32 protein-coding genes, 1 tRNA gene and 1 CRISPR repeat array are annotated in these 43,181 nt (G+C 43.6%); of the genes, 22 read left to right on the top strand and 11 right to left on the bottom strand.

What is annotated here, in order from left to right:
• Positions 1–232 precede the first annotated feature (232 nt).
• From ACZM60_RS06700 to ACZM60_RS06710, 3 genes are all read left to right on the top strand, one after another.
• A complete protein-coding gene (locus tag ACZM60_RS06700) occupies positions 233–1,555 on the top strand; it encodes an MATE family efflux transporter (RefSeq protein WP_489521103.1) in 1,323 nt (440 codons plus the stop codon).
• A 69-nt stretch (positions 1,556–1,624) separates the two neighbouring features.
• On the top strand, positions 1,625–2,950 hold the full coding sequence (ffh, locus tag ACZM60_RS06705; RefSeq protein WP_021971102.1) for a signal recognition particle protein: 1,326 nt from the start codon (positions 1,625–1,627) through the stop codon (positions 2,948–2,950).
• Positions 2,951–3,228: 278 nt separating this feature from the next.
• Positions 3,229–4,113 carry an MBL fold metallo-hydrolase gene (locus tag ACZM60_RS06710; protein WP_489521104.1) on the top strand — a complete coding sequence of 295 codons (885 nt, stop codon included), beginning with the start codon at positions 3,229–3,231 and terminating at the stop codon, positions 4,111–4,113.
• A gap of 121 nt (positions 4,114–4,234) precedes the next feature.
• On the opposite strand, the gene nudC is transcribed toward ACZM60_RS06710, so the two are convergent.
• Together nudC and ACZM60_RS06720 are read right to left on the bottom strand one after the other, a co-directional pair.
• Positions 4,235–5,026, bottom strand: coding sequence for an NAD(+) diphosphatase (gene nudC / locus ACZM60_RS06715; RefSeq protein WP_340319472.1), 792 nt, complete (start codon positions 5,024–5,026; stop codon positions 4,235–4,237).
• Positions 5,026–7,161 carry a Tex family protein gene (locus ACZM60_RS06720; protein WP_489521105.1) on the bottom strand — a complete coding sequence of 712 codons (2,136 nt, stop codon included), beginning with the start codon at positions 7,159–7,161 and terminating at the stop codon, positions 5,026–5,028. Before ACZM60_RS06720 ends, nudC begins: the two co-directional genes overlap by 1 nt.
• Before the next feature lie 235 nt (positions 7,162–7,396).
• Here ACZM60_RS06720 and ACZM60_RS06725 point away from each other — a divergent pair, with 235 nt between their 5' ends.
• Together ACZM60_RS06725 and ACZM60_RS06730 are read left to right on the top strand one after the other, a co-directional pair.
• Positions 7,397–7,549, top strand: a complete 153-nt coding sequence (locus ACZM60_RS06725) for a hypothetical protein (protein WP_340319474.1) — start codon at positions 7,397–7,399, stop codon at positions 7,547–7,549.
• Between the two features lie 170 nt (positions 7,550–7,719).
• Positions 7,720–8,406, top strand: a complete 687-nt coding sequence (locus ACZM60_RS06730; RefSeq protein WP_489521106.1) for a hypothetical protein — start codon at positions 7,720–7,722, stop codon at positions 8,404–8,406.
• Positions 8,407–8,472: 66 nt separating this feature from the next.
• Here ACZM60_RS06730 and ACZM60_RS06735 read toward each other — a convergent pair whose 3' ends face one another.
• Positions 8,473–8,763 (bottom strand): chaperone modulator CbpM, encoded by a 291-nt coding sequence (locus ACZM60_RS06735; RefSeq protein ID WP_021971097.1) that lies wholly within the window; start codon positions 8,761–8,763, stop codon positions 8,473–8,475.
• Positions 8,764–8,780: 17 nt separating this feature from the next.
• Positions 8,781–9,728: a DnaJ C-terminal domain-containing protein gene (locus ACZM60_RS06740; protein ID WP_418586869.1), complete on the bottom strand. Its 948-nt coding sequence runs from the start codon at positions 9,726–9,728 to the stop codon at positions 8,781–8,783.
• A 207-nt stretch (positions 9,729–9,935) separates the two neighbouring features.
• Here ACZM60_RS06740 and ACZM60_RS06745 point away from each other — a divergent pair, with 207 nt between their 5' ends.
• From ACZM60_RS06745 to ACZM60_RS06755, 3 genes are all read left to right on the top strand, one after another.
• Positions 9,936–11,666: a bifunctional metallophosphatase/5'-nucleotidase gene (locus ACZM60_RS06745; protein ID WP_489521107.1), complete on the top strand. Its 1,731-nt coding sequence runs from the start codon at positions 9,936–9,938 to the stop codon at positions 11,664–11,666.
• A gap of 228 nt (positions 11,667–11,894) precedes the next feature.
• A tRNA-Thr gene (locus tag ACZM60_RS06750) sits at positions 11,895–11,967 on the top strand.
• A 177-nt stretch (positions 11,968–12,144) separates the two neighbouring features.
• Positions 12,145–13,638, top strand: coding sequence for a butyryl-CoA:acetate CoA transferase (locus ACZM60_RS06755; protein ID WP_021971094.1), 1,494 nt, complete (start codon positions 12,145–12,147; stop codon positions 13,636–13,638).
• 68 nt (positions 13,639–13,706) lie between these two features.
• Here ACZM60_RS06755 and ACZM60_RS06760 read toward each other — a convergent pair whose 3' ends face one another.
• Together ACZM60_RS06760 and ACZM60_RS06765 are read right to left on the bottom strand one after the other, a co-directional pair.
• The gene (locus ACZM60_RS06760) at positions 13,707–13,982 is read right to left on the bottom strand and encodes a putative quinol monooxygenase (RefSeq protein ID WP_489521108.1); all 276 of its coding nucleotides are present in this window, start codon (positions 13,980–13,982) and stop codon (positions 13,707–13,709) included.
• A gap of 141 nt (positions 13,983–14,123) precedes the next feature.
• The gene (locus ACZM60_RS06765; protein ID WP_489521109.1) at positions 14,124–15,509 is read right to left on the bottom strand and encodes a threonine/serine exporter family protein; all 1,386 of its coding nucleotides are present in this window, start codon (positions 15,507–15,509) and stop codon (positions 14,124–14,126) included.
• 465 nt (positions 15,510–15,974) lie between these two features.
• Between ACZM60_RS06765 and ACZM60_RS06770 the strand changes: the two genes are divergently transcribed.
• The 13 genes from ACZM60_RS06770 (at position 15,975) to ACZM60_RS06830 (ending at position 38,724) form a co-directional block, all read left to right on the top strand.
• The gene (locus tag ACZM60_RS06770; protein WP_021971090.1) at positions 15,975–17,168 is read left to right on the top strand and encodes an efflux RND transporter periplasmic adaptor subunit; all 1,194 of its coding nucleotides are present in this window, start codon (positions 15,975–15,977) and stop codon (positions 17,166–17,168) included.
• A gap of 28 nt (positions 17,169–17,196) precedes the next feature.
• Positions 17,197–20,310 carry an efflux RND transporter permease subunit gene (locus ACZM60_RS06775; RefSeq protein ID WP_489521110.1) on the top strand — a complete coding sequence of 1,038 codons (3,114 nt, stop codon included), beginning with the start codon at positions 17,197–17,199 and terminating at the stop codon, positions 20,308–20,310.
• Positions 20,311–20,322: 12 nt separating this feature from the next.
• The gene (locus tag ACZM60_RS06780) at positions 20,323–21,708 is read left to right on the top strand and encodes an efflux transporter outer membrane subunit (protein WP_489521111.1); all 1,386 of its coding nucleotides are present in this window, start codon (positions 20,323–20,325) and stop codon (positions 21,706–21,708) included.
• A 393-nt stretch (positions 21,709–22,101) separates the two neighbouring features.
• A complete protein-coding gene (locus tag ACZM60_RS06785; protein ID WP_021971086.1) occupies positions 22,102–23,985 on the top strand; it encodes an amidophosphoribosyltransferase in 1,884 nt (627 codons plus the stop codon).
• Positions 23,986–24,065: 80 nt separating this feature from the next.
• Positions 24,066–25,142, top strand: coding sequence for a glutamine-hydrolyzing carbamoyl-phosphate synthase small subunit (gene carA, locus ACZM60_RS06790; protein WP_489521112.1), 1,077 nt, complete (start codon positions 24,066–24,068; stop codon positions 25,140–25,142).
• 21 nt (positions 25,143–25,163) lie between these two features.
• Positions 25,164–28,391, top strand: coding sequence for a carbamoyl-phosphate synthase (glutamine-hydrolyzing) large subunit (gene carB / locus ACZM60_RS06795; RefSeq protein ID WP_489521113.1), 3,228 nt, complete (start codon positions 25,164–25,166; stop codon positions 28,389–28,391).
• 209 nt (positions 28,392–28,600) lie between these two features.
• Positions 28,601–29,092: an RNA polymerase sigma factor gene (locus tag ACZM60_RS06800; protein ID WP_489521114.1), complete on the top strand. Its 492-nt coding sequence runs from the start codon at positions 28,601–28,603 to the stop codon at positions 29,090–29,092.
• A gap of 10 nt (positions 29,093–29,102) precedes the next feature.
• Entirely contained in the window at positions 29,103–29,678 is a 576-nt protein-coding gene (locus ACZM60_RS06805; RefSeq protein WP_489521115.1) for a hypothetical protein, read from the top strand.
• A gap of 429 nt (positions 29,679–30,107) precedes the next feature.
• Entirely contained in the window at positions 30,108–34,637 is a 4,530-nt protein-coding gene (gene cas9 / locus ACZM60_RS06810) for a type II CRISPR RNA-guided endonuclease Cas9 (RefSeq protein ID WP_489521116.1), read from the top strand.
• 4 nt (positions 34,638–34,641) lie between these two features.
• Positions 34,642–35,574 (top strand): type II CRISPR-associated endonuclease Cas1, encoded by a 933-nt coding sequence (gene cas1, locus ACZM60_RS06815; RefSeq protein ID WP_021971079.1) that lies wholly within the window; start codon positions 34,642–34,644, stop codon positions 35,572–35,574.
• Complete coding sequence (gene cas2 / locus ACZM60_RS06820; protein ID WP_021971078.1) at positions 35,574–35,906, top strand: CRISPR-associated endonuclease Cas2; 333 nt, start codon at positions 35,574–35,576, stop codon at positions 35,904–35,906. The genes cas1 and cas2 overlap by 1 nt, the downstream gene beginning before the upstream one ends.
• Before the next feature lie 109 nt (positions 35,907–36,015).
• Positions 36,016–36,833: direct repeats of the CRISPR family, unit length 47 nt; unit sequence GCTGTTTCCTATAGAGCAAAGTTACTAAATTGAAAGCAAATCACAAC.
• An 886-nt stretch (positions 36,834–37,719) separates the two neighbouring features.
• Positions 37,720–38,178: a ferritin-like domain-containing protein gene (locus ACZM60_RS06825; RefSeq protein ID WP_489521117.1), complete on the top strand. Its 459-nt coding sequence runs from the start codon at positions 37,720–37,722 to the stop codon at positions 38,176–38,178.
• 48 nt (positions 38,179–38,226) lie between these two features.
• Positions 38,227–38,724: an RNA polymerase sigma factor gene (locus tag ACZM60_RS06830; RefSeq protein WP_021971261.1), complete on the top strand. Its 498-nt coding sequence runs from the start codon at positions 38,227–38,229 to the stop codon at positions 38,722–38,724.
• Positions 38,725–38,905: 181 nt separating this feature from the next.
• Here ACZM60_RS06830 and ACZM60_RS06835 read toward each other — a convergent pair whose 3' ends face one another.
• From ACZM60_RS06835 to ACZM60_RS06855, 5 genes are read right to left on the bottom strand one after another with little or no spacing between them, the layout of a single operon-like run.
• On the bottom strand, positions 38,906–39,487 hold the full coding sequence (locus ACZM60_RS06835) for a Maf-like protein (protein WP_489521118.1): 582 nt from the start codon (positions 39,485–39,487) through the stop codon (positions 38,906–38,908).
• Positions 39,488–39,502: 15 nt separating this feature from the next.
• Positions 39,503–40,021 carry a KdsC family phosphatase gene (locus ACZM60_RS06840; protein ID WP_021971263.1) on the bottom strand — a complete coding sequence of 173 codons (519 nt, stop codon included), beginning with the start codon at positions 40,019–40,021 and terminating at the stop codon, positions 39,503–39,505.
• The gene (locus ACZM60_RS06845) at positions 40,018–40,815 is read right to left on the bottom strand and encodes a Rossmann-like and DUF2520 domain-containing protein (protein ID WP_489521119.1); all 798 of its coding nucleotides are present in this window, start codon (positions 40,813–40,815) and stop codon (positions 40,018–40,020) included. Before ACZM60_RS06845 ends, ACZM60_RS06840 begins: the two co-directional genes overlap by 4 nt.
• Before the next feature lie 29 nt (positions 40,816–40,844).
• The gene (locus ACZM60_RS06850) at positions 40,845–41,177 is read right to left on the bottom strand and encodes a hypothetical protein (protein WP_489521120.1); all 333 of its coding nucleotides are present in this window, start codon (positions 41,175–41,177) and stop codon (positions 40,845–40,847) included.
• 2 nt (positions 41,178–41,179) lie between these two features.
• Positions 41,180–41,716: a nitroreductase family protein gene (locus ACZM60_RS06855; RefSeq protein WP_340319488.1), complete on the bottom strand. Its 537-nt coding sequence runs from the start codon at positions 41,714–41,716 to the stop codon at positions 41,180–41,182.
• Positions 41,717–41,793: 77 nt separating this feature from the next.
• Here ACZM60_RS06855 and ACZM60_RS06860 point away from each other — a divergent pair, with 77 nt between their 5' ends.
• Positions 41,794–42,768 carry a GNAT family N-acetyltransferase gene (locus tag ACZM60_RS06860; protein ID WP_489521121.1) on the top strand — a complete coding sequence of 325 codons (975 nt, stop codon included), beginning with the start codon at positions 41,794–41,796 and terminating at the stop codon, positions 42,766–42,768.
• Positions 42,769–43,181: the final 413 nt, after the last annotated feature.

Consider the following 43,181-nt stretch of genomic DNA (forward strand, 5'->3'; position numbering starts at 1 on the left):
CGAGATTATCTTCTGAATATCGCTGCCTGAAAAAGTTAACTACACTCTTATCGTTGATAAAGAAAAGAGGGTGAATCGCGTATTACGACACACCCTCGTTTGTACAAATTTTCCAGAAAGATAAGGATGTTTTCATTAAGACAAGCTGAAAAACGAATGTGCGTTTGTGAAGAACTGCATAAAAATTGTATCTTTGTACATCCTTCGTTTCAAAACAAGAAAATCAGTTTTTATGTATACAAATAAAGAAATATGGAATGTCACTTATCCGATATTCTTGGGACTTCTTGCGCAAAATGTTATTAATGTGACTGATACGGCTTTTCTGGGACATGTCGGCGAGGTGGCGCTCGGTGCAGCAGCAATGGGAGGATTATTGTATATCTGTATCTATACCGTTGCCTTCGGCTTTAGTGTCGGTTCACAAATCCTGATAGCCCGCCGCAACGGGGAGGGAAACTTTCATGCCGTGGGACCGATTATGTGGCAGGGCTCTACGTTTAGTTTGGGTATGGGCGTCGCACTGCTGATACTGATGTCTTTATGTGCCGAGCCACTGATTCGCTTGCTGATAACTTCCGATACCATTTTCCATGCCACGTATGAGTTCTTTACCTGGCGTATCTGGGGATTTCTGTTCGCATTTGTGAATGTCATGTTCCGGGCTTTCTATATTGGAGTTACTCAAACCAAGGTGTTGACTATGAGCGCTATCGTCATGGCACTGGTCAATGTCTTTCTGGACTATGCCATGATATTCGGAGAGTTTGGCTTTCCTGAGATGGGTGTACGGGGAGCAGCGCTGGCATCGGTCATAGCAGAAGCTTCTTCCTTATTGTTTTTTATAGCTTATACCTATTGCAAGATTGACTTGAAAAAATATGGGCTGAACCGTTTCGGGCATTTCGACTGGGACATGGTGATGCGTATCTTGCGTATTTCCTGTTTTACCATGGTGCAGTATTTTCTGGCGATGGCTATCTGGTTTGTCTTTTTTATGGCATTGGAGCGGCTCGGGCAGCGACAGCTTGCCATTGCCAACATTGTGCGCAGCGTGTATGTCGTACTTCTGATACCGGTGCAGTCGCTTTCCACTACGGCAAATACCCTGGTCAGCAACCTGATTGGTTCGGGAGGTGTTTCGGGTGTCATGACATTGCTCCACAAAATAGCCCGTATGTCGTTTCTCATCATGGTTGTCTGTGTGGTACTCTGCGTATTGTTTCCGCGAGCTATCTTGGCTGTTTATACCAATGAGGAAGCCTTGTTGCTGGAATCCGTACCGGCTTTGTATGTCGTTTGCGGAGCCATGCTGATATCTGCCGTGGCGAATATTTATTTCAACGGTATTTCGGGAACCGGTAATACGCAGGCTGCACTGGTGCTCGAAGTTGGTGTACAGGTGTTTTATGCTTTGTATGTCATAGTCGTGGGGATGGTTCTGCGTGCTCCGGTCGATATTTGCTTTACTACCGAAATCATTTATTACACGTTGATGCTGACTTTCAGCGTCGTTTATCTGAAAAAAGCGAAATGGCAGAATAAAAAGATTTGATGCATCCGATTATTTTTGTAATTTTGCGCCCTAATAAAATAAGGAAATAAAAAGAAAAACTGAAAATATATGTTCGATAATTTAAGTGAAAGACTAGAGCGGTCGTTTAAGATATTGAAAGGTGAAGGAAAAATCACCGAAATCAATGTGGCCGAAACACTGAAAGATGTACGTCGTGCGTTGCTGGATGCCGATGTAAACTATAAGGTAGCCAAGAACTTTACCGATACGGTAAAAGAAAAAGCCTTGGGACAGAACGTGCTGACAGCCGTTAAGCCAAGCCAGTTGATGGTAAAAATCGTTCACGACGAGCTGACGAAACTGATGGGTGGCGATACTGCTGAAATCGAATTGAAGAATCGTCCTGCCGTTATTTTGATGTCTGGTTTGCAGGGTTCTGGTAAAACTACTTTCTCGGGCAAGCTGGCTCGTATGCTGAAAACCAAGAAAAACCGCAAGCCGTTGCTGGTAGCCTGCGACGTATACCGTCCTGCCGCTATCGAACAGTTGAAGGTGCTGGGACAGCAGATTGAGGTTCCTGTATATAGCGAACCCGACAGCAAGAACCCGGTTCAGATTGCATTGAATGCCATTCAGGAAGCAAAGGCAAAAGGTTACGATTTGGTTATCGTCGATACAGCCGGACGTCTTGCCGTAGACGAGCAGATGATGAACGAGATTGAAGCTATCAAGAATGCCATCAATCCGGACGAAACACTGTTCGTAGTCGATGCAATGACCGGTCAGGATGCAGTCAATACTGCCCGTGAGTTCAACGAACGTCTGGATTTCAACGGCGTAGTTCTGACTAAACTCGACGGTGATACACGTGGTGGTGCTGCTCTGTCTATCCGTACCGTAGTAAACAAGCCTATCAAGTTTGTGGGAACAGGTGAAAAACTGGATGCTATCGACCAGTTCCACCCGGCTCGTATGGCAGACCGTATCCTCGGAATGGGTGATATCGTTTCGCTGGTTGAACGTGCGCAGGAGCAGTACGATGAAGAAGAGGCTAAACGTCTTCAGAAGAAAATCCAGAAGAACCAGTTCGACTTCAACGACTTCTTGACTCAGATTCATCAGATTAAGAAGATGGGTAACCTGAAAGAACTTGCTTCCATGATTCCGGGTGTGGGAAAAGCCATCAAGGATATCGATATCGACGATAATGCGTTCAAGAGTATAGAAGCAATTATTTACTCAATGACTCCGGAAGAACGTACCCGTCCTGAAATTCTGAATGGAAGCCGCCGTACACGTATCGCCAAAGGTAGTGGTACGAGCATTCAGGAAGTGAACCGCTTGCTGAAGCAGTTCGACCAGACTCGCAAGATGATGAAGATGGTTACCGGCAGCAAGATGGCGGGCATGATGCAGAAGATGAAGAAGAAATAAGATAGATTTTCTGTTACCCGGTGCAGAAGCAGCCTTGTCTGGGGTATGTAGCGGGGAAGGAGTGAGGAGAAGAAATCGGCGGGAAAGCTGGTTTTTTCTCCTCGCTTGTTTTATGTGTCGGTGTTTGATATTCGCTTGCTTGCAGATGAGGTACAGCCAGACAACTTCTAAATTGGGTAAAAACTTCTTTGGGAAATTCGCAAATTTTCTGTTACTTTAACCGGGTTTTGGGTAAATGTAAATTTTATCGTAATCGGTTATTATAAAACTATATAGCAATGAGAAATAAAATATGGAGTTATGCCCTTGGCGCGACGATGTTCTTGTCGCTTGCCAGTTGCGGCAACAGTGCCAAGAAACAAGCAGATGAAAAAATAAGTGCAGACAGTATGAGTGTAACAAGTAGCCGGACAGGGGTGCAAGGAGATAGTCTTTTGGCAACATGCGTGCTCGACGGAGTGAAAGCAACATGGATTCGGGATAACGGTCCCGCACGGCTGATGCCCCGTACGCTTTTCCCCGATGCAAGTGACGAGCTGATAAAAAGTCTTTCGCTGGAGAACGGCATACCGGCTTCTATCAGTACTTTCCTGGTAGAAAGTGATGGAATACGTATTCTTTTCGATACGGGAATGGGAGCTCCCGACAGTCGGTTGATGGACGGACTGCGTTCGCTGGGCGTATCTCCGGCCGATATACAGTATATTTACCTGACACATTTTCACGGTGACCACATCGGTGGAATGATGAAAAACGACAGTGTGGTATTTCCGAATGCCGAAGTGTATGCTTCAAAAGCAGAATACGACGGCTGGATGAAAATGCCTGCCGACAAAAAGGAACAGGTGGTGAAGACTATGAACGCATACAAAGACCGTTTGCACCTGTTTGCTTTCGGCGATACACTGCCCGGAAAGGTCGTTGCACGCGAAGCGATAGGACATACACCGGGGCATACGGTCTATCAGGCGGGCAAGCTGCTGGTCATCGGCGACCTGATGCATGGCGCTGCCTTGCAGGCAGGGCATCCGGAAATCTGTGCAACCTATGATATGGATAAGGAGAATGCGATAAAGTCCCGTAAGACCTATTTGCAATATGCCCGTGAAAATGGACTGGTTATGGCGGGAATGCACTTGCCGGTTCCTGCTTTTATGAAATAAAACTTTTCGAGTGAAGTTCTCAGAGCTGTAAAAAAGTATATGAGATATATAAAGAACGCCCCTGTCATTTTCCGGAAGGGAATTTGATAGGGGCGTTCTATGTTTGTCTGTCAGTCGCAGATTAAATTTTGTGTTCCAGCCAGGCGTCAATCAGCTTGCGGGCGATGCTGAGTTTTTTCGGTATTTCCGGCAAATTATCCCGGCTGTAAAAGGCTCCTGCACTCAGTTCTTCATCCTGCAGCTTGATGGTTCCACTTTCGTATTCGGCATAATATCCTACCATGATGCCGCTGGGGTAGGGCCATGGCTGGCTGCCGAAATACTTCAGATTCTTTATCGTCAGTCCCGTCTCTTCCATAACTTCCCGGTAAACGCACTCTTCCAGTGTTTCTCCCGGTTCGAGAAAACCTGCTACCAGTCCTTTGAATGTACCCCGGAAGTTGCGGGCATGCACCAGCAAGATACTGTCACCTTTTTTTATAAGTACAATGACCGCAGGTGAAATGCGCGGGTAGAACTCCTGCCGGCACTCCGGACATCGTTTGGCAATGGGAGAAACTTGTATGGTGGGTACGCCACACATGGGACAATAGCGGCTGTTCTTGTCCCAGTTCAATATTTGTGATGCTTTCCCGGCACGCTTGTATTCTTCCAGCGGAAGCACATCGAACGAAGCACGCAAGTCCTTCATCATGCGTGGCGTGCTTTCATCTCCTGCCACCGGAACATGAATGGCGTATGTTTTGGCGGGATAACCGTTTATCTCGCCGATGGTATGAATTGTACTTCCAACGGGAACTTCAACCGGAGGTTCTGTTCCGTAAGGAATATGATACCCGTCTTCTTTTTTTTCTATCAAGACCTGTCCGCTATTAAAGACGAACCATCCACATGTTTGTTTTTCTGTTTCCATTAATTAAGTCCTTTCATTGTAAGCTGAATGCGCTTGCGTTCGTGGTCGATGCTGAGCACGCGCACACGTACATGCTGGTGCATGCTGACGACTGTTGTCGGGTCACTGACAAACTTGTCGGCAAGCTGGGAGATATGCACCAGTCCGTTTTCCTTGATTCCTATATCTACGAAGCACCCGAAATTAGTAATATTGTTGATGATGCCGGGCAGTTCCATGCCTTCCCGCAGGTCGTCGATGGTTTGTACGTTCTTGTCGAATTCGAAAACCTGAATCTTCTGGCGCGGGTCACGTCCCGGTTTATCCAGTTCCTGCATGATATCGGTCAGTGTAGGCAGTCCCACGGTATCGGTCACATAGTTCTTGATATCTATCTGGCTGCGCAAGTCCTTGTTTTTGATCAGGTCGTCAACGGAACATTTCAAGTCCTTTGCCATCTTTTCTACTATGGTATAACTCTCCGGATGCACAGCCGAATTGTCGAGCGGGTTATCAGCGTGTGGAATTCGTAAGAATCCGGCACACTGTTCAAAAGCTTTAGCGCCCATGCGCGGCACCTTCAGCAATTCCTTGCGCGAGTGGAACGCTCCGTTTTCCGTACGGTAATCTACAATGTTTTGAGCCAGTGTAGGTCCCAGTCCCGAAACATACGTCAGCAGATGCTTGCTGGCCGTATTGACGTTCACGCCGACCAGGTTCACGCAACTCTCTACTGTCTGGTCGAGCGATGCTTTCAGCTTGGTCTGATCCACATCGTGCTGGTATTGTCCCACCCCGATAGATTTGGCATCTATCTTGACCAGTTCGGCAAGCGGGTCCATCAGTCGGCGACCGATTGATACGGCTCCACGTACCGTCACATCGTATTCGGGAAACTCGTCGCGCGCAATCTTGGAAGCCGAATAGATGGAAGCACCGTCTTCGCTGACTACAAATACCTGTACTTCGCGGTCGTATCGCTGGGACGTAACGAAACGTTCGGTTTCACGACTTGCCGTGCCATTTCCAATGGCGATGGCTTCTATCTTATATTGTTCGACCAGTTTGACAAGCTTGCGCCCGGCCAGTGCCGTTTCCGATTTTGGGGGATGCGGATAAATTGCTTCATTGTGCAGCAGATTGCCCTGAGCATCCAGACAGACCACCTTGCATCCGGTACGATATCCCGGGTCGATACCCATGGTACGCTTTTGTCCCAAAGGAGGAGCCAGCAGTAACTGCCGGAGATTTTCGGCAAAGACACGGATAGCTTCTTCGTCTGCCTTTTCTTTGCTGAGTGCGGAAAATTCTGTTTCTATTGCTGGTTTCAGCAGACGCTTATATGCATCGTTTACAGCTTCTGCCACTTGTGCGGAACATTCCCCGTTTCCGTGTACATATTGCCTTTCCAGTCGTTCGGTACAGGCTGTTTCATCATCGGGAGTGATGGATACTTTCAGGATACCTTCGGCTTCTCCACGACGGATGGCGAGCAGGCGGTGAGAGGTACATTTCTTCAGCGGTTCACTGAAGTCGAAGTAATCGCGGTATTTCTGGGCGGCTTCTTCTTTCTCTTTGCCTTTGACTATTTTAGCCGTAATTATTGCCTGACGGCTGAACTGGTTTCGTATCAGGTTACGGGCACGTTCATCTTCGTTCACTTGCTCGGCGATGATGTCGCGTGCTCCTTTTAGTGCGTCTTCTTCGTCCTTGACTTCTCCCTTGATGAACTGACGTACCCGGGCAGACAAATTGTTTTCCCGCTGCATCAACAGCAGCATGGCGAGCGGTTCCAGTCCCTTCTGGCGTGCAGCTTCGGCACGGGTTTTCCGTTTGGGCTTGAAAGGCAGGTAAATATCCTCCAGTTCCGTCGCATCCCAACAGTTGGCAATGCGTTCACGCAAGGCATCGGTTAGTTTTCCCTGCTCTTCGATGGTAGAAAGTACCGTTTCCTTTCGCTTGGCAAGTTCGCAGAGTTTTTCGTAACGCGTATGGATGTCTCCTATCTGTACCTCGTCGAGTCCTCCGGTTGCTTCTTTTCGGTAACGGCTTATAAAGGGTATTGTAGCACCTCCCTGAAGCAGTTTCAATGTATTTTCCACCCGATGGACAGGTAGCTTCAGGGCTGTGGCAATCATTTGGCTGAATTGTTCCATGTATACTTCTTCTAATAATGTGGCACAAATGTAATTAAAAAAAGAATTCGGGGTGAGGGGAGAATCTATTTTGAAGGTGATTTGCCGGTAGGTTTAAGCTTTATTCGGATTTGAGAGAAGTTCTTTGATTGAGAATGTTGAGGAAGAGGACAGGGAAATAGCGACTAACGCTACGTATAGGCAGGCAGTCGAACTTGGAAATTTGGTCAGTTTTAGAGATGAAATATCAAGCAGAATGATGAAGGATAAGAGGAAGGCGGTCGGACTGGAGGGAAAAGGAATTGCAAAGATTTTTGTTGGTTCAATTGGGTTCCGAAACGTAGTAATGGCACATGATACGAAGAAACGGCAAGGATATCTGCTGGTCAAACTTGTTCCCGAGACGTAGTAATGCTACGTGATAAAGAGGAACAGCAAGGATGTCTGTTGGTTAAAGCTTTGAAAATGGAGGTCGATACAATGAACTTTTAGAGGAAATCGTTTGTTGTTTTTGCATATGAAATAATCTTTCGGTGATATATTATGTGACAACTTAAACAGATGCTATGACTTATGAATATGAAACGAAGTGTTTGTTGCCTCATTCTTTTTTCTTTTTTAGGCATATCAATAGCAATGGCGCAGGAACCGGAAAAAGAAAGGCACTGGGTATGGGAACTTTATGGGGGCGCGAACAATTATATGACATGGGAAGTGGAAACAGGTGTCGTATATAAGCCCTGGCGTTTTATTGGCGTTGGAGCAGGATTGCTTTTTACTCCACAGATAGATGATGACAATGTTTATTCGGGAGATGCAAGAGATAAAAAATTACACTGGCGGATAGAGGAGAATGACTTGGCATATCTCATGGCTTTCCGGTCGGGGATTTATTTGTATTCACCTTCTGTTTATTTGGATCATGACCGTGATGTAGCATTGTCTTTCCGCGTATCTCCCGGTATTACTGTTCCTTTGCCTCCCAATTCAAGTGCTGTTGTAAATTATGTTCCGGTGGATGCAGTTATTGATGTGCCGGTAACTTCAGGAAGAGTCAGTAACTCGCAGGCAAGGGCATGTTATTATCATGTACGGTTTGCTGTGGCTCTGGAAATGGAACGTCTATCGGTATTGCTGGGATATACGACATCCGATTATGATTTGTACGGAGGAAGCCGTAATATGGTGGTGGAAGGACAGAAAATAGGATTGCCCCACAAGAAGCAGACCGGAACGTTCTTTATCGGTCTGACCTGCGACTTTTGAGCATATAAAAAGAAAACCCTGCCACGGGCCTGATGGTACGTGACAAGGTTTTCGTAATTATGGGAATTATCTGCGGTAGAAACGCAGCTCATTTTCCAACGTTTTTACTCTGTTTTGCAAGTTTTCTATTCTTTCCAGCAAGTGACGGATGGCATCGATTCCTTCTATATTGATGGACAAGTCGTAATACAGGTGAGTATATTTTTCCAGTTCATTCAACTGAGAAGCCGGAAAATAACTGGTATCATCTATCACTTCGATATCTATTAGACCGCCTTCGCCCAGCATGAGGACGAAGTCGGGTTCGATGTTGCAATGTGTGCAATAGTCGTTTATGATGATTAAATCGTTCTGCATAGTCGTACGGTTTTAGATTATCCTTGCTGTAACTGTCGGAACAAATCTTTTTGTTTTTCCGTCAGCGTGGTAGGAATGGTTACGTGATAAGTTACAATCAGATCGCCTGTTACGCCTTCCTGCTTGTAAACAGGGAAGCCTTTTCCTTTCAGGCGCACCATCGCATCGTTTTGAGTTCCCGGACGAACTTTCAGTTTTACTTGTCCGTCCAATGTATTGACTGTAACTTCACCTCCCAGTACGGCCGTGTACAAGTCGATTGTTACATCTGTATACAAGTCATTGTCTTTCCGTTTGAAGACAGGGTCATCAGGAATAACGAAAGTAATATACAAATCTCCGTCGGGGCCGCCGTTTGCTCCCTTGCCTCCATGACCTTTCAATTTAATAACTTGCCCGTTTGCTACTCCGGCCGGCACGGTAATACGCAATGTTTCACCGTTGATGCTGAACGTCTGTTTGTGCGTAGTAGCTGCTTCACGCAAAGATAGTTGCAAAGAAGCCTCGATATCTTGTCCGCGGAATCCGCCTCTTGCACTACGTCCTCTGCCAGCTCCATGTCCGAACAACTCTTCGAAGAAGTCGGAGAATCCGCTGGCGTTTCCACCAAATCCGTGCATACCTTCTCCTCCAAAGCCACTTGTAAAATGTTGTCCGTCGGTAGAATACCAATATTCTCCGCCGTTACCTCCTCCGCCTTGAGCCTGATAAGCCTGTTGTTGTGCCTCAAACTCGTCGGCGTGTTTCCAGTTTTCCCCGTAAGCATCGTATTTCTTACGCTTTTCGGGGTCGCTTAATACCTCGTTGGCTTCATTTATCTCCTGAAATTTGTCCTTAGCCGTAGGGTCGTTCGGATTCAAATCAGGATGATATTTGCGAGCCAACTTACGGAACGCTTTTTTGATTTCGTCCTGAGTTGCCGTTTTGTCAACTCCAAGAACCTTGTAATAGTCTATATAAGCCATACAGTCTGTTTTTTTATTTGTAAATAAAGCAAAGAATGTGCCACATTGTCCTTTTGTTAACAGACTTTTAACCATATTGAAAGCTATTTATTCTTTTAAGGGTTTTGCAGGTAGTCAACTTCCATTATCTTTGTGGTATTGAATTAATCATGGTATACAGTACCTGACAAATTGTCGCCTGTATGCAGTCTTATCTATTAATTTGTTATGAAATTACTGATTTGTCTGATGACGCTTTTAGGGCTTGGAAGCCTGAGCGTAGTTCATGCTTCACAAGACGGTGAGGTAACTTTGAAATTAATTGAGACCAGCGATGTGCATGGTTGTTATTTTCCTTATGATTTTATACGTAATAAGCAGACGAAGGGGAGCTTGGCCCGTGTGTCTTCGTATGTGAAAGAGCAACGGGAAAAGTATGATAACGTTATACTGATGGACAACGGCGATATTCTTCAAGGGCAGCCGGTAGCCTATTATTATAATTATATGGATACTACATCGGAGCATGTATGTGCTGCCATGCTGAACTATATGAAATACGATGTAGGTACCATGGGAAATCATGATATAGAAACCGGACATGCCGTGTACGACCGTTGGGTACGTCAGTGCAGTTTTCCGGTACTTGGAGCTAACATTGTCGATAACAAGACCGGAAAGCCGTATTTGCCACCTTATTATATTATAGAAAAAGAAGGAGTAAAGATTGCTATATTGGGTATGATAACTCCTGCCATTCCTTCCTGGCTTCCCGAACAGTTGTGGAGCGGTCTGCATTTTGAAGATATGGAAGACTGTGCACGCAAATGGGTAAAGATTATTCGTGAAAAAGAAAATCCGGATATTTTGGTAGGCTTGTTTCATGCCGGTCCTGAGGGCAATAAGCTCGACGATGCGGTAGAAAACGGTTCCGGCAATGTGGCAAAGAATGTTCCGGGCTTCGATGTGGTATTTATGGGACACGATCATGCGCGGAGGAATGAGAAAGTGACCAATGTAGAAGGAGATTCCGTTTTGATGGTAGACCCAGCCAATATGTCAAAAGTGGTTTCGGAAGTTACTTTTACAGTAACGAAACAGGATGGAAAAGTGGTTTCCAAACAAGTGGAAGGTAAGCTGGTAAATATGGACGGATATGCGCCGGATTCGGATTTCATGAATGTATTTCAGGGAGCGTATGAGGCCACTATGGATTTCGTTTCACGAAAAATCGGACGTATCGAAGAAACCATTACAACAAAAGATGCTTATTTCGGTCCTTCGGCATTTATCGATTTGCTTCATCAGTTGCAGCTCGACATTACAGGAGCTGATGTTTCTTTTTGTGCTCCCTTGTCGTTTTCGGCCGAAATCAAGAAGGGAGATATTTATATGAGCGACATGTTCAACCTTTATAAATATGAGAACCTGCTGTATACCATGGAGCTGACAGGTAAGGAAATCAAGGGATTTCTGGAAATGTCGTATACTCTTTGGACAAATCAGATGCACTCTCCCGACGACCATCTGATGCTTTTCAATGAGGAAGACAAAGGTTTTGGGCGTTTCAAAAATCCGAGTTTTAATTTCGATTCGGCAGCAGGTATTATTTATACCGTGGACGTGACAAAGCCTCAGGGTGAAAAAATCCGGATAGAGCGCATGGCAAGCGGAGAACCTTTCGATATGAATAAGGTATATCGGGTGGCAGTCAATTCGTATCGCGGGAATGGTGGAGGCGACTTGCTGACGAAAGGTGCAGGCATTCCCAAGACGGAACTGGCAAAGCGTATTGTTTACTCTACCGACAAGGATTTACGTTTTTATCTGATGAAGCGCATTGAGGAAGTAAAGGTGCTCGATCCGAAACCTTTGAACCAGTGGAAATTTATTCCGGAAGAATGGACTATACCTGCCTCGAAAAGGGATTATGACATCCTGTTCGGCGAGAAAAAATAGAAACAGGACGTGTCCTGAAAATTGTGGGCGGAAATTAAAGAAAACGTGCCGACGTTTTACCATAAACGTCGGCACGTTTTCTTTTTATATTCGTTACCTCTTCTGTTATTGATGACATAAGACCGAGCAAAAGAAAAAATAATTCTTTTTAGTGAAAAAATCTTCATTTTCATTTTGCAAGTTGAAAGAAAACCGTAAATTTGCATCGCTTTTGACAAATAAGTCATTGCCGAAATAACTCAGTTGGTAGAGTAACTCATTCGTAATGAGTAAGTCGCGGGTTCGAGTCCCGCTTTCGGCTCATTCCCAAAGAGGTATGTTGCTATCAAGAAACATACCTCTTTTTCTTTCATATTGTTCTTTCTTGTAACTTATTAATGTAATAAATGAAAATAAAATAGCTTTTTTAACTTGCTATTTTAGCTCAACTATCCTACATTTGTGTCAAAGTATTATAAATCATCACATCTTATACAACATGAAATATCCTTTTATATCAGCAGATGAAGCTGCTGCAATCATTCACAATGGAAACACGATAGGAGTGGGAGGCTTTTCGTCTGTAGGAACACCCAAGGCGGTCCCTGCGGCATTGGCACGCTACGCCGAAAAACTACATGCAGAAGGAAAGGAGTTTAAGGTAGGTCTTATTACCGGAGGGGCTACGGGAAGTCAGGTCGATTCGGCACTGGCATTGGCACATGCTGTAGCGTTTCGTACTCCTTTTCAGTCGAACAAGGACATGCGTAATGCCATCAATAGTGGAGAAGTGCAATATTACGATGTACATCTTTCGCAGATAGGTCAGGACGTACGCTATGGTTTCCTTGGAGATGTGGATGTAGCTATTGTCGAAGCTTCCGATATAACGGAAAAAGGAGAGATTGTTCTCAGTACTTCGGTAGGTATTTCGCCTACATTGGTGAAGGTAGCCCACAAAGTCATTATAGAACTGAATGAAGCACATGCCGGCAAGCTGACCGGAATGCACGATATTTATATTCCCGATACTCCGCCATACCGCAGAGAGATTCCGATTTATCGGGTAAACGACCGGGCAGGAAGCATTACGGTACGGGTCGATCCTGAAAAAGTTGTGGGGGTAGTCTGTACCAATGAACGCGACCGGATAGCAGCTTTCACTCCACTGAACGATACTACCAGCCGCATCGGGCAGAATGTAGCCGACTTCCTTTTGAGCGAATATCAGCGAGGAGCCATACCTCGTGACTTCCTTCCTTTACAGTCGGGTGTGGGAAATATAGCCAATGCCGTACTGGGAGCACTGGGAGCCGACAGCAAGTTACCGGCCTTTTCCATGTATACCGAAGTGATTCAGAATTCGGTTATCGACTTGATGATGCAGGGACGTATCCGTTTTGTTGCCGGAAGTTCATTGACATTGTCCGATGACCGGCTGGATATGCTTTATAGTCATATCGACGAATTGCGGGAACGTATATTGTTGCGTCCGCAGGAGATTACAAACCATCCGGAAATGATTCGTCGTCTGGGTATTATTGCTGTAAATACAGCCTTGGAAGCCGATATTTTTGGCAATGTAAACAGTACGCATGTACTGGGAAGCAAGATGATGAACGGTATTGGCGGTTCGGCCGACTTTGCACGAAATGCCTACCTTTCTATATTTACTACTCCTTCCACGGCTAAGGACGGACTGATTTCGTCTATTGTTCCTCATGTGTCGCACGTCGACAGTACGGAGCACGATGTGCGGATTCTGGTAACCGAACAGGGAGTAGCCGACCTGCGTGGCAAGTCGCCTTCACAGCGGGCACGTTGCATTATTGAAAACTGTGCACATCCCGATTACAAGGAACTGCTCTGGGACTATCTGAAACTTTCGGAAGGCAAGAGCTGTCATACGCCTATGTCATTGCGGAATGCCCTGAAGATGCACATAGCCTTTGCCGAAACGGGGGATATGCGTAATACAAAATTTGAACTGTAAGCGTACGCTTGGATAAAAGAAAAACGGCATTTGTTCCTCTCAGGGGTGCAAATGCCGTTTGTTTCATATTAGAATTCGAATTTTTCCATCTTCATTTCAGCCAGTTCTTCAATCTGTGGAACCAGAGTCATAAAGTGAGGAGTGTGTTCATGATCCGACAATGCTTCAGCATCTTTCCATGTTTCGCAAATCATCAGCACATCGTGGCGAGTTGCGCTTTCGAATACATCGTAAGCAATACAGCCCTTATCTTTTTGTGATGCAGCTACAAGTTCCTTGGCAGCAACGAGTACTGCTTCACGTTTTTCTTCTTTTACTCTAATAAAAACATTCAGTCTAATCATACGTCTTATTTTTTAGTTTGGTTAATGATACATTGAAATTACTATTTCCTTTGCGTAGAACAAACAATAAAGGGCGAAAGATTAAGTTTTTTATATATCTTAACTTTTCGCCCTCTCTGTCTTTTTCTTATGATTTTCTGATTACCATTCTACAAATTTGCCTCTGGCCTTGCGTTCTTTCAGAATAGCCGCAAGACGTTTGTTCTTCGACGAGGCAATGTATTTACGTCCGAAGATGTTTGGAATAGCAACACCCAGTGCGATACACATGATGACCAGACCGGAGTTTACACCGCTTTCGATAGCTTTCATTAGTGGAGTAACCTGATCGATAGACTGGACGTTCATGTTAATCAAGCCGAACAACATGCGGTACATCAGTACTCCCGGAATCATCGGAATAACCGAAGGAATGGTAAGTACGTGATTGGGAACATGGAACCAGTGCACGGCTTTGATAGCGATGAGGCTTACCAGTACCGAACCGGCAAACGAACCGATAACAAGACCCATATCCAGACCTATATTGTTGGTGCTCGGACCCAGATTTACGAAGTTACGTGTACATACAGCCAATATACCTCCGATGGCTACTACCCACAGCAGGTGACGCTGGATGTTGAAAATCATGGAGAATCCCATAGCCGAAATAGCGGCTGCGATGGCATATTCCCAATAGGCATGATGAGGAACCATGCTGATAGTCGGGAAGAAATCGGCGATGCTGCACAGTTTTACGGCAAATGCAATACCGAATGCCATGGCAGCTACCATCAGCAGGGTATTGACGGCACGTACGATACCTACCTGAATATAATTGTCGAGCATATCATCGACGAAGTTGATCAATGGAACACCCGGTACGATAAACAAGGCACATGCCAGCAACGGATGCCACGGTGTGCTGGTCCATTCGGCGGGGAGGAACGTTGAAGCCCATGCAAGCATGGTAGCTATGAAAGCAGAAATGGCGATACCCATATAATGGTTCAAGCCCGATTCGTTACATTTCTGACGGATGCGCATACCGATGATGGCAGCAATGGAAGCATAAAGGAACGCCATCCAGTCGCAACCGAACTGAATACAGAATCCGCCACAGGCGAAACCTGCTCCGATGGCTACCTGGGTAGGAGTATAATTACGTTTCTTTGTACGAATCTTTTCCAGTTCTTCTTCGTACTGGTCGAGTGTGTAGTCTTGCTCTATTGCTTTCCATGAGAGTTTGCTGACTTCGGAAATGGCAGTCATGTTTACGCCGTGTCCTTCAATGCGCTGAAATTTCGTAAACGAATAATCGCCGTCACTTACATTTACCATCAGCATGGTAAAACTAACATTAATGTGCAACTTTTCTTCGGGGATACCTAAGTAAGCTGCTGTACGCTTCATGTTTCTCACAATTCGATTGGTATCGGCCAGACTTTCTACCAATAGTTTTCCTGTACGAAGCAATAGATCAACGCGTCGGTGCAACTGCTGATCGTGAATCTTTACAGTAGTTTCTAATTGTTCCTCTAATATCATTTTGTTTAAAGATTATTTTCGGCTGCAAAGTTAGCAAATATTTTATTCAGACATGAGGTTTCTGCTTCCGAAAGTGCTAAAAAAGATGGAAGAAAGCCCGTGGAATCTTAGAGAGTTTTTGTACAAAAAAAATCTGGATTTGTACAAATTTCATAAAAGTTTGTACAAAAAGCAGATGTTTCTTCAAGAGGTCTTGGAGAAAACGTGCCCGATTTCTCCGGAAAAGTCAAGGCGATTTATGAAGTTCATCGTCGGGAGTGGGGATGAAAGTGTCGGGAAGTGGGGAATGAAAAAGCCGTCCGGTTGGGGATAATTTCCACAAAATGTCAGAAAAATCCTCAACATCTGTTTAACAAATGGGGGCTTCAGCCTCTGATTTTCAATAAATAAAAATATTTTCGTATCTTTGGCACAACTATTGCCCTCGTCTTTATGGCATCTAATAACAAAAACCCAAAAAAAAGTATGAAACGTTTTTTGACAAGGAAAGAATTAAAGTTAAAGAAGAAGCAGACCATTTATGCTGCAATCGGCATCATCGTTATCATTGCTCTCTATTTGTTTCTCACGCGGGAAAAGCATGTGGAACCCGAAGCCCCGATAGTTAGCGTGGCTCCCGTTCAACAACAGGACGTAGAACTGTATGGTGAATATGTAGGACGTATTCGTGCACAGCAGTTCGTGGAGGTGCGTGCGCGTGTAGAAGGTTTCCTTGAACAAATGTTGTTTGCCGAGGGTACTTATGTGAAAAGAAATCAGGTATTGTTTGTTATCAATCAGGATCAGTATCGTGCCAAGGCTGACAAGGTGCGGGCTCAGTTGAAAAAGGATGAGGCGCAGGCACGTAAGGCAGAACGCGATCTGGAACGTATTCGCCCGCTGTACCAGCAGAATGCAGCCAGCCAGCTCGACCTTGACAATGCTGTTGCTGCTTACGAAACAGCTGTGGCAAGTGTGGGGATGAGTAAGGCGGATCTTGATCAGGCAGAACAGGAACTTGGATATACGGTTGTGCGTTCTCCTATCTCAGGACAGATTAGTGAGCGTCATGTCGACCTGGGTACATTGGTAGGAGGAAGCGGAAAGTCGCTTCTGGCTACTATCGTAAAGAGTGACACGGTGCTGGTAGACTTCAGCATGACGGCACTCGATTATCTGAAAAGTAAGGAACGTAACGTAACGCTGGGACAGAAGGATTCTACCCGTTCATGGCAGCCTACGGTAACTATTACCCTGCCCGACAATAGTGTATACGAGCAGAAAGGTCTGGTAGACTTTGCCGAACCTCAGGTAAATCCGAAAACCGGAACTTTTTCCGTTCGTGCGGAAATGGCAAATCCTGAGCATGTCCTTCTTCCGGGACAGTTTACGAAGGTGAAACTGTTGCTGGATGTACGTGAAAATGCTACAGTCGTTCCGCAGAAGTCGCTGATTATAGAAAAAGGTGGAGCTTATGTTTTCGTAATGCGCCGTGATTCGACGGTAGAAAAACGCTTCATCGAACTGGGACCGGAATTCCAGAATAACATGGTAGTAGAGCGCGGACTTGCTCCGGGTGAGATGATTGTAACCGAGGGTTATCATAAACTTGCTCCGGGTATGAAGGTACGAGTAGGTGAGGCTCCGAAGCCTCAGGCAGAAGAGAAAAAAGAGGATTAACCAAGCAACCCATTAAACTTTACGATTCATGAAAGTGAGTTTCTTTATCGACAGGCCGGTGTTTTCGGCTGTCATCTCCATATTAATTGTCATAGTCGGTATCATCGGACTCCAAATGTTGCCGATTGACCAATATCCCCAAATCACTCCTCCGGTAGTGAAAATCAGTGCTTCCTACCCGGGTGCAAGTGCCGTTACGGTGTCGCAGGCAGTTGCTACGCCGATTGAGCAGGAACTTAACGGTACGCCGGGTATGCTTTACATGGAGTCGAACAGTTCCAATTCGGGAGGCTTTTCGGCTACTGTTACATTCGATATCTCGGCCGATCCGGATTTGGCTGCCGTAGAAATACAGAACCGTATCAAGCTGGCGGAATCGAGCCTTCCTGCCGAAGTTATCCAGAACGGTATTTCGGTGGAAAAACAGGCTGCCAGTCAGTTGATGACTATCTGTTTGCGTTCGGACGACCCGAAGTTTGACGAAATCTATTTGAGTAACTTTGCAACAATCAATGTGCTCGACCTGCTTCGCCGTGTACCGGGTGTAGGACGTGTGTCGAACATTGGTAGCCGTTATTATGCCATGCAGATATGGGTGGATCCGGCTAAGCTGGCAAATTTCGGCTTGACCGTACAGGATGTTCAGAATGCGCTGAAGGATCAGAACCGTGAATCGGCAGCGGGTGTGCTGGGACAGCAGCCTGTAAGCGGACTGGATATAACTATTCCTATTACGGCTCAGGGACGTCTTTCTACCGTGGGACAGTTTGAAGAAATCGTGCTTCGTGCCAATGCCGACGGTTCGCTTATCCGTATGCGTGATGTGGCACGTGTATCGCTCGAAGCATCTTCGTATAATACGGAGAGTGGTATCAACGGAGGCAATGCGGCTGTACTGGGTATCTATATGCTTCCCGGTGCCAATGCCATGGACGTGGCCGAAAAGGTTAAGGAAACCATGGAGGAAATCAGCAAGAATTTTCCTGAAGGATTACAGTATGAAATTCCGTTCGATATTACAACCTATATATCAGAATCTATTCATGAGGTATACAAAACCCTGTTCGAGGCACTGGTGCTGGTGATTATTGTGGTTTTCCTTTCGCTGCAGAGCTGGCGTGCTACACTTATTCCTATTGTGGCCGTACCGATTTCGCTGATCGGAACCTTCGGGTTCATGCTTATATTTGGCTTTTCGCTGAACATGCTTACCTTGCTGGGATTGATTCTTGCTATCGGTATCGTGGTGGACGATGCCATTGTTGTGGTGGAGAACGTGGAGCGTATTATGGAAGAGGAGAAGCTTAGTCCGTATGAAGCTACCAAGAAGGCAATGGACGGATTGGCTGGAGCTTTGATTGCCACTTCGCTGGTGCTTGCCGCTGTATTTGTTCCGGTAAGCTTCTTGTCGGGCATTACGGGACAGTTGTACCGTCAGTTTAGTGTGACGATTGCCGTTTCCGTTATCCTTTCTACAGTTGTAGCATTGACGTTGAGCCCGGTTATGTGTTCACTCATTCTGAAGCCAACCGATCCGGACAAGCCCAAGAACCGTGTCTTTACGTTCATCAATAAATGGCTCGCTATCGGAAACAATAAATATGTAGCCGGCATCAAGCGGGTGATAAAACATCCGCGCCGTGTGATTGTCGGATTCGGTATTGTGATTATTTGTATATTTGTTTTCCACCGACTGGTTCCTACCAGCTTCCTCCCGACTGAGGATCAGGGATTTTTTACCGTGGAGCTTGAGTTGCCGGAAGGTACTACGCTGGAGAGAACTCGCGCGGTAACCGACAGAGCGATTGCTTTCCTGATGAAAGACCCGTCGGTAGAATATGTGCAAAACGTTACAGGTAGCAGTCCACGTGTGGGAACCAGTCAGGCACGAAGCCAGTTGACGGTGATTCTGAAGGAGTGGAAAGAACGTGATGATACGACTATCGGACAAATTATGCAGGATGTGCAGGATGAGCTGAAGGAATATCCGGAATGTAAGGTCTACCTTTCTACGCCGCCTGTCATACCGGGACTTGGAACTTCGGGTGGTTTCGAAATGCAGTTGGAGGCTCGTGGTGATGCGACCTACGACGATCTGGTTCGTGCTACCGATACTTTAATGTATTACGCATCGCAGCGAAAGGAGTTTAGTGGACTTTCTTCTTCTTTGCAGGCAGAGATTCCGCAGTTGTATTTCGATGTCGACCGTGATAAGGTAAAGTTGTCTGGAGTACCTATGGCTGATGTGTTCTCTACGATGAAGGCTTATACGGGTTCGGTATACGTGAACGACTTCAATATGTTCAATCGTATTTACCGTGTATATATACAGGCGGAGGCGCCTTACCGTGAGCATCGTGACAATATCGGTCTGTACTTTGTCCGTGGAAGCGACGGTGATATGATTCCGCTGACTTCACTGGGTACGACTGATTATACGACAGGACCGGGTAGTATCAAGCGTTTCAACATGTTTAATACGTCAATTATTCGTGGTACAGCCGCGAACGGAGCCAGCTCTGGTCAGGTAATGGAGATTCTGGAACAGATAGCCCGTGAGAAACTTCCAAGTAATATTGGAGTAGAATGGAGCGGTCTTTCTTATCAGGAAAAGCAGGCAGGCGGTCAGACGGGAGCCATCATCGCATTGGTATTCTTGTTTGTATTCCTCTTTCTTGCTGCGCTCTATGAAAGCTGGACTATACCTATCGCCGTTTTGATCTCACTTCCGGTTGCAGTGCTCGGGGCGTATGCCGGAGTTGCCTTGTGCGGACTGGAGAATGATACTTATTTCCAGATTGGTTTGGTTATGCTGATTGGTCTGGCTGCCAAGAATGCCATTCTGATTGTTGAGTTTGCCAAAGAAGAAGTCGACAAAGGAAAGGATCTGGTCGAGTCGGCATTGCACGCAGCACATCTGCGTTTCCGTCCTATTTTGATGACTTCACTGGCGTTCATCTTGGGTATGGTTCCTATGGTTATTGCTACCGGACCGGGTTCGGCAAGCCGTCAGGCTATCGGAACAGGTGTATTCTTTGGTATGATAGTAGCCGTTACGGTAGGAATTTTGCTTGTACCTTTCTTCTTCGTTATGATTTATAAGGCGAAAAACAAGCTGAAAACAAAAAGAGCTCATAAATAAAACCTGAAACGTATGAAACGAACTAAATATACTTATCGCTTTTTATTGATGCTGGCGGCTGTGCTTCTGTTGGGAAGCTGCCAGCTGGGCAAACATTATACCCGTCCGAAACTGGACCTGCCCGATACGCTCGACAGTATGAGCGTGGACACAGTTTCTCTCGGCGACTACCCGTGGGAACAGCTTTATACTGATACAACTCTGCAGGGGCTGATACGGAAAACTTTGGCTTATAATAAGGATATGCTGATAGCTGCGGCACGTGTCAAGGAGTTGGCCGCAATGAAACGCATTGATTATGCAAACATGTTTCCATCGGTCAACCTGAAAGTTTATGCCGAACGCGAAAGAGAAAATTATGGAGGGAACAATCTTAAACAAGGTGATGAGTTCGATATAAAAGGAGGAATCTCTTGGGAACTCGACCTTTGGGGAAATCTTCGGTGGGCACGCGATAAGAGTCTTGCTGAATTTATGGGGTCTATCGAAAACCAGCGGGCGCTTCGCATGAGTCTTGTTGCGCAGGTTGCACAGGCTTATTTTGAACTTGTGGCACTGGATAACGAGTTGGCTATCGTACAAAAGACAGTCGATGCGCGTCGGGAAAGCCTGCATCTTGCACGAGTTCGTTACGAAGGTGGATTAACTTCGGAAACGGCTTTTCGTCAGGCACAGGTAGAGTTGGCCCGAACAGCTACATTGGTTCCCGATTTGGAACGTAAGATTGCCTTGAAAGAAAATGACATTGCTTTTCTGAGCGGGGAATATCCGCATCATATCAAACGTTCGGTACTGCCGGAAGATGTAATGTTTTCTGCGGGCTTACCTGTAGGATTACCCTCTGCCTTGCTGGAACGTCGTCCGGATATTCGTCAGGCAGAGCAGGCACTTATTGCAGCTAATGCAGCGGTAGGGGTGGCGTATACCAATCTGTTTCCCCGCCTTACTTTGACTGCCAGCTATGGAGCGGAAAGTGACCTCTTAAGCGAACTGCTTAAATCTCCCCATCAGCTTTTTGCAGCTAATCTGTTGCAGCCTATTTTTGCTATGGGAAAGAACCGGGCTATGCTGAAAGCTAAGAAAGCAGCGTGCGAGCAGGCAGCCTACGCTTACGAAAAAGCAGTACTGAATGCCTTTAAGGATGCATATAATGCCATTGCTGAATTTAATAAGGTAAAGGAAATCTATGAAACCCGTCTGCGACTGGAACAGGCTTCCAAGAGCACGCTCGACTTGGCACAGTTGCAATACTTGAATGGAGTTATAGGTTATATGGATTTGCTGGATGCGCAACGTGGTTATCTGGATGCTCAGATCGGTTTGAGCAATGCGGTGCGCGACAAGCAGATTAGTATGGTAAATCTTTATAAAGCGCTGGGAGGAGGCTGGAAAGAATAGGTTTTTGTCCGGCTTCTTAAAAAGTTAGAGATTATTTTATTGAAACATGTTCGAAATATGCTAATAAATCTTTATCTTTGCATCCCGAATTGTAATGTGCTCTAATGTGTGATTTGGTAAAACAGATAAAGAAAAAAGGGTATGCTCCGGATTCGAGATGGCAGAGTTTGCCTCATGGAGAGTTGGAAAACAGAGGTCTTTTCGGAATTTTGTTTTCCTCGAAGTTTTTCTTTTTTCTGGATGCTGTGTTTTTGGGCACTGCTCATTCTTGTTGTTTCTTTTATAAGAATTTAGTCGAATGTAAGAATAATAAAAATACCTGGAATTACTCTTTTCAGTAGGTCCAGGTATTTTTGTATATATGGAGTAGCCAACTAAACGATACGAAATAATATGGAACCGCTAAAGCATGAATGTGGAGTAGCGATGATTCGCTTGCTGAAACCACTTGAATATTATCAGGAAAAGTATGGTACGTGGATGTACGGGCTTAACAAGCTGTATTTGCTGATGGAAAAACAGCATAACCGTGGTCAGGAAGCCGCGGGTCTGGCGTGTGTCAAGCTTCAGGCAGATCCCGGAGAAGAATATATGTTTCGAGAGAGAGGACTGGGAGCCGGAGCTATAACCGAGATATTCGGCACAGTACACAGCTATTTTAAAGACCTTACTCCCGAGCAGCTTCATGATGCTGAATATGCGAAAAAATGCTTGCCTTTTGCCGGAGAACTGTACATGGGACATTTGCGTTATTCTACAACGGGCAAGAGTGGTATTTCGTATGTGCACCCTTTCTTGCGCCGCAATAACTGGCGTGCTAAAAATCTGGCTTTGTGCGGAAACTTTAACTTGACGAATGTAGACGAAATCTTTGCTGATATTACGGCATTCGGACAGCATCCGCGTAAATATGCTGATACGTATATCATGCTGGAACAGGTAGGACATCGCCTGGACCGTGAAGTGGAACGCCTTTACAATGAATGTAAGGCTGAAGGATTGGAGGGCATGGATATTACACATGCTATCGAAGACCGCATTGATTTGACTAACGTGTTGAAAACATCCAGCCCGAAATGGGACGGAGGTTATGTTATCTGCGGACTGACTGGTAGTGGCGAAAGTTTTGCCGTACGCGATCCTTGGGGTATCCGTCCGGGATTCTGGTATATGGATGACGAAATTATGGTATTGGCATCCGAGCGTCCGGTTATACAAACAGCACTGAATGTTCCTGCCGATAGTATCAATGAGTTGCTTCCGGGACAAGCTATTTTGGTTAACAAAAAAGGCGAAATGCGTCTGGCTCAAATCAATGAACCGAAAGAAAAGAAAGCTTGTTCATTCGAACGTATTTACTTCAGCCGCGGTAGTGATATGGATATTTACCGTGAACGTAAGCTGCTGGGTAAAAAGTTGGTTAATCCTATTTTGAAAGCAATCGATAATGATGTGGTACATACTGTATTCTCATTTATACCAAATACGGCAGAAGTCGCTTTTTACGGTATGTTGGAAGGATTCGACAACTACCTGAACGAGCTGAAAGTTCAGCGTATCGAAGCTTTAGGACATAAGCCCAGTCATACAGAGCTGGAGCAAATCTTGTCGCAGCGTATTCGTAGTGAGAAAGTAGCCATCAAGGATATTAAGTTGCGTACCTTCATTGCAGAAGGTAATACACGTAACGACCTTGCTGCCCATGTATATGATATAACTTACGGAAGCCTGATACCTTACGAAGATAATCTGGTTATTATAGATGATAGTATTGTACGAGGCACTACGCTGAAGCAGAGTATCATCAGCATACTCGACCGTCTGCATCCAAAGAAGATTGTCATTGTATCTTCTTCGCCGCAGGTGCGTTATCCTGATTATTATGGTATCGATATGGCAAGTATGGAACAGTTCATTGCCTTTAAGGCAGCTATTGCCTTGCTTGAGGAAAGAGGTATGCAAAATGTAATAGAAGAAGCATATCGCAAGTCGAAAGCTCAGGTCGGACTGCCCAAAGAAGAAATGGTAAACTACGTGAAAGAAATCTATGCTCCTTTTACTGACGAAGAAATTTCTGCTAAGATGGTAGAGTTGCTTACTCCGACTGGTACTCAGGCAAAGGTGGAAATTGTATATCAGACGCTGGAAGGATTGCATGAAGCTTGTCCGGCACATCAGGGAGACTGGTACTTTAGTGGCAACTATCCTACGCCGGGTGGTGTAAAACTGGTGAATCAGGCATTCATCAATTACGTAGAAGAAATATATCAGTTTTGATGTGTGAGGAACACGTCTGCCTTCTGAAGAATTTTGGAACAAAAGAAAAACAATATTAAAGAAAACGATACAGATAGAAAATGAGAAATGTTACATTAATCCTCGACGACGGGAGCCGCTTTCATGGCAAGTCGTTCGGTTATGAGAAGCCGGTAGCCGGTGAAGTTGTGTTCAACACCGCAATGACCGGTTATCCAGAAAGCTTGACCGATCCTTCGTATGCAGGTCAGTTGATGACGCTGACATATCCGCTGGTGGGCAACTATGGCGTGCCTCCTTTTACAATCGAAGCCAACGGGCTACCTACTTTCATGGAAAGTGAGAAGATTCATGCCGAAGCGATTATTGTGAGCGACTACAGCGAGAAATATTCTCACTGGAATGCTGTGGAGAGCTTGGGCGATTGGCTGAAGCGTGAATACATACCGGGCATTACAGGCATCGATACACGTGAGCTGACCAAAGTACTGCGTGAGCACGGTGTAATGATGGGAAAGATCGTTTTCGATGACGAACCTGACAACATTCCCGAAGCAACTTATGCTGGTGTGAACTATGTAGACAAGGTTTCATGTAAGGAAGTTATCCGTTACAACGAAGGTGCAGGCAAGAAAAAGGTAGTACTTGTGGACTGTGGTGTGAAATCGAATATCATCCGTTGTCTGTTGAAACGTGACGTAGAAATTATTCGTGTACCTTGGAACTATGACTTCAATTCGCTGGAATTCGATGGATTATTCATTTCGAATGGTCCGGGCGACCCTGATACTTGCGATGCTGCTGTGCAGAATATTCGCAAGGCTATGCAGAACGAAAAGTTGCCTATCTTCGGAATCTGTATGGGTAACCAGTTGCTTTCGAAGGCAGGAGGAGCAAAAATTTACAAACTGAAATACGGTCACCGCAGTCATAATCAGCCGGTTCGTATGGTAGGAACAGACAAATGTTTCATTACTTCGCAGAATCATGGTTATGCCGTAGACAATAATACATTGGGAGCCGACTGGGAACCTTTGTTCATCAACATGAATGACGGTTCGAACGAAGGTATCCGCCACAAGAAGAATCCTTGGTTCTCGGCACAGTTCCACCCGGAAGCTGCCAGCGGTCCTACCGATACAGAATTCCTGTTCGACGAGTTTGTAAAGTTGCTGTAATCCATTAAAACAAAGAAAACAATGAAAGAAAATATAAAGAAAGTATTATTGTTAGGTTCCGGAGCTTTGAAAATCGGTGAAGCCGGCGAGTTCGACTACTCAGGTTCGCAGGCACTCAAGGCATTGAAGGAAGAAGGTATTGAAACAATTCTGATTAACCCGAACATTGCTACCGTACAGACTTCGGAAGGCGTGGCAGACAAAATTTATTTCTTGCCTGTAACTCCTTACTTCGTAGAAAAGGTGATAGCTAAGGAACGTCCCGATGGCGTATTACTGTCGTTCGGTGGTCAGACTGCATTGAACTGCGGTGTAGCTCTTTACAAGGCAGGAATATTCGAAAAATACGATGCACGTGTACTCGGTACTCCGGTACAGGCTATCATGGATACCGAAGACCGTGAGCTGTTCGTTCAGAAACTGGATGAGATTAATGTAAAGACGATCAAGAGTGAAGCGGTAGAAAACATCGAAGATGCCCGCCGTGCTGCCAAGGAACTGGGTTATCCGGTCATTATTCGTGCAGCATACGCACTGGGAGGTCTGGGTTCTGGTTTCTGCGACAACGAAGAAGAACTGAACGTTCTGGCTGAAAAAGCATTCTCTTTCTCTCCGCAGGTTTTGGTAGAAAAGAGCTTGAAAGGCTGGAAGGAAGTGGAATACGAGGTTGTGCGCGACCGCTTCGACAACTGTATCACGGTATGTAACATGGAAAACTTCGACCCGCTGGGTATCCATACCGGTGAGTCTATCGTAATAGCTCCTTCGCAGACACTGACAAACAGCGAGTATCACAAGTTGCGTGAACTGGCTATCCGCATCATCCGTCATATCGGTATCGTTGGAGAATGTAACGTACAGTATGCATTCGACCCCGAATCGGAAGACTATCGTGTCATCGAAGTAAACGCTCGTTTGAGCCGTTCTTCTGCCTTGGCATCCAAAGCTACCGGTTATCCGCTGGCTTTCGTAGCAGCTAAATTAGGTCTGGGTTACGGTTTGTTCGATTTGAAGAACTCGGTTACCAAAACAACTTCTGCGTTCTTCGAGCCGGCACTGGACTATGTAGTATGTAAGATTCCTCGCTGGGACTTGGGTAAATTCCACGGAGTTGACCGTGAACTGGGTTCAAGCATGAAGTCTGTAGGTGAAGTGATGGCGATCGGCCGTACTTTCGAAGAAGCTATTCAGAAAGGTCTTCGTATGATCGGTCAGGGAATGCACGGATTTGTAGAAAACAAAGAACTGCAGATTGCCGACATCGACAAGGCTTTGCGTGAGCCGACCGACAAGCGTATCTTCGTCATCTCGAAGGCAATGCGTGCCGGATATACTGTTGATCAGATTCACGAACTGACAAAGATAGACAAATGGTTCCTCGACAAACTGATGAACATCATGCAGACTTCGAAGGAACTTCACGAATGGGGCAACAACCACAAACTGTTGTCACAACTTCCGAACGAATTGCTGTACAAGGCAAAACGTCAGGGATTCTCCGATTTTCAGGTAGCACGTGCCATCGGTTACGAAGGAGAAATGGAAGATGCCATCATCGACATACGTAACCACCGTAAGAGTGTAGGTATCGTGCCGGTCGTTAAGCAGATTGATACGCTGGCTGCCGAATATCCTGCACAGACAAACTATCTGTATGTGACTTACAGTGGTGTGGCAAACGACGTACATTATCTGGGCGACCACAAGAGTATCGTTGTTCTGGGTTCGGGTGCTTACCGTATCGGATCGTCAGTAGAATTTGACTGGTGCGGCGTTCAGGCACTGAATACCATCCGCAAGGAAGGATACCGTTCGGTTATGATTAACTATAACCCGGAAACAGTTTCTACCGACTACGATATGTGCGACCGTCTGTACTTCGACGAATTGACTTTCGAACGTGTGATGGATATCCTCGACTTGGAAAATCCGCACGGAGTCATCGTATCAACCGGTGGACAGATTCCAAACAACCTGGCACTCCGTTTGGATGCACAGCATATCAATATCTTGGGAACCTCTGCAAAGAGCATCGACAACGCAGAAGACCGCGACAAGTTCTCGGCTATGCTCGACCGTATCGGCGTAGACCAGCCTGAATGGAGCGCACTGACTTCGATGGAAGATATCAACGCCTTCATCAAGAAAGTAGGATTCCCGGTACTGGTTCGTCCGTCGTACGTACTTTCGGGAGCCGCTATGAACGTATGTTCTAACCAGGAAGAGCTGGAACGCTTCCTGCAACTGGCAGCCAATGTATCGAAGAAACACCCGGTTGTAGTAAGCCAGTTCATCGAACATGCCAAGGAAGTAGAAATGGATGCCGTAGCACAGAACGGTGAAATCGTGGTATACGCCATCAGCGAACACATCGAGTTTGCCGGAGTACACTCAGGAGACGCTACCATTCAGTTCCCGCCGCAGAAGCTGTATGTAGAAACTGTTCGCCGCATCAAGCGCATTTCTCGTCAGATTGCCAAAGAACTGAATATTTCCGGTCCGTTCAACATCCAGTTCCTTGCCCGTGAAAACGACATCAAGGTAATCGAATGTAACCTGCGTGCCAGCCGTTCATTCCCGTTCGTAAGCAAGGTGCTGAAGATAAACTTCATCGAACTTGCAACAAAGGTGATGCTCGGTCTGCCAGTAGAAAAACCGAACAAGAACCTGTTCGAGCTCGATTACGTGGGAATCAAGGCAAGTCAGTTCTCGTTCAACCGTTTGCAGAAAGCCGACCCTGTATTGGGAGTCGACATGGCTTCTACCGGAGAGGTAGGATGTATCGGCGAAGATACTTCGTGTGCCGTATTGAAGTCAATGCTTTCGGTAGGTTACCGCATTCCGGAAAAGAATATCCTGATGTCGACCGGAACTCCGAAACAGAAGGTAGAAATGCTGAAAGCTGCTCAGGAACTGAAAGCAAAAGGCTACAACATCTTTGCAACCGGCGGAACATCGAAGTTCCTGACCGAGAACGGCATCGAGAATACCCGTGTATACTGGCCGAGCGAAGAAGGACATCCACAGGCATTGGAAATGCTCCACAAGAAAGAAATCGACATGGTAGTAAACATCCCGCGTGACCTTTCTGCCGGAGAACTGGACAATGGTTACAAGATTCGTCGTGCAGCTATCGACCTGAACATTCCGTTGATTACCAATGCTCGTCTGGCAAGTGCCTTTATCCATGCATTCTGCACTATGACCATCGACGATATAGCTATCAAGAGCTGGGACGAATATAAATAATCTCCTCTCTCGGTAGAATAGATATTACTTAAACGCCGCTTCGGAAAAAGCATATTTCCGGAGTGGCGTTTTTGATTTCAGAAGGCTGTTTCCCCTTGTCCGGAAGCAGCCTTCTGTTGTTTCTTTACTTATTTTTGTGACAGACATGTAAGTATCTTCCCGAAAATGCGACTAACGAGGGTAAAGAAACATGTAGAACAATATGCTGTATGAATAAAACACTGCAACAAGAAAAAGACTTTCTCCTGCTGATAGAATCGCACAAGCGAGTCATTTACAAAGTCTGTTATATGTATGCAACCGACAAGGAGCAATTGGACGATTTGTATCAGGAGATAGTAATGAACCTCTGGCGCGCTTATCCTTCGTTTCGCGGCGAGAGCTCTGCCGCAACATGGGTATACCGCATCTGCCTGAATACGTGTATTTCGTATCGCCGGAAGTCGAAACATCAGATTCAGGCAGTCACCCTTCCGGTAGATTTCGAGGCATTCGATGAGGAGGACGGAAAGACGTCGCAACTGCGCGAGCTATACCGGCTGATACACGCACTCAGTCCGCTGGAACGGGCACTCATCCTGCTCTGGCTGGAGGAAAGAAGCTATGATGAGATTGCCCGGATAATGGGTATTTCAAAGAATAATGTCGGTGTCCGTCTGAACCGCATCCGGGAAAAACTGAAAGACATGTCGAACCAATAAATCTTAGCTTATGGAACTTGAAGAACTGAAAAATCAATGGAACCTGCTCGGCGAGCAGTTGAAGAAGAACGAAATAATCAATCATGAAGTCATAAAACGAATGATAGAGAAGCGTACCCTGAGTGCCCGCGACCGCCTGATAGGAGCGAATGCGATAGCTGTTTTCATCCTTGCAGGCATGCTAATCCTGTTTCCGCTTGCTGCGGCACGGGTAACCATCCGGCAGGAACTTTTTTGGATATTTTACATTGTGTTTCCACTTCTTATTTTATATTCGTTTTGGAACATACACATTTTGTATAAATTCAATCTTGCCACCCGGACACTTCTTGAACTTCATCGCTGGATTCTCGCTTATAAACGCAGGCTCCGGATAGAAATCTGGTGTACTCCTTTCCTTACCGTAGGACTTTTTACTTCCGTTTTTCTGATCCATCATCATTATCGCAGTACGCTTATGGTAGTATTCGATGTCCTGATGCTCGTCGTGAGTGTCATGGCGGGTTATATATGCTATCGTTACATAGACAAACGTTCGGTAGACGAGATAGAGCAGGGAATGAAAGACTTGCAGGACTTGGAGTAAGTTTGGCGGGTAGTAAGGCAGAAGCATGGAATGTTGGGTAGAAATATACCGGCATCAGTCCGATGCTTCTGCTGTTTTTTGTGGAAAACAAGGTGAAATCTTGCTGTAAGTTTGTACAAACTTTTTTGGAATTTGTACAAAAAACAAAATGATTTGTACAAAATCTGTTTGATGGGTGCAGAAGAATTTGGAAGGAGATAAAGAGGAATTGATAGAGATTCCTTCGGGTTAGTGAGAAAGATTGTAGATACCATAAAAAAGAAAGCGACCTTCGTAAAAAGACCGCTTTAAATGTTTCCACAACGGAATAATCCTTATTGTGACTTGCTTCAATTTAGTTGTTCCAAATGTAGAGAATATTTTTGATATAAAAAAGATTTTTTAATTCATTTTCTCTATCTTTGAAAAAAAGGAAAAAGAAAATCTATCATGAAAAAGATATTAGGCTTAGATTTGGGAACGAACAGTGTAGGCTGGGCTGTAATAAATTCGGTTGTAAATGACGAAGGCAAGGAACAACTTGTAAACATATCATCTTGCGGCAGCAGAATCATTCCAATGGATGCTGCTACATTAGGAGATTTTGATAAAGGTAATTCTAAATCTCCAGTAGCGGAGCGAACCCGGTTGCGGGGAGTACGTCGTCTGCTGGAGCGTAGTTTACTGCGCCGAGAGCGTTTGCATCGAGTTTTATCTGTTATGGGATTTTTGCCGGAGCATTATGCTGCTCAATTAGACCGATACGGTAAGTTTTTACCAGAAACAGAACCCAAACTGGCTTGGTATAAAGATGAAACGGGTAAATATAGATTTCTGTTTCAGGACTCTTTCAATGAGATGCTGGAAGACTTTCACGAGCATCATCCCGAACTGGTAGCAGAAGGGAAAAAGATACCTTACGACTGGACAATCTATTATCTTCGGAAAAAAGCTCTTTCTCAGAAAATAACCAAAGAAGAACTTGCCTGGATATTGCTCAATTTCAATCAGAAACGAGGATATTATCAGTTAAGAGGAGAGGAAGAACAGGAAGATAATAAAAAATCAGTAGAATATTATGCACTGAAAGTTGTTGCGGTAGAAGATTCCGGAGATCGGAAAGGAAAAGATATCTGGTATAATGTCAAATTGGAAAATGGCTGGGTATACCGGAGAGCCAGCAGTGTTCCCTTAGACTGGACAGGTAAAGTAAAAGAGTTTATCGTAACGACAGATCTGGACGATACCGGAAATCCAAAGAAAGATAAAGACGGCAATGTAAAACGTTCTTTCCGGGCACCTAAGGAAGATGACTGGGGATTGTTGAAAACAAGGACGCAGGCACAGATTGACGAAAGTGGTCAGACGGTGGGTACATATATTTACGAGTCACTACTTCGCATGCCTGATCAGAAAATAAGGGGGAAGCTGGTTCGAACGATAGAACGTAAATATTATAAAGATGAACTTCGTAAAATCTTGATCAAGCAATCGGAGTTTCATACAGCTTTACAAGATCACAATTTGCTGCTTGCTTGCATCGAGGAACTATATCCTAACAACGAAGCTCACCGCCGGTTACTGTCTACTTCCGATTTTACTTATTTCTTGGTGGAAGATATATTGTTTTACCAGCGTCCGCTTAAAAGTCAGAAGGGACTGATTGACGATTGTCTGTACGAATCGCATGTCTATCGGGATAAAAAAGATGGCAGTTTACAGCATGTTCCGTTGAAGTGCGTGTCTAAATCGCATCCGTTGTTTCAGGAATTCCGCTTATGGCACTTCCTTTCTTTCCTGCGTATTTATCAACGTGAAAGAATGATAGACGGTTCTCTTAAACTGGATGTAGATGTGACGAATGAATTTTTGCAGAACGAAGATGACTATGTAAAACTATTCGACTGGCTGAATGAACGGAAAGAGATAGATCAAAAAACAATTTTAGCTTACAAACCTTTTGGCTTGAAGAAAAACGAGCAGTCCAAATATCGCTGGAATTATGTAGAAGACAAGAGTTATCCGTGTAACTCGACCAGAGCTGATATGATATTCAGGTTAAGTAAAGCTGGAGTTCCGGAGGAATTCTTAACCCGGGAAAAAGAAGAAGCCTTGTGGCATATATTGTATTCTATATCCGATAAAAAGGAATTGACGAAAGCTTTGGGAACTTTTGCTGAAAAGAATGGTTTGAATGAAACTTTTGTAGAAATATTTTCTAAGATGCCGCCTTTTGAAAGTGACTATGCCGCCTATTCTTTGAAAGCAATCCGGAAACTGCTTGCGCTGATGCGTATGGGAAAATACTGGGACGAGCAGGCTATCGATGAGCATACCCGTAGCCGGATTGAAAAGATACTGACCGGAGAATACAATGAAACAATCCGTACTCGGGTACGTGAAAAGGCGATGCATCTGACCGATATATCTTCTTTCCGAGGACTTCCTTTATGGTTGGCATGTTATGTTGTTTACGATCGTCATTCTGAAGCAAAAGAACTTGTCAAATGGGAAACCCCCGATGATATCGATCACTTCTTGCGTAAGTTTAAGCAACATTCGTTGCGTAATCCTATTGTAGAACAGATTATTATGGAAACGCTGCGTACGGTACGCGATATTTGGAAACAAGAAGGAAAAATAGATGAGATTCATGTGGAATTAGGTCGTGAAATGAAAAATCCGGCCAAGGAACGTGCCCGTATAACGGCACAGGTGCTGGAAAACGAAAATACCAACTTACGCATAAAGGCGTTGCTTGCTGAATTTATGAATCCTGAATTTGAGATAGAGAACGTACGTCCTTATTCGCCTGCCCAGCAAGAAATCTTACGAATCTATGAAGAAGGTGTGTTATCAGGTGTTGCAGAAAAGGATTTGCCTGACGATATTGCTTCAATATTGAAGAAGTTCAGAGAAAATGATGTGAAGAAACGTCCTACTACCTCAGAAGTCTTACGGTATAAATTGTGGCTGGAGCAACGCTATCGTTCGCCTTATACTGGCAGAATTATTCCGCTTGGTAAACTGTTTACTCCTGCTTATGAAATAGAGCATGTGATACCTCAATCGCGTTACTTTGACGATTCTTTTACCAATAAAGTAATCTGCGAATCGGCTGTAAACAAGTTGAAAGATAATTGCTTAGGATATGAGTTTGTCAAGAAACATTCCGGCGAAAAGGTGGAATTGGTAAATGGTGAGACTGCTACTATTTTTTCAGTCGAAGAATATGAGCGTTTCGTAAAGGACTCTTACTTTAATAATAGTAAGAAGATAAAAAAACTGCTGCTTGAAGATATACCGGATAACTTTATTGAACGTCAGTTGAACGATAGCCGATATATCAGTAAAGTGGTAAAATCTTTGCTTTCGAATATTGTCTGTGAAGAAGGCGAACAAGAAGGCATGTCGAAAAATGTGATAGTTTGTACAGGAGGAGTAACGGATCGGTTGAAGAAAGACTGGGGAGTGCAGGATGTATGGAACCGGATTATTCTTCCACGTTTCCTGCGCTTGAATAAAATGACGGATCGTACAGACTTTACTGCTGTAAGTACGAATGGTCATTTGTTGCCTGCCGTGCCTTTACATTTACAGAAAGGCTTTAACAAGAAAAGAATAGACCATCGTCATCATGCGATGGATGCCATTGTGATAGCGTGTGCCGGTAGGAATATTGTTAATTACCTGAATAATGCTTCTGCACGGAAAGGCTCCGAAATCTCTCGTTATGACCTGCAACATTTATTGTGCGATAAGGTAAAAACAGACGCAAACGGTAATTACAAATGGATTCTTCGTAAACCTTGGGAAACGTTTACACAGGATGTATATGCAGCATTGACGAATATTGTCGTCAGCTTTAAGCAGAACCTTCGGGTAATAAACCGTACAACGAACCATTATCAGCATTATAATGAAGATGGGGAAAAGAAAATGATTCCGCAGACTAAAGGTGATCGTTGGGCTATTCGTAAGCCGATGCATAAAGATACAGTATATGGTGAGGTTAATTTGCGTAAGGAGAAAACACTTCCTTTGAAAGATGTGCTCAATAATCCATCGATTGTTGTGGATAAATCATTGAAAAACAAATTGTATGAGTTGATAAAATCTCAGTATGACTTGAAGGCAATAACGAAGTATTTCGAAACACATCAAGATGTTTGGGCCGATGTTAATTTGAAGAAAATCAAGGTCTATTATTTTACGAAAGAAACGAATGAGCGCTTTTTTGCAACACGTAAATCTTTGGATTCAAGTTTTAGTCAGAAGAAGATTGAAGAAGAAGTTACGGATACAGGTATACAAAAGATTTTGCTGCGTCATTTGCAGCAAAATGGTAACAATCCGGACATTGCTTTTTCTCCCGATGGAGTAGAACGTATGAATCAGAATATGACTATTCTGAATGATGGTAAATGGCATCAACCTATTTATAAGGTAAGAACTTATGAAAAGGCAGATAAGTTTGCAGTTGGTGAGAAAGGTAATAAAGTTAAAAAGTTTGTGGAGGCTGCCAAGGGAACCAATCTGTTTTTTGCAGTATATGAATCTATACAAGAGGATGAGGCTACGGGAAAGCAAGTTCGTAAACGGACTTTTGCAACTATTCCTCTAAATGAAGTTATTAAGCGTAAAAAACAAGGATTGCCTGCTGCTCCTGAAGACTCAAAGGGTAATTTGCCAATATTTGTTTTATCTCCTAATGATTTGGTTTATTTGCCGACAGAAGAAGAACGTAATAGTGGTAAGATAATTCAGCCTTTGGATAGGGAGAGAATTTATAAAATGGTTTCTTCTTCTGGTAATCAATGCTTTTTTATAAAAGCTTTTGTTGCTAATTCAATTTGGGATAAAAAAGAATATTCTTCTTTAAATAAAATGGAGCGTGCTGTAACTGATGAAATGATAAAAGAAATTTGTGTACCTATTAAGATTGATAGATTAGGTAATGTTTCTTTGATAAAAATATGATACTATGATCAAGAAAACACTATACTTTGGTAATCCTGCTTATTTGTCATTGCAAAATAATCAATTGGTTATTAAGCTACCGGAGGTGGAGCGTAACGCTTCGCTTCCAGAGGGCTTTAAATCTCAATCGGTTATAACCAGACCCATAGAAGATATAGGCTTGGTGATATTAGATCATAAGCAGATAACAATTACTTCGGGAGTGCTTGAAGCGCTTTTGGAAAATAATTGTAGTGTCATAACTTGTGATAATAAAAGTATGCCTGTTGGATTATTATTGCCACTTTATGGGAATACTGTTCAGAATGAAAGGTTCAGGGAACAACTGATGGCGACTCTTCCATTGAAGAAACAATTGTGGCAGCAAACTATAAAAGTTAAAATACAGAATCAGGCACATGTCTTGCAATATTGTTTAGGAGAGGACAATAAATGCATGAGAGTTTGGGCGGACGAAGTAAAAAGCGGTGATCCCGATAATTTGGAAGCAAGGGCTGCTGCTTATTATTGGAAAACACTTTATGCTCATATTCCAGGATTTACGCGAGATCGTGACGGAATACCTCCTAATAATTTATTAAATTACGGATATGCTATTTTGCGTGCGGTTATCGCTCGTGCTTTAGTTTCCAGTGGTTTGTTACCTACTTTAGGGATACATCATCATAATCGTTATAATGCTTATTGTTTGGCAGATGATATAATGGAGCCTTATCGTCCTTATGTAGATAAACTTGTATTTCAGCTTGTTAAGACTTATGGCGAGAATGTAGAACTGACAAAGGAAATAAAATCTGTTCTTTTAACTATTCCTACACTCGATGTTGTTATCGGTAGAAAGCGAAGTCCATTAATGGTAGCTGCTACCCAAACAACAGCTTCTTTATATAAATGCTTTAGTGGTGAATTACGTAAAATTGCTTATCCTGAAATGTGATGGATAGATATAGTGAATATCGTATTATGTGGATACTTGTATTTTTTGATTTGCCTACTGAAACTCAAAAAGACAAGAAAGCTTATGCCTTGTTTCGTAAGAATTTGCAAAAGGATGGTTTCACTATGTTTCAATTTTCAATTTATATTCGTCATTGTGCCAGTTATGAGAATGCGGAAGTTCATATAAAAAGGGTAAAGTCATTTTTACCAGAATTTGGTCAGGTGGGTATAATGTGTATAACAGATAAGCAATTCGAGCAAATTGAACTATTTTATGGTAAGAAGCCTCATGGTAAAAATGTTGCAGGGCAACAATTGGAGTTATTTTAGAAATAAGAAATCCCGCTTTTAATGGCGGGATTTCTTGTAGGAAACAAATCTTTTTTTATTTCTATTCTTCGATGTAATATATTGCTATATAGGTTGTTGTGCGGGTCGCGCTGTTTCCTATAGAGCAAAGTTACTAAATTGAAAGCAAATCACAACGCCACTTTTATGAGAATGAAGGAGGATGCCGCTGTTTCCTATAGAGCAAAGTTACTAAATTGAAAGCAAATCACAACTCAGAAGATTCAGATTCAGAAGATTTCAGATGCTGTTTCCTATAGAGCAAAGTTACTAAATTGAAAGCAAATCACAACTTCAGAAGTAAGAAGATTCAGAAGATTCAGGCTGTTTCCTATAGAGCAAAGTTACTAAATTGAAAGCAAATCACAACGAAGAAGAAGAAGAAGATTCAGAAGAAGAAGCTGTTTCCTATAGAGCAAAGTTACTAAATTGAAAGCAAATCACAACCAAGCGGTGTGAAATTGTTTGAGTTCTCAGGCTGTTTCCTATAGAGCAAAGTTACTAAATTGAAAGCAAATCACAACAAGAAGATTCAGATTCAGAAGATTCAGATTGCTGTTTCCTATAGAGCAAAGTTACTAAATTGAAAGCAAATCACAACTCTTTTCCACCTACACATGTCACCATTTTTGCTGTTTCCTATAGAGCAAAGTTACTAAATTGAAAGCAAATCACAACAACGTATGCCGGACGGTAGGGCAATTGCCGGCTGTTTCCTATAGAGCAAAGTTACTAAATTGAAAGCAAATCACAACTTGGTCAGAGCAGACCAACAGTCGAAATATGCTGTTTCCTATAGAGCAAAGTTACTAAATTGAAAGCAAATCACAACGTCTACAAGGTGACAAATTCGGTGACATCAGCTGTTTTCTATAGAGTAAAGTTACTAAATAGAAGGCAAATCATAATGAATTTATGGCAGGTCTCTTTTCGAAAAGTAGCTGTATCCTATATTTTTCTATTGCGTCATTGGCATACGGAATACCCTTTCTTTTTGCACTTTTTAGACGTATTCGTGAAAATATTTGTGCCGTTTTTCGGTACAAATGAAAAATTTCGTATATTTGTCTTACTCTTAGAAGAAAAAAAAAGTATTAGAAGCGTTTTAGGCATTATCCAAAGTTCAGGAAATCCCCAATTTCACAACGATAACAAAGGATAATACAAAAACGCTCCACGGACTATTGTATCTGTGTATCTGCTGTTTGAGCAATATGTATGCATATAGGCGTGGGGCTTTATGTATTGCTCGGTTATCAAGTATGGGGATACTTCTGAACAGGTAATACTAAAGTTCCCCACGCTTAACTTTTATAAAAACAGCTTCAAGGGGAAGCAAGCTGACATATTGTATATGTATGAAAGCACTTAAACTAAACAACTATGAAAGCGGTATTGAAACCTTTGTTTCGTTTGCCGTAGGTTACCGTTTCTTTTATTGGATTCTTTTTTTTAGCGTTTTTCTTGTTTTTATGTTGCAGCATATAATTTACAAATTATGTGCCATTCATCTTTTTGTATGTATCCGATAGTGGACTATGGACTATGATGAAACTCGCCATACCGATAGCGAGATATGGAGTTTAATCTATCGTACATTGAAAGATATACGTGAAGTAAGAGAGTTATTATGTACCGATGAGCTGGGAAAAGTTTTTTGTAAAATAAAGCTCATTGAAAAGGAAATTGATATTTTGTCTGTTTTAATATTTTACTTGTGACATATTGTTATTATGTACAGCTTTTGGCGAATTAGGCGTCACATGGGGAGTCTTAAAGTGGATTAAAAAGAAAGATGATGGATAAAAGGATAGAAGAGGTAGTCAATGAACAACTGAACACGGAGTTATGGTCGTCCAATTTGTATACTGCATTTCAGATATATTTTGAAGAACAGGAATTACCCGTGTTGGCTTTGTGGCTGAAAACACAAGGACAGAAGAAAGCGGACAGGATGCAAAAGTTAACGGCATTTTTATTGAGAGAAAGAGGAACTGTTTCTATACGTGAACTGGCATATAAAGCCGAAAAATGGCAAAGTCCTGTGGTTGCCTTGAATGATTTGTTTGAGCATGAGCAATATTTTCATAAGCAAGTTTGTGATTTTATGGCTTTTGTGCGTAGTACGGACGATTCAGCCTTGCACTCTCTGGTTTTGAGTTTATATGTTGATGAGGTGCATGTGAGTGATTTTCTTGTAGAGCTGCTGCGTATGCTTGTCAAAGAATGGAAAAGACAGTTACCATTGGAGTGAAATTAAAATGATGTGTTAAGCTGACAGGCTGTTTAATGAACGTTGAAAATGGAAACTGTTGACTTTGAGAGGGAGCTGATAGCATTGCGTGAAAAGCTTCTGAAATATGCGCTTTTGATGTTTCCGAAGAGAGAAGATGCGGAAGACTTGATTCAGGAAACATTGTTGAAGGCACTTGAAAACAGAGATAAATATAATGAGAATGTTAATTTTAAAGGATGGCTCTATACGATAATGCATAATACATTTGTAAATATCTGCAAGTCGAAAAGTTATTGTATGTATCAGAATATTTCGGATAATAATGTTTGTGCTGAAATAGATAGAAGCGTGGAAGAGTTTATCGACGATAGTTGTGGCATGGAGGAAATTTATAAAATGATAAACAAGCTTCCTGATGATTATCGTGTAGTGATACTGATGAGGCTGGCCGGATTTAAATATCAGGAGATAGCCGATAAGTTAGGAATATCGATAAGCTTGGTAAAGAGCCGGATTTTTTATGGAAAAAAGAGATTAAAATATATGTTGTGTGATTTTAAGTAGATTCAATAAAGGACTCTTGCATTACAGAGAGGTACTTGGTGAATTGTTTTTATAGGTTGGTTTGGCCATGAGTCGATTCATGGAGAGAAGCAGCTTCGTTGGTATAATGAGGCTGCTTCTTCAGTAAATAAATAGTATGTAATCTCGACCGCCTTTGCTGGAAGCCGGATAAACGTTTGCTTTATAATTTCCTTAATTCTTGATATAATCGTTGGACAGGCAGTCCCATAACATTAAAATAGGAGCCTTTCAATCCGGTTACTCCGATGAAACCAATCCATTCCTGCACACCGTATGAACCAGCCTTGTCCATGGGACGGTAATGTTCTACATAGAAGTGAATGTCTTCTTCACTCAGAGTATCGAAAGTGACTTCTGTTATGGAGGCGAAAGTTTTTTGAAATTCAGTCGTTGTAAGACATACTCCTGTGATGACTTGATGCGAACGTCCTGATAGTTTGTGCAACATGCTGACGGCATCTGCTTCATCTTTGGGCTTACCTAATACTTCGCCATCTATATAGACTATTGTATCGGCAGTGATAATCAGTTCGTCTTGCTGCATGGAAGGGCGGTAAGCATCTGCCTTTTCACGGGCGATATAGACAGGAATCTCTTCGCCTGTCAGTGTGCTGGGATAGGTTTCGTCTATACCTGGCAGAATCTTGACCTCGTAATTTATTCCTAATCCGGATAATAACTCTCGGCGGCGCGGAGAGTTGGAGGCCAGTTTGATTTTATATTTCTTCAGATTTTCGAGCATAATCGTTCTTGTTAGTTACCAGCCAAAAGCGGCTTCGTGTGACATCCATTTGCCTTGTGCGCGGAGTACTTGTTCTACTACGTCACGTCCGCATCCATACCCTCCGTTCCGGTGGGAGATGTATGTGCAGATTGCTTTGATTTCTGGTGCGGCATCTGCCGGGCAGCAGGGAAGTCCTGCCCGACGGAGTACTTCGTAATCGGGGATATCGTCTCCCATGTAGAGTACTTCTTCTGGCTTCAGATTGTATTTGGACAGCAGTTCTGCAAATTCTTTTGTCTTTACGGCGGCACCCATGTAAATGTCTTTTATGCCTAATCCTTCGTAACGTTTGCGTATGGACTCTGTTTTTCCTCCGGTGATAATGGCTACATGTAGGCCGCACTTTACTGCTAACTGCAGAGCGTAACCGTCTTTTATATTAACCGTGCGCATGGGTTCGCCATTGGGATGTAGTGTAATGGTTTCGGCACTCAGTACACCGTCTACGTCGAATACCAATGCACGTATTTGGGTTAGATCGTAATTTATCATAAGTCTTTTATTTGGTTTCTATTGTATTCATGAATGTTTTTGCTGGCTTGTTCGTATATGGTTGCCAGACGGGGTTCGTTTTGTAGCATTTCCAGATGCTTGTTGATGACGTTTTCATCGTATCGTTGTGCCGGACCTGTCTGTGCTGCAACAGGAGAGAGTTTGTGCACTTTCCTGGTTGTTTCGTCGATAAGTGGAAGCATCGCTTCGAAAGGTAGTCCGTGTGTGGATAGTAAATGGTCGGCTATTGCATACATATGGTTGGCAAAGTTGCAGGCAAATACGGCTGCTATATGCAGATAGCGGCGCTGTTCCGAAGAGGCTTCGTATGCTTTGCTCCCTAAGTTTGCTGCTATTTTGTTTAGTGCTTGCAAATCTTCAGGAGAATGTGCCTCTGTAAAGAAAGTAACTTCCTGAAAGTTTACCGGACGTTGTTTGCTGAAGGTTTGCATCGGATAAAGTACGCCGTAGCGTTCTGTGAGTCCTTGCCATATATTCATGGGGACGCTGCCCGCAGTATGTACGAATAGGGCGTGTGGTGCTTGCTGTACAAGTGGTGCAAGCAGGGTGTTGAGAGCGGAATCTTTTACCGATACAATGTATAAGTCCCCGTCGGAAGCAACGCTCCCGATGTGAGTCGTATAAGGGCATCCCAGTTGGTTTGCCAGTTCGGAGGCAGAGGCTTCTGTCCGGCTGTAGATTTGGCGGATATTGTATCCAGCTTTCAAGAGGGCGGTGGCGAGGTGTGTTGCTACATTTCCAGCTCCTATGATAATGATGTTTTTAATTTCCATGTAAAGTTGACATTTGATGTGGTGATGTCTTATCGGGAAGATAGCCAGTAGAGTAATATTCCTATTAGCAGTAAGGCGGCAGGAAGCAAGTAGCTTGACATTTGCCCTAACAGGGAAACTACCAGACTTATGTTTTGAATGAGCCAGATACCTGCCAGAATAATTCCTACCGATTTGTCTGCCTTGAACCAAAGAAAGATAACTGCAGCATAAAGTAGCATGGTATCTTTTTGCATAACCCATGGTAGTCCGTGGCTCGAAAAGTCTATCAGACGGTCTGCAAGATAGAGAATTCCTATCAAGGCGAGAAAGACAGCTGTAGCACGGTAGGTGTCTTTATGGTTTGATGCTTTTGTTACCACGTTTATTCTCCTCCATATTTATTAATATGTACTTTTTCCCATAACAGATGTGACTCGTCGAATGGTTTGCGTTCCATACCTTTGTGTCCGATTGCAACGATGGATAGTACCTGAAGTTGTAGAGGAATGCCAAGAATGCCGTGTACATATTCGTCGGAAGACATGCCTGTAGCGGTATATCGTTCGCGTATTTGTATCCAGCAACTGCCCAGTCCCAGGTCTTCAGCTTGTAGCTGAATCATCAGGGAGGCTATAGAGGCGTCTTCTATCCATACATCACTGGCAAGAGGATCGGCTAATACTACTATGGCAAGTGGGGCATCTTTTAGGAAAGATGATCCTGTTTCCTTACAACGTGACAACTTGTCGAGTGTTTCTTTGTCGTCGATAACTACGAATTGCCAGCAGTTGCTGCGCTTTGAGGAAGGTGACATGAGAGCGGCTTTTAGCAGAGTTACTACTTCCTCTTGTGTTAATTCTTCGGACGTAAACTTGCGCATGCTGCGCCGTTGCTTTATCAATTCGCTGAAACTTTTCATAAAATATCTGTTTTTTGTACGACAAATATAATCTATAAACTCGTAATGCTCAAAAAAAATCATAAATTTGCGATACAATGGCTATCAGGTTGACTACATACGAACATGCAAAAGACATTCCCGATTTGCCGGGAACAAATGTCTTTCATTCTACTGAGCTGTTTCGAATATTGGAGCAAACGCCCGGCTATCGTCCGGTGCTGCTGGTCGCTTCCGAAGGAAACAGACCAATAGGGAAGCTGTTGTGTGTTACTCGGCGTAATTTCCGTTTATTAGGGTTTACAAGTAAAACGTATGTTTATGGTACAGGAGAGTATTTCTGTCAGATACAAAGGCGAGAGAAGGTTTTCGATGAACTGCTGACGTATTTTACTCTTCGCTATAAAGAATCTTCCTTTTTATTGGAGTTTCGTAATATCGAAGAACCTTTGTTTGGGTATCGGTATTTCCGGCGAAATGATTATTTCCCGGTACGTTGGCTGCGGATACGTAATTCTATTCATCATGAGCAGCTCGATAAATGGATGAGCCCTTCTCGTAAACGTCAGATTGCCAGAGGAGTCGAAAATGGAGCTTCTGTTGAAATTGCTTCTTCTTCTGACACTATCAAAGCTTTTTTTGCAATGTTGAAGAAGTATTATTCTGCCAAAATACATCGTTATCTTCCTGATTTCCGTTTCTTTGCTTCTTTTTCTGAACAGTCCTCGATTGGTGGAATAGGTAAAATCTTTGTTGTTCGTTATAAGGGAAAGGTGATTGGAGGAGCAGTATGTTTGTTCTCTGGTGATACGGCTTATCTGATGTTTTCGGCAGGTATGCGTAAAAGTTATCCGTTGCTTTATCCGGGAGTACTGGCTGTTTGGGGAGCGATGACTTATGCGAGAGAGCATGGTTGCAATCATTTTGAATTTATAGAAGCGGGACTTCCTTTCCGAAAATTCAGTTATCGCGACTTTATTTTACGTTTCGGAGGAAAACAGTTGAGTACACGCCGCTGGTTTAGGGTGAAATGGAATTGGCTGAACCGCTTATTGATCCGTATCTATATATAATCTCCGTGTACGATATGTGGCAGATTGTGTTTTTACAATATAACTTCTTTTTGTCGAGAAATGGAAAATAATATCTTTTAAGCTTTGAGCAGAAAAGATCATTAGATGTTGTTTGGTAAAACAGGTTGACGATAATTTGTGATGTTGAATTGCGTGTTGTTTGTAGTTGAGAAGCCATCTTCAGAAAAATGGATGCTTAAGATGTTGATAAATAAGTAATATCATAGGAAAATACTTTGTGAAGTATATCTACCAATGAAAGAAAAATATTTCTGACATTCGAGATTTTTGTAAAATAAAAATAAACTAAAAAAAGACGTGAGTTCGGGATAAGAAAGTATCTTTAAAAGTTGGTAATCACCGAATTATTTTGTATATTTAAGTCTGACAAACAATTAATTACAAATTAACAA

The sequence above is a fragment of the Phocaeicola sp. genome (assembly GCF_057861905.1).

Excerpts from the sequence above, each read along its gene's own strand:
- cas9 (WP_489521116.1), top strand. The coding sequence starts at position 30,108 with ATGAAAAAGATATTAGGCTTAGATTTGGGAACGAACAGTGTAGGCTGG.
- ACZM60_RS06805 (WP_489521115.1), top strand. The coding sequence starts at position 29,103 with ATGGAACTTGAAGAACTGAAAAATCAATGGAACCTGCTCGGCGAGCAG.
- ACZM60_RS06730 (WP_489521106.1), top strand. The coding sequence starts at position 7,720 with ATGAAACGAAGTGTTTGTTGCCTCATTCTTTTTTCTTTTTTAGGCATA.
- ACZM60_RS06765 (WP_489521109.1), bottom strand. The coding sequence starts at position 15,509 with ATGATATTAGAGGAACAATTAGAAACTACTGTAAAGATTCACGATCAG.
- ACZM60_RS06825 (WP_489521117.1), top strand. The coding sequence starts at position 37,720 with ATGATGGATAAAAGGATAGAAGAGGTAGTCAATGAACAACTGAACACG.
- ACZM60_RS06775 (WP_489521110.1), top strand. The coding sequence starts at position 17,197 with ATGAAAGTGAGTTTCTTTATCGACAGGCCGGTGTTTTCGGCTGTCATC.
- ACZM60_RS06780 (WP_489521111.1), top strand. The coding sequence starts at position 20,323 with ATGAAACGAACTAAATATACTTATCGCTTTTTATTGATGCTGGCGGCT.
- carB (WP_489521113.1), top strand. The coding sequence starts at position 25,164 with ATGAAAGAAAATATAAAGAAAGTATTATTGTTAGGTTCCGGAGCTTTG.
- ACZM60_RS06830 (WP_021971261.1), top strand. The coding sequence starts at position 38,227 with ATGGAAACTGTTGACTTTGAGAGGGAGCTGATAGCATTGCGTGAAAAG.
- ACZM60_RS06755 (WP_021971094.1), top strand. The coding sequence starts at position 12,145 with ATGAAATATCCTTTTATATCAGCAGATGAAGCTGCTGCAATCATTCAC.
- ACZM60_RS06745 (WP_489521107.1), top strand. The coding sequence starts at position 9,936 with ATGAAATTACTGATTTGTCTGATGACGCTTTTAGGGCTTGGAAGCCTG.
- ACZM60_RS06840 (WP_021971263.1), bottom strand. The coding sequence starts at position 40,021 with ATGATAAATTACGATCTAACCCAAATACGTGCATTGGTATTCGACGTA.
- ACZM60_RS06785 (WP_021971086.1), top strand. The coding sequence starts at position 22,102 with ATGGAACCGCTAAAGCATGAATGTGGAGTAGCGATGATTCGCTTGCTG.
- ACZM60_RS06800 (WP_489521114.1), top strand. The coding sequence starts at position 28,601 with ATGAATAAAACACTGCAACAAGAAAAAGACTTTCTCCTGCTGATAGAA.
- ACZM60_RS06860 (WP_489521121.1), top strand. The coding sequence starts at position 41,794 with ATGGCTATCAGGTTGACTACATACGAACATGCAAAAGACATTCCCGAT.
- ACZM60_RS06710 (WP_489521104.1), top strand. The coding sequence starts at position 3,229 with ATGAGAAATAAAATATGGAGTTATGCCCTTGGCGCGACGATGTTCTTG.
- carA (WP_489521112.1), top strand. The coding sequence starts at position 24,066 with ATGAGAAATGTTACATTAATCCTCGACGACGGGAGCCGCTTTCATGGC.
- cas1 (WP_021971079.1), top strand. The coding sequence starts at position 34,642 with ATGATCAAGAAAACACTATACTTTGGTAATCCTGCTTATTTGTCATTG.
- ffh (WP_021971102.1), top strand. The coding sequence starts at position 1,625 with ATGTTCGATAATTTAAGTGAAAGACTAGAGCGGTCGTTTAAGATATTG.
- ACZM60_RS06770 (WP_021971090.1), top strand. The coding sequence starts at position 15,975 with ATGAAACGTTTTTTGACAAGGAAAGAATTAAAGTTAAAGAAGAAGCAG.
- ACZM60_RS06725 (WP_340319474.1), top strand. The coding sequence starts at position 7,397 with ATGATGAAGGATAAGAGGAAGGCGGTCGGACTGGAGGGAAAAGGAATT.
- ACZM60_RS06760 (WP_489521108.1), bottom strand. The coding sequence starts at position 13,982 with ATGATTAGACTGAATGTTTTTATTAGAGTAAAAGAAGAAAAACGTGAA.
- nudC (WP_340319472.1), bottom strand. The coding sequence starts at position 5,026 with ATGGAAACAGAAAAACAAACATGTGGATGGTTCGTCTTTAATAGCGGA.
- ACZM60_RS06845 (WP_489521119.1), bottom strand. The coding sequence starts at position 40,815 with ATGGAAATTAAAAACATCATTATCATAGGAGCTGGAAATGTAGCAACA.
- ACZM60_RS06855 (WP_340319488.1), bottom strand. The coding sequence starts at position 41,716 with ATGAAAAGTTTCAGCGAATTGATAAAGCAACGGCGCAGCATGCGCAAG.
- ACZM60_RS06835 (WP_489521118.1), bottom strand. The coding sequence starts at position 39,487 with ATGCTCGAAAATCTGAAGAAATATAAAATCAAACTGGCCTCCAACTCT.
- ACZM60_RS06700 (WP_489521103.1), top strand. The coding sequence starts at position 233 with ATGTATACAAATAAAGAAATATGGAATGTCACTTATCCGATATTCTTG.
- ACZM60_RS06735 (WP_021971097.1), bottom strand. The coding sequence starts at position 8,763 with ATGCAGAACGATTTAATCATCATAAACGACTATTGCACACATTGCAAC.
- cas2 (WP_021971078.1), top strand. The coding sequence starts at position 35,574 with ATGGATAGATATAGTGAATATCGTATTATGTGGATACTTGTATTTTTT.
- ACZM60_RS06740 (WP_418586869.1), bottom strand. The coding sequence starts at position 9,728 with ATGGCTTATATAGACTATTACAAGGTTCTTGGAGTTGACAAAACGGCA.
- ACZM60_RS06720 (WP_489521105.1), bottom strand. The coding sequence starts at position 7,161 with ATGGAACAATTCAGCCAAATGATTGCCACAGCCCTGAAGCTACCTGTC.